Annotated in this window: 57 protein-coding genes (1 of these 57 running past the window's edge); 39 read left to right on the top strand and 18 right to left on the bottom strand. The window is 43.3% G+C overall.

Annotated elements, in window-relative coordinates; genetic code table 11:
• Positions 1 to 1,008 carry the 5' portion of a ferrochelatase gene (hemH, locus tag Q4519_RS09650; RefSeq protein WP_303511817.1) on the bottom strand. 6 nt of this gene lie to the left of the window's left edge, so 1,008 of the gene's 1,014 nt are visible here — the first part of the coding sequence; the start codon lies at positions 1,006 to 1,008; its stop codon lies off the left edge, out of view.
• A gap of 95 nt (positions 1,009 to 1,103) precedes the next feature.
• Positions 1,104 to 1,601 (bottom strand): glutathione peroxidase, encoded by a 498-nt coding sequence (locus Q4519_RS09645; RefSeq protein ID WP_232802085.1) that lies wholly within the window; start codon positions 1,599 to 1,601, stop codon positions 1,104 to 1,106.
• 247 nt (positions 1,602 to 1,848) lie between these two features.
• Between Q4519_RS09645 and Q4519_RS09640 the strand changes: the two genes are divergently transcribed.
• The 6 genes from Q4519_RS09640 to Q4519_RS09615 all read left to right on the top strand — a co-directional run bounded on the left by Q4519_RS09640 (position 1,849) and on the right by Q4519_RS09615 (position 7,373).
• Positions 1,849 to 2,424 (top strand): LON peptidase substrate-binding domain-containing protein, encoded by a 576-nt coding sequence (locus Q4519_RS09640; protein ID WP_232802086.1) that lies wholly within the window; start codon positions 1,849 to 1,851, stop codon positions 2,422 to 2,424.
• A gap of 90 nt (positions 2,425 to 2,514) precedes the next feature.
• Positions 2,515 to 3,129, top strand: a complete 615-nt coding sequence (locus Q4519_RS09635) for a sigma-70 family RNA polymerase sigma factor (RefSeq protein ID WP_232802087.1) — start codon at positions 2,515 to 2,517, stop codon at positions 3,127 to 3,129.
• On the top strand, positions 3,122 to 3,775 hold the full coding sequence (locus Q4519_RS09630; RefSeq protein ID WP_303511815.1) for a ChrR family anti-sigma-E factor: 654 nt from the start codon (positions 3,122 to 3,124) through the stop codon (positions 3,773 to 3,775). The genes Q4519_RS09635 and Q4519_RS09630 overlap by 8 nt, the downstream gene beginning before the upstream one ends.
• Positions 3,776 to 3,965: 190 nt before the next feature.
• Positions 3,966 to 4,676: a response regulator gene (locus Q4519_RS09625; protein WP_232802089.1), complete on the top strand. Its 711-nt coding sequence runs from the start codon at positions 3,966 to 3,968 to the stop codon at positions 4,674 to 4,676.
• Positions 4,666 to 6,144: an ATP-binding protein gene (locus tag Q4519_RS09620; protein ID WP_232802090.1), complete on the top strand. Its 1,479-nt coding sequence runs from the start codon at positions 4,666 to 4,668 to the stop codon at positions 6,142 to 6,144. The genes Q4519_RS09625 and Q4519_RS09620 overlap by 11 nt, the downstream gene beginning before the upstream one ends.
• On the top strand, positions 6,144 to 7,373 hold the full coding sequence (locus Q4519_RS09615; RefSeq protein ID WP_303511814.1) for an ABC transporter substrate-binding protein: 1,230 nt from the start codon (positions 6,144 to 6,146) through the stop codon (positions 7,371 to 7,373). The genes Q4519_RS09620 and Q4519_RS09615 overlap by 1 nt, the downstream gene beginning before the upstream one ends.
• A 13-nt stretch (positions 7,374 to 7,386) precedes the next feature.
• Here the strand turns inward: Q4519_RS09615 and Q4519_RS09610 are convergent, their stop codons facing one another.
• Entirely contained in the window at positions 7,387 to 7,569 is a 183-nt protein-coding gene (locus Q4519_RS09610; protein ID WP_303511813.1) for a hypothetical protein, read from the bottom strand.
• A gap of 168 nt (positions 7,570 to 7,737) precedes the next feature.
• On the opposite strand from Q4519_RS09610, the gene tusA reads away from it, so the two are divergent.
• The 4 genes from tusA (at position 7,738) to Q4519_RS09590 (ending at position 11,737) form a co-directional block, all read left to right on the top strand.
• Complete coding sequence (gene tusA, locus Q4519_RS09605; RefSeq protein ID WP_232802093.1) at positions 7,738 to 7,980, top strand: sulfurtransferase TusA; 243 nt, start codon at positions 7,738 to 7,740, stop codon at positions 7,978 to 7,980.
• Positions 7,981 to 8,130: 150 nt separating this feature from the next.
• Positions 8,131 to 9,036, top strand: coding sequence for a glycine--tRNA ligase subunit alpha (glyQ, locus tag Q4519_RS09600; protein WP_232802094.1), 906 nt, complete (start codon positions 8,131 to 8,133; stop codon positions 9,034 to 9,036).
• Positions 9,037 to 9,044: 8 nt separating this feature from the next.
• Positions 9,045 to 11,111 carry a glycine--tRNA ligase subunit beta gene (gene glyS / locus Q4519_RS09595; protein ID WP_303511811.1) on the top strand — a complete coding sequence of 689 codons (2,067 nt, stop codon included), beginning with the start codon at positions 9,045 to 9,047 and terminating at the stop codon, positions 11,109 to 11,111.
• A gap of 152 nt (positions 11,112 to 11,263) precedes the next feature.
• Positions 11,264 to 11,737: a peroxiredoxin gene (locus tag Q4519_RS09590; protein ID WP_303511809.1), complete on the top strand. Its 474-nt coding sequence runs from the start codon at positions 11,264 to 11,266 to the stop codon at positions 11,735 to 11,737.
• A 137-nt stretch (positions 11,738 to 11,874) separates the two neighbouring features.
• Here Q4519_RS09590 and Q4519_RS09585 read toward each other — a convergent pair whose 3' ends face one another.
• Both Q4519_RS09585 and Q4519_RS09580 read right to left on the bottom strand, forming a co-directional pair.
• Positions 11,875 to 12,618 (bottom strand): hypothetical protein, encoded by a 744-nt coding sequence (locus tag Q4519_RS09585; protein ID WP_303511807.1) that lies wholly within the window; start codon positions 12,616 to 12,618, stop codon positions 11,875 to 11,877.
• Between the two features lie 132 nt (positions 12,619 to 12,750).
• Positions 12,751 to 13,926 carry an exosortase/archaeosortase family protein gene (locus Q4519_RS09580; RefSeq protein WP_303511806.1) on the bottom strand — a complete coding sequence of 392 codons (1,176 nt, stop codon included), beginning with the start codon at positions 13,924 to 13,926 and terminating at the stop codon, positions 12,751 to 12,753.
• Positions 13,927 to 14,146: 220 nt separating this feature from the next.
• On the opposite strand from Q4519_RS09580, the gene Q4519_RS09575 reads away from it, so the two are divergent.
• Entirely contained in the window at positions 14,147 to 16,009 is a 1,863-nt protein-coding gene (locus tag Q4519_RS09575) for a TIGR00341 family protein (protein ID WP_303511805.1), read from the top strand.
• Between the two features lie 93 nt (positions 16,010 to 16,102).
• On the opposite strand, the gene udp is transcribed toward Q4519_RS09575, so the two are convergent.
• Positions 16,103 to 16,870, bottom strand: coding sequence for a uridine phosphorylase (udp, locus tag Q4519_RS09570; RefSeq protein WP_233054707.1), 768 nt, complete (start codon positions 16,868 to 16,870; stop codon positions 16,103 to 16,105).
• A gap of 339 nt (positions 16,871 to 17,209) precedes the next feature.
• Here udp and Q4519_RS09565 point away from each other — a divergent pair, with 339 nt between their 5' ends.
• Positions 17,210 to 18,460, top strand: a complete 1,251-nt coding sequence (locus tag Q4519_RS09565) for a valine--pyruvate transaminase (RefSeq protein WP_303511804.1) — start codon at positions 17,210 to 17,212, stop codon at positions 18,458 to 18,460.
• 229 nt (positions 18,461 to 18,689) lie between these two features.
• Here Q4519_RS09565 and gyrB read toward each other — a convergent pair whose 3' ends face one another.
• Genes gyrB through dnaA form a run of 4 tightly spaced genes read right to left on the bottom strand, consistent with a single transcriptional unit; the run spans position 18,690 to position 24,695 of the window.
• Positions 18,690 to 21,110 (bottom strand): DNA topoisomerase (ATP-hydrolyzing) subunit B, encoded by a 2,421-nt coding sequence (gyrB, locus tag Q4519_RS09560; protein WP_232802101.1) that lies wholly within the window; start codon positions 21,108 to 21,110, stop codon positions 18,690 to 18,692.
• Between the two features lie 13 nt (positions 21,111 to 21,123).
• Entirely contained in the window at positions 21,124 to 22,200 is a 1,077-nt protein-coding gene (gene recF, locus Q4519_RS09555; RefSeq protein ID WP_303511803.1) for a DNA replication/repair protein RecF, read from the bottom strand.
• Position 22,201: 1 nt separating this feature from the next.
• Entirely contained in the window at positions 22,202 to 23,302 is a 1,101-nt protein-coding gene (gene dnaN, locus Q4519_RS09550) for a DNA polymerase III subunit beta (protein WP_232802103.1), read from the bottom strand.
• Positions 23,303 to 23,315: 13 nt separating this feature from the next.
• Entirely contained in the window at positions 23,316 to 24,695 is a 1,380-nt protein-coding gene (gene dnaA / locus Q4519_RS09545) for a chromosomal replication initiator protein DnaA (protein ID WP_232802104.1), read from the bottom strand.
• A gap of 225 nt (positions 24,696 to 24,920) precedes the next feature.
• On the opposite strand from dnaA, the gene Q4519_RS09540 reads away from it, so the two are divergent.
• From Q4519_RS09540 to mnmE, 6 genes are all read left to right on the top strand, one after another.
• Positions 24,921 to 25,346 carry a 3-phosphoshikimate 1-carboxyvinyltransferase gene (locus Q4519_RS09540; RefSeq protein ID WP_232802105.1) on the top strand — a complete coding sequence of 142 codons (426 nt, stop codon included), beginning with the start codon at positions 24,921 to 24,923 and terminating at the stop codon, positions 25,344 to 25,346.
• 290 nt (positions 25,347 to 25,636) lie between these two features.
• Positions 25,637 to 25,771: a 50S ribosomal protein L34 gene (gene rpmH, locus Q4519_RS09535; protein ID WP_119910821.1), complete on the top strand. Its 135-nt coding sequence runs from the start codon at positions 25,637 to 25,639 to the stop codon at positions 25,769 to 25,771.
• A gap of 10 nt (positions 25,772 to 25,781) precedes the next feature.
• Positions 25,782 to 26,138 (top strand): ribonuclease P protein component, encoded by a 357-nt coding sequence (rnpA, locus tag Q4519_RS09530; protein WP_232802106.1) that lies wholly within the window; start codon positions 25,782 to 25,784, stop codon positions 26,136 to 26,138.
• Complete coding sequence (yidD, locus tag Q4519_RS09525; RefSeq protein ID WP_232802107.1) at positions 26,105 to 26,353, top strand: membrane protein insertion efficiency factor YidD; 249 nt, start codon at positions 26,105 to 26,107, stop codon at positions 26,351 to 26,353. The genes rnpA and yidD overlap by 34 nt, the downstream gene beginning before the upstream one ends.
• A gap of 7 nt (positions 26,354 to 26,360) precedes the next feature.
• The gene (yidC, locus tag Q4519_RS09520) at positions 26,361 to 28,037 is read left to right on the top strand and encodes a membrane protein insertase YidC (protein ID WP_232802108.1); all 1,677 of its coding nucleotides are present in this window, start codon (positions 26,361 to 26,363) and stop codon (positions 28,035 to 28,037) included.
• A 123-nt stretch (positions 28,038 to 28,160) separates the two neighbouring features.
• Complete coding sequence (gene mnmE / locus Q4519_RS09515) at positions 28,161 to 29,528, top strand: tRNA uridine-5-carboxymethylaminomethyl(34) synthesis GTPase MnmE (protein ID WP_303511802.1); 1,368 nt, start codon at positions 28,161 to 28,163, stop codon at positions 29,526 to 29,528.
• 88 nt (positions 29,529 to 29,616) lie between these two features.
• Here the strand turns inward: mnmE and Q4519_RS09510 are convergent, their stop codons facing one another.
• The gene (locus tag Q4519_RS09510; RefSeq protein ID WP_232802122.1) at positions 29,617 to 29,982 is read right to left on the bottom strand and encodes an STAS/SEC14 domain-containing protein; all 366 of its coding nucleotides are present in this window, start codon (positions 29,980 to 29,982) and stop codon (positions 29,617 to 29,619) included.
• Between the two features lie 85 nt (positions 29,983 to 30,067).
• Positions 30,068 to 31,993: an ATP-dependent DNA helicase RecQ gene (locus Q4519_RS09505; protein WP_303511801.1), complete on the bottom strand. Its 1,926-nt coding sequence runs from the start codon at positions 31,991 to 31,993 to the stop codon at positions 30,068 to 30,070.
• Positions 31,994 to 32,149: 156 nt separating this feature from the next.
• Here Q4519_RS09505 and Q4519_RS09500 point away from each other — a divergent pair, with 156 nt between their 5' ends.
• The 4 genes from Q4519_RS09500 to Q4519_RS09485 all read left to right on the top strand — a co-directional run bounded on the left by Q4519_RS09500 (position 32,150) and on the right by Q4519_RS09485 (position 37,779).
• Entirely contained in the window at positions 32,150 to 32,701 is a 552-nt protein-coding gene (locus tag Q4519_RS09500) for a PadR family transcriptional regulator (protein WP_232802124.1), read from the top strand.
• 250 nt (positions 32,702 to 32,951) lie between these two features.
• Complete coding sequence (locus Q4519_RS09495; RefSeq protein ID WP_232802125.1) at positions 32,952 to 33,749, top strand: M48 family metallopeptidase; 798 nt, start codon at positions 32,952 to 32,954, stop codon at positions 33,747 to 33,749.
• 115 nt (positions 33,750 to 33,864) lie between these two features.
• On the top strand, positions 33,865 to 37,104 hold the full coding sequence (locus tag Q4519_RS09490) for an SNF2-related protein (protein ID WP_232802126.1): 3,240 nt from the start codon (positions 33,865 to 33,867) through the stop codon (positions 37,102 to 37,104).
• 69 nt (positions 37,105 to 37,173) lie between these two features.
• The gene (locus Q4519_RS09485; protein WP_303511800.1) at positions 37,174 to 37,779 is read left to right on the top strand and encodes an HAD family hydrolase; all 606 of its coding nucleotides are present in this window, start codon (positions 37,174 to 37,176) and stop codon (positions 37,777 to 37,779) included.
• Positions 37,780 to 37,945: 166 nt separating this feature from the next.
• On the opposite strand, the gene Q4519_RS09480 is transcribed toward Q4519_RS09485, so the two are convergent.
• Complete coding sequence (locus tag Q4519_RS09480; protein WP_232802128.1) at positions 37,946 to 38,740, bottom strand: lipopolysaccharide assembly protein LapB; 795 nt, start codon at positions 38,738 to 38,740, stop codon at positions 37,946 to 37,948.
• A 429-nt stretch (positions 38,741 to 39,169) separates the two neighbouring features.
• A complete protein-coding gene (locus Q4519_RS09475; RefSeq protein WP_232802129.1) occupies positions 39,170 to 39,481 on the bottom strand; it encodes a DUF496 family protein in 312 nt (103 codons plus the stop codon).
• A gap of 1,096 nt (positions 39,482 to 40,577) precedes the next feature.
• Here Q4519_RS09475 and Q4519_RS09470 point away from each other — a divergent pair.
• The 3 genes from Q4519_RS09470 (at position 40,578) to Q4519_RS09460 (ending at position 42,530) form a co-directional block, all read left to right on the top strand.
• Complete coding sequence (locus tag Q4519_RS09470; protein WP_303511798.1) at positions 40,578 to 41,078, top strand: MarR family winged helix-turn-helix transcriptional regulator; 501 nt, start codon at positions 40,578 to 40,580, stop codon at positions 41,076 to 41,078.
• A gap of 83 nt (positions 41,079 to 41,161) precedes the next feature.
• Positions 41,162 to 41,644 (top strand): methylated-DNA--[protein]-cysteine S-methyltransferase, encoded by a 483-nt coding sequence (locus Q4519_RS09465; RefSeq protein ID WP_303511796.1) that lies wholly within the window; start codon positions 41,162 to 41,164, stop codon positions 41,642 to 41,644.
• Between the two features lie 211 nt (positions 41,645 to 41,855).
• Entirely contained in the window at positions 41,856 to 42,530 is a 675-nt protein-coding gene (locus Q4519_RS09460; protein ID WP_232802132.1) for a MaoC family dehydratase, read from the top strand.
• 49 nt (positions 42,531 to 42,579) lie between these two features.
• Here Q4519_RS09460 and Q4519_RS09455 read toward each other — a convergent pair whose 3' ends face one another.
• The 4 genes from Q4519_RS09455 to Q4519_RS09440 are packed head-to-tail and all read right to left on the bottom strand — an operon-like array spanning position 42,580 to position 44,875.
• A complete protein-coding gene (locus Q4519_RS09455) occupies positions 42,580 to 43,029 on the bottom strand; it encodes a DoxX family protein (protein ID WP_232802133.1) in 450 nt (149 codons plus the stop codon).
• Positions 43,022 to 43,798 carry a DNA-binding domain-containing protein gene (locus Q4519_RS09450; RefSeq protein ID WP_303511793.1) on the bottom strand — a complete coding sequence of 259 codons (777 nt, stop codon included), beginning with the start codon at positions 43,796 to 43,798 and terminating at the stop codon, positions 43,022 to 43,024. The genes Q4519_RS09455 and Q4519_RS09450 overlap by 8 nt, the downstream gene beginning before the upstream one ends.
• Positions 43,791 to 44,615 carry a DUF692 domain-containing protein gene (locus Q4519_RS09445; protein WP_303511792.1) on the bottom strand — a complete coding sequence of 275 codons (825 nt, stop codon included), beginning with the start codon at positions 44,613 to 44,615 and terminating at the stop codon, positions 43,791 to 43,793. The genes Q4519_RS09450 and Q4519_RS09445 overlap by 8 nt, the downstream gene beginning before the upstream one ends.
• Positions 44,615 to 44,875 (bottom strand): DUF2282 domain-containing protein, encoded by a 261-nt coding sequence (locus tag Q4519_RS09440; RefSeq protein ID WP_232802136.1) that lies wholly within the window; start codon positions 44,873 to 44,875, stop codon positions 44,615 to 44,617. Before Q4519_RS09440 ends, Q4519_RS09445 begins: the two co-directional genes overlap by 1 nt.
• A 283-nt stretch (positions 44,876 to 45,158) precedes the next feature.
• On the opposite strand from Q4519_RS09440, the gene mioC reads away from it, so the two are divergent.
• The 14 genes from mioC to Q4519_RS09370 all read left to right on the top strand — a co-directional run bounded on the left by mioC (position 45,159) and on the right by Q4519_RS09370 (position 57,476).
• On the top strand, positions 45,159 to 45,611 hold the full coding sequence (gene mioC, locus Q4519_RS09435; protein ID WP_303511790.1) for an FMN-binding protein MioC: 453 nt from the start codon (positions 45,159 to 45,161) through the stop codon (positions 45,609 to 45,611).
• Positions 45,612 to 46,120: 509 nt separating this feature from the next.
• Positions 46,121 to 48,010: a tRNA uridine-5-carboxymethylaminomethyl(34) synthesis enzyme MnmG gene (gene mnmG / locus Q4519_RS09430; protein WP_303511788.1), complete on the top strand. Its 1,890-nt coding sequence runs from the start codon at positions 46,121 to 46,123 to the stop codon at positions 48,008 to 48,010.
• A gap of 10 nt (positions 48,011 to 48,020) precedes the next feature.
• On the top strand, positions 48,021 to 48,641 hold the full coding sequence (rsmG, locus tag Q4519_RS09425) for a 16S rRNA (guanine(527)-N(7))-methyltransferase RsmG (protein WP_232804142.1): 621 nt from the start codon (positions 48,021 to 48,023) through the stop codon (positions 48,639 to 48,641).
• 35 nt (positions 48,642 to 48,676) lie between these two features.
• On the top strand, positions 48,677 to 49,468 hold the full coding sequence (locus Q4519_RS09420; RefSeq protein WP_232804143.1) for a ParA family protein: 792 nt from the start codon (positions 48,677 to 48,679) through the stop codon (positions 49,466 to 49,468).
• A gap of 9 nt (positions 49,469 to 49,477) precedes the next feature.
• Entirely contained in the window at positions 49,478 to 50,395 is a 918-nt protein-coding gene (locus Q4519_RS09415; protein WP_232804144.1) for a ParB/RepB/Spo0J family partition protein, read from the top strand.
• 216 nt (positions 50,396 to 50,611) lie between these two features.
• A complete protein-coding gene (locus Q4519_RS09410) occupies positions 50,612 to 51,022 on the top strand; it encodes an ATP synthase subunit I (protein WP_232804145.1) in 411 nt (136 codons plus the stop codon).
• On the top strand, positions 51,006 to 51,782 hold the full coding sequence (gene atpB, locus Q4519_RS09405) for a F0F1 ATP synthase subunit A (RefSeq protein WP_232804146.1): 777 nt from the start codon (positions 51,006 to 51,008) through the stop codon (positions 51,780 to 51,782). The genes Q4519_RS09410 and atpB overlap by 17 nt, the downstream gene beginning before the upstream one ends.
• A 51-nt stretch (positions 51,783 to 51,833) precedes the next feature.
• Positions 51,834 to 52,088 carry a F0F1 ATP synthase subunit C gene (gene atpE / locus Q4519_RS09400; RefSeq protein ID WP_232804147.1) on the top strand — a complete coding sequence of 85 codons (255 nt, stop codon included), beginning with the start codon at positions 51,834 to 51,836 and terminating at the stop codon, positions 52,086 to 52,088.
• A 33-nt stretch (positions 52,089 to 52,121) separates the two neighbouring features.
• Positions 52,122 to 52,592, top strand: coding sequence for a F0F1 ATP synthase subunit B (gene atpF, locus Q4519_RS09395; protein WP_232804148.1), 471 nt, complete (start codon positions 52,122 to 52,124; stop codon positions 52,590 to 52,592).
• Positions 52,593 to 52,605: 13 nt separating this feature from the next.
• Positions 52,606 to 53,139: a F0F1 ATP synthase subunit delta gene (atpH, locus tag Q4519_RS09390; RefSeq protein WP_232804149.1), complete on the top strand. Its 534-nt coding sequence runs from the start codon at positions 52,606 to 52,608 to the stop codon at positions 53,137 to 53,139.
• Between the two features lie 12 nt (positions 53,140 to 53,151).
• The gene (atpA, locus tag Q4519_RS09385) at positions 53,152 to 54,693 is read left to right on the top strand and encodes a F0F1 ATP synthase subunit alpha (protein ID WP_232804150.1); all 1,542 of its coding nucleotides are present in this window, start codon (positions 53,152 to 53,154) and stop codon (positions 54,691 to 54,693) included.
• Between the two features lie 48 nt (positions 54,694 to 54,741).
• The gene (gene atpG / locus Q4519_RS09380; protein WP_232804151.1) at positions 54,742 to 55,608 is read left to right on the top strand and encodes a F0F1 ATP synthase subunit gamma; all 867 of its coding nucleotides are present in this window, start codon (positions 54,742 to 54,744) and stop codon (positions 55,606 to 55,608) included.
• A gap of 33 nt (positions 55,609 to 55,641) precedes the next feature.
• Complete coding sequence (atpD, locus tag Q4519_RS09375) at positions 55,642 to 57,030, top strand: F0F1 ATP synthase subunit beta (protein WP_232804152.1); 1,389 nt, start codon at positions 55,642 to 55,644, stop codon at positions 57,028 to 57,030.
• Between the two features lie 17 nt (positions 57,031 to 57,047).
• Positions 57,048 to 57,476 (top strand): F0F1 ATP synthase subunit epsilon, encoded by a 429-nt coding sequence (locus Q4519_RS09370; protein ID WP_232804153.1) that lies wholly within the window; start codon positions 57,048 to 57,050, stop codon positions 57,474 to 57,476.
• The last annotated feature ends 195 nt before the right edge of the window (positions 57,477 to 57,671 follow it).

The following is a 57,671-nucleotide window of genomic DNA, read 5'->3' as shown; positions in this document are numbered from 1 at the left end:
GTAGGGTTTCACTAAATCAACCATCATATCTATATGATCAGGGTTATCGTTTAGTGCTGCGATGTAACGATAATGCTCACCACCCGCTTCCATGAATACATCTTTATTTTCGTGCACCATTTCTTCTAGTGTTTCTAAACAGTCAGCACTAAATGCCGGACAAACCACCGCCACATTCTTCACTCCTTGTTCAGCCAGCTCGGTTAAGGTTGCATCGGTATAAGGCTTGAGCCACTCCGCTTTACCAAAGCGCGATTGGAAACACGTTTGATACTGCTCTTTGCTCAAACCAAGCTTTTCAACGACTAAACGGCTGGTTTTCATACACAAACAATAGTAAGGATCACCATTATCAAAAAACTGCTTTGGCATGCCGTGATATGACAAAATTAGCTTGTCCGGCATACCATGTTGTTCAAAGTCAGCGGCCATTGAGTTAGCTAACGCTTGAATGTAGAGCTCATGGTCATGATAGCTATTGATAAAGTGCAGCTGCGGCACAAAACGCCACTTATTCAACTCTCGACTCACCGCATCAAAAGTAGAACCGGTAGTCGGGCCTGAATATTGCGGGTACAACGGCAACACTACAACGTTTCGGATACCTTCCTGCTGAAACTCTTGCAGTACCTTCGCCATATCAGGCTCGCCGTAACGCATCGCCAACTTCACATTGGCATTGAAGCCTTGCTCAGTCAATTGTGCAGCCAGCTTGTCACGCTGATTTTGGCTATGAACCAACAACGGCGAACCACCTTCCATCCAAATGCTTTGATATAACTTAGCCGATTTCGCTGGGCGCACCCGTAAGATAATGCCGTGAAGAATAATCATCCACACCAAACGCGGTATTTCCACTACCCGCGGATCAGACAAAAACTGCTTTAGATAAGGGCGTAAAGCCGCTGCCGTTGGCGCTTGAGGCGTACCTAAATTGGTTAATAGTACACCTGTGCTGGCCGATAGCTTTTCATGGGCATTTTCAGTTAACGCTGTAAATCGAGACAAAGCTTTTCTCCAAAAAACGGCAATTCATATTTAGCCGCTACTTTAAAACATCATTTTAACCATAATCTTAAATTAATGGTGTAATTACTCCTACGTTACTTCAACATAGATTTTAATGCCTGCTGAAAACTATCACTACTTGGCTTAGTGGTACTGGTAAAGTGTTTCACTTCTCTGCCATCGGCACTGACTAGATACTTATAAAAGTTCCACTTCGGCGAAGCCGATTGCTTAGCTAGGTGCTGAAAAATAGGATCGGCATTTTTACCTCGAACCGACACCGGAGCAAACATATTAAAGGTCACACCATAATTGATGTAACAAACCTTAGCGGTGTCCTCTTCTTCTTTATTCTCTTGGAAAAAGTCATCGGAAGGAAAGCCAAGCACCACTAAGCCTTGCTCTTTATATTTTTGATGCAACTGCTCTAACTCTGTGAACTGCGGGGTAAAGCCACACTTACTGGCGGTATTCACGATCAGAACGGTTTTGCCTTGAGTAAGCTCACACAAGTTAATCTGCTCGTCTGAATTTAACTTTTCTTTTGACACATTTAAAAAATCGAGGCACTGCGCCCCAGCTGTTGTGCTCATGACAAGACTTCCTATAAGCAATATTTGGTTTAATAACTTCACGATGCTCTCCCCATTAAATTTGAGCTTTCTCTTATATTAAACTCAAGAGAAAGCTTATCTCACTGAATGATAGAACGAATTTACCACTTATTAGGATCAGTGTTAGCACAAAGACGGAAGTAGGATAAAACTTTCAACTCGAGAAGCTGATCACATTGCTGAGCCACTACGTAATAACCGACGAATACGCAATAGGAACCACAAGATGAAATTAGCCTTATTTCCACTGCCAGTCTTTCTTTTACCTGGCGGGAAAACCCAGTTACGGATTTTTGAACCACGTTACCAGCGTATGGTGTCTGAATCGTTAAAAAACCAAACCGGATTTGGCTTATGTAGTTTTGCGGATGTCGCTCAGCAACAACTGATGCAAGCAGGAACCCGCGTTGAAATATTTGATTTCGATCGCTTCGAAGACGGCACCCTCAGTATTTCCATTGAAGGGAAAGACCGCTTTTGCATTGACAACTTCACAACCGATAAGGATGGATTACGCCAAGGAAAAGTAACGCTACTAGAAAACTGGCCGCCCAGAAAAGTGAGTAAAGAGCACCAATTTGTTGCCGACAGTCTTGCCAAGTTATTGCGTGACCACACCCTATATCAGCAACAAGATTTACAGCAACCACTGCAAGACTTAACTTGGGTCTGTCAGCGCTGGCTAGAACTACTGCCAATGCCAGCACAAAAAAAGCAGAACCTATTTATGCAACTGAAATTTGAAGGCTTGTTACAGCTCATTGACGATGTTTTATTGCAACAAAATGATCTAAGCCATTAACAATGGCGTATTGGTTTTCTAGTGGGTGCTGCTTGTACTTATCAGTTTGCACCGTTGCAGCTTTACATCATCAGCTAAGAGCATAAAATCATGTATCAAACTAGTCAGTTAGCGGATGCCAACATTAAAAAGCCAGACCCAAACCTCGATATTCAGCCTGAGCTGAATCAGCACTTGCTTGCCGTTGCAAGGGATCAGGACAAGGCCGCATTTGCCAAATTGTTTGCCTTTTTTGCACCCAAGATTAAAGCATTTGGCTTAAAACAATTTCGACAAGAAGCGTTGGCAATGGATTTAGTGCAAGAAACCATGAGCTTAGTCTGGCGCAAAGCCCAGCTCTACAGCCCTGACAAAGGCAAGGCGTCCACTTGGATATTTACCATTATGCGTAACTATAGCTTTGATATGCTTAGAAAAATAAAGCATAACAAAGAAGATAATTTAAGTGATGACCTGTGGCCATTATACGAAGAGGCCGACGCTGAGCCGGACCATGAGGACGACCACTTAATGCGTGCTCAGCTAATTCAAGGGCTGGATACCTTACCGGCAAAACAAAAAGAAGTGGTCGAGGCGATTTATTTAAAAGAGATGACCCATCAGGAGCTTGCTGAACACTTAAAAGTGCCCTTAGGCACAATTAAGTCCCGACTACGCTTGGGGTTAGAAAAGTTGAAAGAACAAATGGAGCAGCATAATGATTAAACATCATCCAGAATCTACCATGATTCAAGCGTTTACCGCTGGTGAGTTACCCGCTTCTCTTTCAATCGCGGTGAGTATTCACTTAGACTTATGTCCGCACTGTAAAGCCATTGCAGCAAAAATGACCCAAGCTTTAGCAGATGAAGAATTTAACGAAGAGCTTGATTTATCTGCTAGCGAAGATTTTTCTGCCATGATGGCGAACATCACGGCAGAGCCTGTTACCCACCAGCCAGCGCCGGTTAAAACGGCCACTACAATAAAAGTGGAGCAAAAAGTTTATACTTTACCGCACGCTTTGAATAAGTTTGCGGATAGTAAATGGAGCGGCCTAGGTAATATTCAACGAGCCCGGCTTCCCCTTGAAGAAGGTGAAGTTCATGCTAGCTTGCTGCAAATAGGCGAAGACAGCGCGATACCACACCATACCCATAAGGGATATGAGTTAACTCTACTTTTGGATGGCTGTTTTGAAGATGAGTCGGGTCGCTATGAAAAAGGTGACTTTATTATCTTAAATGGTGAGCATCAACATAGTCCTTATACGGCTGAAGGTTGTTTGTGTTATACCGTGTCCAATGCACCGCTGCATTTTACCTCTGGTGTGAGCAAACTGCTTAATCCTATTGGGCGTTTTTTGTACTAAACCATCCAAACAACTATTGGCTAGGTTGATGTTGCTTAATAATGAGCATTACTAACTCAAATTAACATCATATAAAACCAACCTAGCCGAGCCATCCCACACTAACACACTCTGGTTATTGCTTTTTATCCTTAGCAAGGCTTCAATTAACTCATTCAAGCCTATTTAGCCAATAACGACTAGCGATAATATGAACAGCGCCAAACAAATCTTAATTGTTGATGACGACACTGAAATACGTGAATTACTGCAACAATACCTCGCAAAAGCAGGGTTTGCCGTAACCACTGCCGCTGAAGGCATCGAAATGTTTCAGCGTTTAAATGAGATGGTGCCCGATCTTATTATTCTCGACATTATGATGCCCGGAGATGATGGCTTTACCCTATGCCAAAAAATTCGCCGTGATTCTAACGTGCCGATCATCATGCTCACCGCTAGCTCAGACGAAACAGATCGAGTGATTGGGTTAGAAATTGGTGCCGATGATTATATCGCGAAACCTTTCAGCCCCCGTGAGTTACTGGCCCGTATTAAAGCCCTGCTGCGACGTGCGCAGTTTAGTGCCAGCAGTGGTTCACGTTATATTCATTTTGCTAATTGGCGGCTTGATACATTAAAGCGTAGCTTAACAAGCCAAGACAAAGAAGAGTTGGAGCTATCGGGTGCCGACTACAACCTGCTGATGCTGTTTTTACAACACCCCAATCAAATACTCGATCGCGATACTATTTCTGATGCCACCCGCGGCCGCGAAGCACTGCCGATGGAGCGTGGCATTGATGTACAACTCAGTCGGCTACGCCAACGCTTAGGGGACAACGGCAAAAGTCCAAAACTAATAAAAACCATCCGTGGCGCCGGCTATGTGCTGATAGCAGAAGTGAAACATGAAGGCTAGTTCCCACCAAATTGCCCAGCTTTGGCGCAATTTATGGCTTAGCCTTTGGCCTAAGTCACTGCTTAACCGAATGGTGATCATCATCATTTTTTCCGTGGCGTTAGCCCAAGGTATTAGTAGTTTTATTTGGGTTAATTTATTCACTACGCAAGAGAACACCGCCCTGCAAAGCAACGCCGAACAGTTGGCCAATAGCGCAGCGAGCACGGCCAGTTTCTTTAAAAAATTACCCCTCGAATTTCGTCACATCGTGCTAGACCAACTGCGAAATATGGGCGGGTCGCGATTTTTTGTGTCGTTAAATAGCGAAGAAATTATCATCAACCCAATCGCCGACTCGCCACAAAAAACCTTAGTCATAAATAAGATGGACGAAATTTTACGGCATAAGTTAGGGCCAAGTTATCCGATAAAAATAGAGTTTTCGCGGCCAAATGAACTCAAGGTGCTGAATAACGACACCTTACTAACCGATTTACCACCGTCTTGGGCCAGTTACTCACTACTCACCAGTAAACTCAACTTACCTATTTTGGTGCTGCAAATTGAACTATCCAGTAACGAATGGCTATATTTAGCGGCGCTGATGCCACCCCCTTATATCGTCGAGCAAAAAGACCTGATCCCCAGCCCACAACTCACTACCATCATCTTAACCACTATCTTTTTGTTGTTGTTTACTTTTTCACTGTTTCAGTGGCAAACACGGCCTCTGGCTCGATTGGCCCGCGCCGCTTCTGATATGAGTATCGACTTACACCAAGCGCCATTAAAAGAAGAAGGCGCGTTAGAGTTGCTAACCGCCACTCGCGCCTTTAATAACATGCAACAAAAGCTGCAGCGCTATATTGCTGATCGAGAATCGTTATTTAGCGCTATCTCTCATGACTTAAAAACCCCGATTACTCGATTGCGCCTGCGCGCTGAATTGCTCGATGATGAAGCAAAAATCGAGAAATTTAATACCGATTTAGATGAATTAGAACTAATGGTGAAGGGGGCGCTGCAAACGGTAAAAGATACTGATATTCATGAAAACATAACCGAAATTGATATCTTAAAACTGGTCCACCAAGTATGTGAAATTTACCCTGAGCAAACTAAAATAATCGGCCATTATGTGGCTCCCTATCGTGGTAAACCACTAGGCTTAAAACGCTGCCTGACCAATCTAGTCGACAATGCTATCAAATATGGTAATAAAGCGGTGATCACCCTAATGGACATAGGCGATAATTTACATATCACCATTCAAGATCAAGGCCCAGGTATTCCTGAGCAAGAGCTTGAGCGCATTTTTAGCCCTTATGTGCGCTTACACAGCGAAGAGCCTGGCTATGGTTTAGGCTTAGGCATAGTGCGCAATATTGTGCATGCTCATTGCGGTGATATTGAACTCACCAACGCCAGTGATGGCGGTTTACTAATAAAGTTACGCCTGCCTCGCAGTCATTACTCGGAGTTATAATGAAACGCCTGTGCCTATTGTTAGGATTACTTTGCCCATTAAGCTATGCCGGCAATGTCGAGGTATTACATTGGTGGACTTCAGACAGTGAAACCAAAGCCCTAAATTTAATTAAGCAATCATTAGTCGATCAAGGCCATCAGTGGCGAGATTTTGCCGTTACCGGTGGCGGTGGCGACAGTGCCATGACCGTGTTGCGCACACGGGCAGTATCCGGCAACCCTCCCGCCAGCGCACAAATTAAAGGGCCAGAAATACAAGAATGGGCCTCGTTGCGCTTTTTATTGCCCCTAGATGACTTAGCCAAAGAGCAACACTGGTCGACCCTTTACTCGCCAACAGTATTAGACTATTTGCGCTACCAAGATAGTTTTGTCGCAGTGCCATTTAACATTCACCGGGTCAATATGCTGTGGCTTAATAAGGCTATTTTTGACGAGCTCAAGTTAACGCCACCAACCACTTGGGCCGAGTTTATTAACACCGCAAAAATCATCGAAGCAGCCGGTTATATTGGCTTTGCTCATGGCTTACAGCCTTGGCAAGATACGTTATTGTTTGAATCGGTTGCTATCTCGGTGCTAGGCCCAGACTTGTACCGTGCCATTTTTGTTCAGCATGATCCTAGTAGTTTTCAATCAGCTAAATTAGTCGCGGTATTTGAACAGTTTCGAGCCTTAAGAAACCTAGTAGATGCTCAAGCTATCGACCGAAACTGGGACCAAAACACCCAATTATTGATAGCAAAGCAAGCGGCAATGCAAGTGATGGGTAACTGGGTAAAAGGAGAGCTGAGCTTACAACAACAAAGACCCAATGAAGATTATTACTGCGTTCCCGCGCCTGGTACTCAAGACACCTTTGCTTATAACATCGATACCTTTGTATTTTTCAAAAAACATCAACAACCCGATAACCAGCAAGCGCAAACCGCCCTTGCCAAAAGTATTTCAGGCAAAGAATTACAGGTTAAATTTAACCAAATAAAAGGCTCAATTCCGGCACGCCAAGACATCAACCCAGCACTGTTTGATGCTTGCTCACAACAAGATATAAAAGACTTTAGCCAGCTAACTTTATTACCATCGTTAGCTCAAGGTATGGCCAATACAGGATTAACCCAAAATGCCATAGTGGATGTGGTTAGCCACTTTTTCAACAACCCTAAGATCACCCCTGAAAAAGCAGCCCAGCAGCTGATGGTGGCAATAGTCGCCACTCAGTCATAACAAATCTAGCAGGTTAATTATCTTGGTCGTCTTCCTGAAAGTCGTCACCCAATTCAATCCAAAAGCCGATACCAATTAAAATTAAACTGGTTAGCCAAGTGGCAGTGTTCCCTATAGGGCTGTTTAGCACTATCATCGCGAAGGCAAAAAAGCCCAAACCAGAATACAGGTTTAATCGCATAATTTGCTGTAACATATCGGCCTCCTTAGTGATATGCTGCTCCCTATTAAGTCTAATGGCTTTTTTGCACAAAAGTTGCGCAAATTAAAAATAAGCAGGCAAGACTAAAAATAACCCATAAGCAACGTAATCATTTCAAAACTGGTGAATAAACCACCGTTTTATAGTATAAAAAGCAGTAAAATGAGCGATATATTTCAACAAGCAGATCATCAATTAGACGCCATCGGCCTACGTTGCCCTGAGCCTGTAATGATGATCAGAAAAACCGTGCGTAAACTCACCACAGGCGAAACCTTGCTGGTGATCGCGGACGACCCCTCTACTACGCGCGATATTCCCAGTTTTTGTCGCTTTATGGATCATGCTTTAGTGGCCAGTGAAACGGAAAATCAACCGTATCGCTACTTGATCAAAAAGGGATAGTTCTCTTTTTAATCAAGGATCATGCTGCAATCTGTGATTCACTCAAAGAAATACCGCTCTCAAGGGGATAGAACAATAATCGCTCTATAAACCCGACGCCATAAAAGTTATACTTGCGCGTATTTTTTTAAGAAAAGCAGCTAAGCCAATATGCAAAAATTCGATATCAAGACCTTTCAAGGCCTGATCCTTGCGTTGCAAGATTATTGGGCACGCCAAGGCTGTGTAATTGCACAGCCACTCGACATGGAAGTGGGTGCAGGTACTTTCCACCCGTTAACGTTTTTACGTTCAATTGGCCCTGAGCCAATGAGCAGTGCGTATGTGCAGCCATGTCGCCGTCCTACCGATGGCCGTTACGGTGAGAACCCAAACCGTCTGCAACACTACTACCAATTTCAAGTAGTACTGAAGCCATCGCCAGATAATATTCAAGAGCTATACCTAGACTCATTAGAAGCGATCGGCATCGACCCTTCTATTCATGATATTCGCTTTGTTGAAGATAACTGGGAATCGCCAACCCTAGGCGCTTGGGGCTTAGGCTGGGAAATTTGGCTAAACGGCATGGAAGTGACTCAATTTACTTACTTCCAGCAAGTAGGTGGCCTTGAGTGTTCACCTGTGACCGGTGAAATAACTTACGGCTTAGAGCGTCTTGCCATGTACGTACAAGGCGTCGACAGCGTATATGACTTAGTATGGGCTGATGGCCCAATGGGTCGCGTAACCTACGGTGACATTTTCCATCAAAACGAAGTTGAGCAATCTACTTTCAACTTTGAGCACGCTGATGTTGATGCGCTATTTGCTGCCTTCGACCAGTGTGAAAAAGAAAGTCACGAATTAATCGAAAAAGGCCTGCCTTTACCCGCCTATGAAAAAGTGATGAAAGCCTCTCACTACTTCAACTTGCTAGATGCTCGCCACGCGATCTCGGTCACCGAACGTCAGCGCTACATTTTACGCGTGCGCACCCTATCAAAAGCGGTAGCAGAAGCATATTACGCAGCGCGTGAAGCCCTTGGCTTCCCACTTTGTAAAGACAAGGCGTAGAGGACAACATGGAAAATCTATTAATTGAAATTGGTACCGAAGAGTTACCACCAAAATCACTACGCAAACTGGCCGAAGCCTTTGCTGCTAACTTTGAAACCGAGTTAAGCAACGCTGAATTAACGCACCAAGGGGTACGCTGGTTAGCCTCACCTCGTCGTTTAGCCTTAGTGGTTAGCCAACTACAAGCAGCGCAAGCAGACAAAATTGTTGAAAAACGTGGCCCAGCAGTAAGTGGCGCATTTGATGCTGACGGTAACCCAACTAAAGCAGCACAAGGTTGGGCGCGCTCAAACGGCATTAGCGTTGAGCAAGCCGAACGCTTAGTCACTGACAAAGGCGAATGGTTACTGCACAAAGCAGAAGTGAAAGGTCAGCCAGTATCGGAGCTGATCCCAGCATTTGCAGCCAGTGCCTTAGCTAAACTGCCAATCCCAAAACCAATGCGTTGGGGTGCAAAAACCACGCAATTTATTCGCCCAGTACACACAGTAACCATGTTGTACGGCAGTGAATTAATTCAAGGTGAACTATTAGGTGTGGCATCCGATCGTACTATTCGTGGTCATCGTTTCTTAGGTGAAGGCGAAATGACCATCAATCATGCCGATGAATACGAAAACCTATTGGACATGAAAGGTAAGGTAATCGTTGATTACCAACGTCGTAAAGATGCCATACGCGAACAAGTTGATGCCGTTGCCGCCCATGAAAATGGTGTTGCCGATATCGATGAAGATTTACTGGAAGAAGTAAACTCGCTGGTGGAATGGCCGGTGACCATGGTTGGTTCATTTGAAGAGAAGTTCTTAGACGTGCCGTCTGAAGCGCTGATCTCAACCATGAAAGACAACCAGAAATACTTCCCAGTATTAGATAAAGACGGCAAGCTGATGCCCCGCTTTATCTTTGTTTCTAACATCGTTAGCCGCGATCCGAAACAAGTGGTAGAAGGTAATGAGAAAGTGGTTCGTCCACGCTTAGCAGATGCTGAATTCTTCTTTCATACCGATAAGAAAAAGACCCTTGCAAGCCGTTTAGATTCACTTTCAACCGTGTTGTTCCAACAGCAGCTAGGTACGTTAAAAGAGAAGTCAGAGCGCATTGCTGATTTGGCGCAGTTTATCGCTGAAAAAATTGGTGCTAATAGCCAACATGCACAACGTGCTGGTTTACTGTCAAAAACCGACCTAATGACCGAGATGGTTATGGAGTTCCCTGACGTACAGGGCGTGATGGGCATGTACTACGCAAAACACGATGGCGAAGCCAACGAAGTAGCACAAGCGCTTAATGAGCAATATATGCCGCGCTTCTCTGGCGACCAACTACCTAACTCATTAATTGCTTGTGCAGTAGCACTGGCTGATAAGCTTGATTCGCTGGTCGGTATCTTCGGTATCGGTCAAACGCCAAAAGGTGACAAAGACCCGTTTGCCCTGCGTCGCGCAGCGATTGGTGTATTACGTATTATCGTAGAAAAAGACCTACCACTGGATCTTAATGACCTAGTAGATGCCAGCGCTAAGCTATACGGTGACAAGCTAAGCAATCAAAATGTCGCTGTTGAAGTGGTTGATTTTGTTTTAGGTCGTTTCCGCGCTTGGTATCAAGAAGCCGGTGTTGAAGTTGACGTGATCCAAGCCGTGCTTGCGAACCGCCCAACTAAGCCTGCCGATTTTGACAAGCGTGTTAAAGCTGTGAGTCACTTCCGCAGCCTAGACGCAGCTGCTGCACTGGCCGCGGCGAACAAGCGAGTGGGTAACATTTTAGCGAAAAATAACGCGCCCGCTGACGGCAAAGTAAACACTGAGTTGTTACAAGAAGCCGCTGAACAAGCACTGGCTAGCCAAGTAGCCGAGCTTAGCGTTGCGCTAGCACCTTTGTTTGCCAAAGGTGACTACCAAGCTGCCCTAACTGAACTAGCAGGCTTACGCGAAAGCGTAGATGCCTTCTTCGACTCGGTAATGGTCATGGCTGACGATGAAGCTCTGAAACAAAACCGTTTAGCACTGTTAACCCAGCTACGCGGCTTGTTCTTGCAGATTGCTGATATTTCACTATTACAAGGCTGATAACAACCTAAGGTTGATTACCTGACGCGATCATAGTGACTAAAACCCGATCATCGTATCGGGTTTTTTTATGTCATCATTTAGCGCTATAGTGATAACGTATTTTCAAAACGCGGATAGCGCGCATTCTCTCTATAAAATAAGGACACACCATGATTAACGTTGGCGATAAACTACCTGAAGCAACTTTTTCTGTATTAACTTACGAGGGCATGGAAAACACAACCACTGCTGACCTATTTGCTAATAAAACAGTCGTACTTTTTGCTGTACCTGGTGCATTTACCCCTACTTGTTCAGAATCTCACTTACCGGGCTACGTAGTATTGGCGGATCAAATTAAAGCCAAAGGCGTTGATAGCATTATTTGTTTATCGGTAAACGATGCGTTTGTGATGCAAGCGTGGGGCGAGATGCAAAATGCCAATGAACTGATCATGCTCGCTGATGGCGATGCTAGCTTTACCAAAGCCATTGGCTTAGGTAAAGAAACCGGCAGCTTTGGTGGTTACCGCTCTTCACGTTACGCGATGATCGTAAAAGATGGTGTCGTAACTCACCTAAACGTGGAGCCCGAAAAAACGTTCGGCGAATCAAGTGCTGAAACCATGTTAGAATTGCTATAAGAATAAGTAGCTTGTGTTTGCATAAAACGAGGTTAAGAAGTAAAAAGCAATTATTGCCGGTTGGATAAAATGTCAAAGGCATTCAAAAGAATGCCTTTTCGACTTTTACAAACCCAGAAAAGTAGATATTCCATCCATTACCAAGTTAGGCCAGATGCAGATCCGCTCACAGGCGCTGGAACCGCTATTTTCTTTGACACAAATTCATAAGTAGATAGCCAGCTACCACCAGCACTACCTTGAGGGGCGGCATCATACCAATCCCATCCCATAAATATAAGTTTGCCAGAACCAATGTTCACCGAGAAAACCGTCGCATAAGTAGCATCAGCTTCATAAACAACGGTACTATTAGGAATTGCTGCAATCGTGGCTTTTGCCACACGAGTTGTCGCACTCAAATTATCTAAAGATGCAGGAGCCCCCTTGAAATCTCCCGCTGAAGCCACTGCACTAAGGGTGCTAGAGCCTGATGCCGAGCCATTCGTTGTTAATGAATAACCGAAAAGGCCATTAATTAAATTAACGTCTTTTGGAGTCGATCCCCCATGCACCACCATTATTCCTCCTCCATGAACAAAATTAAAAATACTGGTCTGAGTTGGAGCATCAAGTGCAGTAATTAAATTCCCATTCTGTTGCTCAGGGAAAACAAGCATATCTTTACCTACCAGCGCAGCGGCAAAAACCCCTGAGGTACCAGTAAGGGTAGTAACGGTATCACCATTATTAACCAATGATGCTTGTAGATTGGCCGCCTCTTCAGCTGTATCAACATAGCCTGAATCAAAATATAACACGACTTCAGCAGCTTGAAGGTTAGTTATGCAAAAGCATGAGAGAAGGAAGGAGTACTTTAACATATTAATACCTTTATACATTTTGAAGCTGCAAGAATGCAATTTTCACGCCCCCTATGTCAAGTTTTCAGTCTAATATTAAGCGAGCAAAGATCTATTGAATGTGAGGCTATTATTCGGCTATTTATGACCGAAAAACTGTAATTGAACAACTCAATCAGGCAACACAGGAATCGGGAGTTTTTCTTCCTCACTCCCATTGTTGAGACTTCCAGTTTTTTCACGGCAAAAAGCCAAGAATAGTAGTACTGGTAGGATTAGCACACATAAGAAATTACTTACATCCCGAAAGGGCCGAATAACAAAAAGAGTCCAATCACCAGCGAAAGAAGGTACATAAACATGCCCACTTGGTAACAACACCCTCAGCAATTCAGAACTTGCCAGTAGTTGCGACATTATATAGTAACTAGATACGCATGTGTTTATAGTAACCCCTACACAAAGTACAGCAGTTCCCCAAAATAACGCTTTCAACCTGCGACTTGCAAACATAAAAATCAAGAGCCAGTAAATAGGTAAACCTAGGGTGAATGCCATAGTGACACCAAGGGGTTGATAAGCAAAATCCGTTAGCTTGAGTTCTGGTTGATAACTATTATGCAAGTAAGGATACTCAGCTTTAAATAAGCGACTAGAAACTCCCCACTCATTTTGTTGATTTTTTACAACTTGAGCTTGTATATCTTTGTAATTAAACTCAATCCATACTTCATTCACACTCATCGCAGCTGGAATGACAACACTGCCAGCCAAAAATTGCCAAAATAAAACTATTGGAACAAACCAAATTAGGCATTTCTTTATTGGTGGCATTAAAGAATGCAGCGGTTTTCCTTTGGTGAGTTCAGAAGTTGCTGTCTGCCTGTTTGCCCAAAGAAGAAAAAAGAGGGTTGTTACTAGCCCCAGCAGGAATGGTAAAACTTGATAGTGTAGGATGTTAAAAAGCGGCCTATCTAAAATAACCAGCCCATACAGAAGAACGACTAAGCGTAAGATGTTAGCACCCTCTATAACTACAATAGCTAAAATTATTCCAAATACGCGCTTTTGCCAAGTAACAGGAAAAGCTAAAATTGCAGCTACCGCCGTCCCCAAAAACATTAAGGCACTACATTCCTTTGTAACATCGATGGCATGACGATAATCTTTCCAATAATAGACACTCCCATTTTGACGAACATTCGAGTCAATTATCCCCAACATCTCAGCTGTCACGGTGGCTAAGAGCAAACAAAAATCATCAATAGCGGGCTGTGATATGGGCAATTTCAATATAATAAAGACCATAAAAAGGCAAAAGCTAAGTTGTAGTAGGTAAGTTTTCATCGTGTGACCTAAGAGGCACCAAACTCAATAATCTTGAAACAATTGCGATATTTAATCATTATTGAATAGAAACTCTGAAAGGGTGCGAACACTCCTGTAATTGTTAACTTAGCAGGCATATTAACATGTAAACAGATAGATACCTTAAACTGATTGCAACCACATCAGCAAGACACTGCAATGGATATATCAGTTAACAATTTAACAGTTAAGGCCCTTTATGTCAGACAATTTCTTATTATTTGATGTCGACGACAGAGACGACATTACCGATAAAGTACTGCCATTATTTAGCGACGGCGTATTACCTAAAGCATGGACAGCGCACGATCCCGCTCAATTTAATCCTGAAAGCCGTGTTTACGTGTATATTAGCGATGAGCAAGTTCCCAACATCATAAATGCCGCGCTAATGGGAGGCTGGCACTTAGCCATTTTACCTCACCCAAATGCCAGTTATGCACGGCGAGGCTTTTGTCTAGAAAGCAATTTAGAAAAAGCGATTAAGGCAGCCGAGCAAGCTAAAGAACAAAAAGTTGATGTGCTGCGCTGTAATAACGAAATAGTATTAAGCTCAGTGGTACTTGGTCATGGCTTTAGTTTACGACCGGGAGGACAAAGCCATGTGTGGCAGGAGCGGTTAAATAAAGCATGGGACAACATTCGTCATGTTAATAACTTCCTACCAAAACGCTTAAGTTTTTCAACTGCTAATGACAGCACCTTTACTACCGCGGCAGTTGGTGTCGTTGTCGTCGAACATGCCCATGGCTCTATGCTATCTCGTAACATATTACCCGATAGCCATATCAATGATGGCATGCTTCATACCATGATTTTAGCGCCGCGCAGTGTGATGGAAATATTGAGTTTCTTTATTAAGTCGTCATTTAACCGTGTGATGAAGCAACCCGATTTTCTCGGTTTGGTTAAAACTAAGACCCTTACCATTAGCAATAATCAGCAGCTCGATTATGAAATTGACGGCCGTAGCATGACAGCAGAACAGCTGGTTATCGACACCGAACCACGCTGTTTAAGTCTGCTAGTGGGTGAATCATTGCCCATATCTGACAATGCCCAGAGCAGCAAAGAGCAACGTAAAGTGTCACGCCTACCCGCTGGCGAGGCCATTACCGCGATGGCAGCCAAACCTTTGTCTCTGATCGCTCACGCAGCGCCAGAAGAGTTTAAAGACCTTTACCAACTATTACGCGAAAATGCGACAGCTTCACCAGCGTTTTTAACTTTAATGGTACTATCAACCCTCCTCGCCAGTATTGGTTTATATGCCAGCTCGGCACCGGTGATTATTGGCGCTATGATCCTAGCACCACTAATGGCGCCGATTATTTCTCTGGCAATGGCAATGACACGACAAGATCCCAGCTTACTCGTGTGTAGCTTAAGAACATTAGCGACAGGCCTATTTATGGCGTTACTGTTTTCATCCTTTGCCAGTTTTATTATGCCGATGGAGGTGGTTACCGCAGAAATAGCGGCGCGTCTCAGCCCTAACTTACTCGATTTGGGTGTGGCCGTGATATCAGGCATAGCTGGTGCTTATGCCCATGCACGAATTGATGCTGCGAAAAGCCTCGCAGGCGTCGCCATTGCCGTCGCCTTGGTACCACCATTAGCAGTGACGGGAATAGGTTTAGGTTGGTTAGATTGGCATGTCGCCTGGGGGGCGCTACTACTGTTTTTAACTAACTTAGCCGGCATTGTATTTGCCGCCTCTTTAACATTTCTTACTTTGGGCTTTGCTCCCTTTACCCGAGCAAAGAAAGGGCTAAGTATCGCCCTATTAGCAGTAGCCATCGTCAGCATTCCTTTGGTGTTTAGTTTTATGCGCTTATCGGAGGAAGCGAAAATAGTACAAGCTTTGGAAGGAAAGGAAATTGGCTCAGTGATACTGCGCCATATTCAAGCGCGAGCGAATGAGCCTATCGAGCTTTCTTTACAAATTGTTACACCTGCGGCATTAACTGGCGCAGGCTTAGATACCATCAAAGATGTCGTAGAGGGTAAATTGAATCGTGATGTCATTATGGAAGCGCAGGTAGTGATCCGCCGCGAGTAAGTACAAGTCAGGGTAGAATAATCACGCCATAAAAAAAGAGCGACTAAATTAGTCGCTCTTGCTCTCTCACAGACCTAAACGTCTAAGCTAAAACTACTCCGTAAGTAACCGACGTGCTGCGTCGACTACCACACTAATTGCACGATGCTCAGTCCCTTTCATCAATGACTCATCAGGTATTTCTTGCTGGGTTCGATTAATAATAACCCCCGCAACACAACCCGACTTCAACCCTTGGCTGGCACACATGGTAAATAATGTAGCTGACTCCATTTCGAAGTTTAGTACACCCATTTGTTGCCACTCAGCCATTGAGCCTTGGAAACGCTTAACTACGCGACCAGAGAAAGTGTCGTAGCGCTCTTGACCTGGGTAGAAAGTGTCACTGGATGCCGTGACACCGACATGAACATCAGCACCCGAGGCTTTTGCTGCCGCAACCATCGCCGTTGCGACATTGAAGTCAGGAACCGCTGGAAACTCCATTGGGGCAAAGTGCGAGCTCGCGCCATCTAAGCGCACCGCACCACTGGTTACAATCACGTCACCCACATTAATATGCGGCTGAATCGCACCGGTTGTGCCAATACGCAAGAAAGTACGTACACCGATCTGAGCCAGCTCTTCAACGGCAATAGACGTTGATGGACCACCAATACCTGTCGAGCAAACCACCACACTATGACCATCAAGCTTGGCTAGGAAAACTGTATATTCACGATGGGAGGCTAAAAATTTTGGCTCATCCATTAAATTCGCAATACGCTCTACTCGCGCAGGATCACCCGGAATAATCGCTAATGTTGCCCCTTCAATATCGGCGGCATTGATACCTAAATGGAATACATTCTGTGTGCTCATGGTCTCTCTCCAAGACATATGTTCAAAATATAAATTTACTTAAATGAGCCTAGTGCAATTGTCTGCCCGATCACAAATTCCTTGCTAATGATTTATATATTTCACATGTGAACCAAATATGTTGCTAAGAGCTATTATGAAAGCGAGATTCGATAGCTCAGCTGAAGCCCCTCTAATGTTCCACGTGAAACATGTTTCGAAGAGCGAGTTCTATTGCCTGCTTCAATGGCTCCGTTTGTTTCACGTGGAACACAATCGACATGACTTCTAATGCTATTTCCGCTATCTTCTGCACTCATGATTTTTCGGTAATAACTCCCTTTCCGGTAGGTTCAATATATGTCTTTCTCATCTTTTGGTAACAAGTTCACCCGCCACTCTGGCATCACACAACTGATGGATGATCTCAATGAAGGGATACGAGGTGGTGACGACATTCTGATGCTAGGAGGCGGTAACCCTGCATCGATTCCAGAGGTTGAAACCCTGTTTAAGCAGAAGCTAACGGAACTCAATGAATCAGGCGCCTTAATTGACGCCCTAGGCAATTATGATGGACCACAAGGTAAAGATACATTTCTAAGCGCCCTCGCCGAGCTATTCAAAGATTTATATGGCTGGGATATCAGCAGTAAAAATATCGCCCTTACCAACGGCAGCCAGAATGCCTTTTTCTATTTGTTTAATTTGTTTGCGGGTAAGTACAGCGATGGCAGCCACAAAAAAGTACTGTTCCCATTGGCTCCCGAATATATCGGTTATGCCGATGCAACATTAGATGACGAAGTATTTGTAGCAGCAAAACCCAGTATTGAGGAGTTAGACGATGGCCTATTTAAATACCACGTCGACTTTGAGCATTTAGAGGTCGGTGATGATATTGGCCTAATGTGTGTTTCTAGACCAACTAACCCAACAGGTAATGTTGTTACAGACGAAGAGTTAAAAAAGTTGGATGCAATAGCCAAAGCTAAGGACATTCCACTTATCATTGACAACGCTTATGGCACGCCTTTCCCAAACATTATTTTTGAAGATGTCACTCCGATTTGGAATGACAATATCATTCTCTGTTTAAGCCTATCAAAACTTGGCTTACCCGGCGCGCGTTGCGGCATAGTGGTGGCAAAAGAAGAGACCATTACTGCCCTCTCTAACCTATCAGGTATTATCGCCCTATCGCCAGGAAGTATTGGTCCAGAACTAGCTCTGCCCTTTATCCAAGATAAGAGCATTATCTCGATAAGCGAAAACATAGTTAAACCTTTTTACCAACAACGCGCGATGCACGCAGTAAAACTCTTGCAAGAACAAATAACCGTTCCCGGTTTTCGAATTCATAAACCAGAAGGGGCGATTTTTCTCTGGTTATGGTTTAAGGACCTGCCAATAACTTGTGAGGAGCTATATCAAAGATTAAAGCAAAAAGGCGTATTAATCGTTCCTGGCCATTATTTTTTCCCTGGTTTAGAACAAGAATGGCAGCATACACATGAGTGTATTCGCATGAATTATTCACAAAAAACAGAAGATGTAGAAAAAGGTATTGCGATTATCGCGGCGGAAATTAATGCTATTTATGCGGAATAGAATGGCTAACTTAGTTAGCGTATCACCCGCTTTGTTCGCAGAATAAGTTCAGTTCCGACTCCAAACTTTGGCCTTGAGGGAGCGAAATTTATCATCAAAAAATATAGTTTTTTGTCTACTGTTTCACGTGAAACAGTAGATACAAAAAAAGCCAGACAATAACTGACTGGCTTCTTTGCTGCTTTACGACTCTTGCCCCACTAAGAGACAAGAACAATATAGACTTAGTTTAAACGTCTAAGTTAGCAACTTTCATCGCATTCGCTTCAATAAATGCACGACGAGGTTCAACTTGATCACCCATCAAGGTGGTAAACAATTGGTCGGCACCCACTGCATCTTCAATACGAACTTGAAGCATGCGACGGTTTTCTGGATCCATGGTGGTTTCCCAAAGTTGCTCAGGGTTCATCTCACCTAGACCTTTATAGCGTTGCACATACAGGCCACGTTTTGATTCTTTCATTAGCCATGCTAACGCTTCTTCAAATGTCGAGACTGGTTGCACCCGCTCACCACGTTTAACGTATGCACCTTCTTCTAATAGGTTAGATAAGGTTTGGCCTAAACTAGTGATCTGCTTATATTCACTTGACGAGAAGAAGTCATAACCGAATGCATAGTCAGTATCAAGACCATGTAAACGTATGGTGATGACAGGAATAAAAACGTCATTCTCTGCATCTTTAACTACTTTATGACTGTAAATAGCACCACTGGTTTCTTCATCGTTTAGCTCATCGATAATCAAGCTAACCCAAGATTCTACTCTTTCTTCTTCCGCTAAATCAGCTACGGTTAGCGGCTCTGAATACACTAGCTTATCCATGGTAACGATAGGATATAGACGCGAGAAACGTTGAATCATGCTATCTACGTTACGATATTGAGTAACAATTTTTTCTAAGTTTTCGTTACTGATCGGCGGAGCTTGCTCATTAACATGTAAACTTGCGTTATCCAATGCCATGCCTGTGAGGTAAGTTTGCAGCGCGCCTTCGTCTTTAACGTAGGTTTCTTGCTTACCTTTTTTCACTTTATAAAGAGGTGGCTGTGCAATATAAATATAACCACGCTCGATAATTTCAGGCATTTGACGATAGAAGAAGGTCAACAGCAGCGTACGAATATGCGAACCATCGACGTCGGCATCGGTCATGATAACAATGCGATGATAACGTGTTTTATCAGGGTTATATTCATCACGGCCGATACCACAGCCCATCGCAGTGATAAGAGTTGCAACTTCTTGTGAAGATAGCATCTTGTCAAAACGTGCTTTCTCTACGTTAAGGATTTTACCTTTTAACGGTAGAATAGCTTGAGTTTTACGATCACGTCCCTGCTTAGCACTACCACCAGCAGAGTCACCCTCCACTATATATAGTTCAGAAAGAGCAGGATCTTTTTCAGAACAGTCGGCCAGCTTACCGGGTAGTCCTGCAATATCTAACGCGCCTTTACGACGAGTCATTTCACGTGCTTTACGGGCGGCTTCACGAGCACGGGCAGCGTCAACAATCTTGTTAACCACCGTTTTCGCATCACCTGGGTTCTCTAATAGAAACTCAGATAGTTTCTCTCCCATGGTTTGCTCTACCGCAGGTTTCACTTCTGATGAAACTAATTTATCTTTAGTTTGTGAAGAGAACTTTGGATCCGGAACTTTAACCGACACAACAGCGGTTAAACCTTCACGAGCGTCATCACCGCTAGCACTGGTTTTCCCTTTTTTGTTGTAGCCTTCTTTTTCCATGTAATTGTTCAGTGTACGCGTCAGTGCGCCACGGAAACCCGCTAAGTGAGAACCACCATCGCGCTGTGGAATGTTGTTGGTAAAACAAAAAATATTTTCTTGGAAACCATCATTCCACTGCATTGATACTTCAACTGAAATACCGTCTTCACGCTCATGACAAAAATGGAATACTTTTTCGTGAACGGGGTTTTTGTTTTTATTCAGGTATTCAACAAATGCTTTAACACCACCTTCATAACAGAAGTGATCTTGTTTGTCTGCTTCACGCTCATCGCGCAAAATAATTGAAACGCCCGAGTTTAAGAACGATAGCTCGCGTAAACGCTTTGCCAGAATATCGTAATGGTACTCAATGTCTGCAAACACACTTGGGCTTGGCCAGAAACGAATTTCGGTACCTGTACTATCAGTTTCACCTTTTGCTTCTAATGGCGCTTCAGGTACACCTAAGTGATAAATTTGCTCATGGACACGACCATGGCGTTTAATTTTAATGCGTAACTTATCTGACAGTGCGTTTACAACTGACACACCTACCCCGTGTAAACCACCGGATACTTTATATGAGTTGTCATCAAACTTACCACCAGCATGAAGTACCGTCATGATAACTTCAGCGGCTGATACCCCCTCTTCCTCGTGGATATCAACTGGGATACCACGGCCATCGTCTTTTACTGACACCGAACCATCAAGGTGGATGGTAACCACAATGTCTTTACAATGACCGGCCAAGGCTTCATCGATTGAGTTATCAACCACCTCGAATACCATGTGGTGCAAACCTGAACCATCATCGGTATCACCGATATACATGCCCGGACGCTTTCTTACCGCATCCAGCCCTTTTAACACCTTAATACTCGACGAGTCGTAAGAGTTCTCTGACATACCAAGATCTCACTTATTGCTCTGAAACGTTTCCGTGTTCCACGTGGAACACTTTAATTTGTTGCCCAAATAATTCTTCTATCTGCTCTTTTTCAATTGCAGTGATGAACACTTGAGCGCCGGATTCGGCAATATGTTTTGCCAGGGGTATACGTTTTTCTCGGTCCAACTCAGACGCAAAGTCATCAATCAAGAAAATACATTTTGTTGAACCAACCCCATTTTGGAATTTGCCTTGGGCAAGCCTAAGGGCACAAACCAATAATTTTAACTGACCTCGAGACAACACGTCTGCAACCGGCACTCCGTCAACCTTAACGCGTAAGTCCGCTTTTTGCGGCCCTATGCTGGTATATCCAAGAGCTCGGTCTCGTTCAAAGTTTTGCTGCATGTACTCCAGCAAATCTCGGCTTTTATCCCAGCCTTGAAAAAACTCAATACTGAACTCAAATTCAGGCAGAAAATCCTTTGCCGTATTCAATATTTCTATTTCAAGTCGCTTAAGATAATCGCGTCTAAGCTGAGTAATGTGTAAAGCACGCTCACCCAGTTCGTTGTCCCAAAATCCAATATCCCGATAAGAGCGTGCGGTTTTTAACGCCGCATTGCGCTGTTTTAATAAACGCTTCACTCTTAACCACTGCGGGAAAAAAGAAGGTTCCACATGGAACACTCCCCAATCTATAAAACTACGCCGCCCCTTAGGTCCACCCGTTAGTAAGCTATAGCCTTCTGGGTGGATTAATTGTAGCGGTAGCAGTTCTGCCAATTGCGCGAGTTTATCGGCGCGTTGACCATTAATTTTTAACTCTGTATCACCAGTACGAGACTTTCTCAAACCCAGAGGTAAGGTTTGATCATCGTGTTGAAAGCGCGCAAATAAAGTAAATGCATCTTGCTCATGCTGTACGATCCGTTTGGTGAGATGGGAGCGAAATGACCGCCCTAATCCCAAAAAATGGATCGCTTCCAAGATGCTGGTTTTGCCACTGCCATTATTACCCAGTAATAAGTTCACGCCTAAGTCAGGTTTTAAACTGGCCTCTTTAATATTTCGAAAATGGCTTAAATTAACCTGAGTAATGGCCATGTTATAAGCGCATTGGCATCACAACATACATAGCGTCAGAAGACTCATCGGCTTCAATCAAGGCACTACTATTTGCATCACGCATGATGATCTTAATCCGCTCACATTTTAGCGTATTTAGTACATCCAGCACATAGCTAACGTTAAAGCCGATCTCTAATTCGTGACTAGGAAAGCTAACATCCAATATTTCTTCTGCTTCTTCACGCTCAGGATTGTTTGCGGTAATTTTTAATAAGTTCTCAGACAGCGTTAAACGCACACCACGGAACTTTTCATTCGAGAGAATAGCGGCACGGGCAAATGCTTGCTTAAGCTCTTCACGACCCGATGAAAGAATTTTATCGCCATTATCAGGAACCACGCGACGATAATCAGGGAAGCGACCATCAACTAATTTACAAGTGAAGGTAAACCCAGCGGTAATAGCCCGAATATTATTACTACCAATTTGAATTTGCAGTGCCTGATCGTCATTGTCTAACAAACGAATCAGCTCTAATACCCCTTTGCGTGGCACAATGATCGATTGGTTCTGTAATGGCTGCTCAAGCTGAACACTGCACATGGCTAAGCGATGACCATCGGTTGCGACACTTTTTAGCTCGTGGCCATCGGTTTCAAAATACATGCCGTTTAGGTAGTAACGTACATCTTGGCTGGCCATGGAAAACTGCGTGCTTTCAATTAAGCGACGCATCTGACTTTGCGGCAAACTAAACTCAACAATACTCTGCCAAGATTCAATATTGGGAAAATCATTCGCAGGCAATGAAGATAAGGTGTAGCGACTTCTACCCGAACGTAAAATGACCTTATCGTTTTCTAACGCTAAACGAATATCTGATTGATCTGGTAAACCGCGACAAATATCGAGTAGCTTGCGCGCGGGTACCGTTGTACGTCCAGGCTCAATATCACCTTCTAAGGGCATTTGACCGATCAACTCTACTTCCAAGTCCGTGCCCGTTAATGAAAGTAAATTATCACTTACCTCAATCAGTACGTTACCTAAAATAGGTAGCGTGGGACGACTGCCTAATGCGCCAGTCACAAGTTGTAGTGGCCTTAGCAAGGCTTCTCTGTTTATAGAAAAATGCATGGTCGCCTTTCCTTTACGATGACAAGGTTCTAATCAGGTTAGAGTAATCTTCTTTTATATCGTGGCTTTCTTCACGTAACTGCAAAATTTTACGACAAGCATGAAGTACAGTCGTATGGTCGCGACCACCAAAGGCATCACCAATTTCAGGTAAGCTGTGGTTGGTTAGCTCTTTTGCCAGCGCCATTGCGATTTGACGTGGACGAGCCACGCTTCGGCTACGGCGCTTCGACAATAAGTCTGCCATTTTGATCTTGTAATATTCCGCCACGGTTTTTTGAATGTTGTCGATAGTCACTAACTTTTCTTGCAGTGCCAATAAATCACGCAACGCTTCGCGGACAAAATCAATAGTTGCTGTGCGACCTGTGAAATCAGCATTGGCCCGCACGCGGTTTAATGCGCCTTCCAGCTCACGCACATTTGAGCGCAGACGTTTGGCGATAAAGAATGCACTTTCATCTGGCAAATCAAAGTTATGCTCTGCCGCTTTGCGCTTTAAGATTGCGACACGGGTTTCGAGCTCTGGCGGCTCGATAGCCACCGTTAAGCCCCAACCAAAACGCGATTTTAAGCGGTCTTCAACGCCATCTATTTCTTTCGGATAACGGTCGCTGGTTAAGATTATTTGTTGATTACCTTCGAGTAAGGCATTGAAAGTATGAAAGAATTCTTCTTGAGAGCGCTCTTTGTTGGCAAAAAATTGAATGTCATCGATCAATAAGGCATCCACGCTACGGTAATAGCGTTTAAATTCTTCGATGGCATTACTTTGCAGTGCCTTGACCATGTCTTGCACAAAGCGCTCTGAGTGCATGTAAATCACTTTAGCGTCTTTTTTGTGCTCGCGGATACCATTACCCACCGCATGTAACAAATGCGTTTTGCCTAAACCACTGCCGCCATACAAAAACAGTGGATTGTACGAGCCACCCGGATTTTCAGCTACTTGGCGTGCGGCCGCTCGGCCGAGTTGGTTTGATTTACCCTCAACAAAGTTATCAAAGGTATAGTTTAAGTTGATGTTACTGCGATGAAATATCTCAGGCTTGGCTTTAGGCTCTCGTTCCCAAGGGGTTTTATCACTGCTGTTGCTAAACGAAACAGCTTGTTCTGGTTTTTCTGTCGCTTTGGTTTCAACAATAACTGGCTTACAACCCACCTCAAATTTTAAAATTGGCATTTCATTAGCACAAAACTCAGCTAACAAAGAAGTGAAGTGGTTAAGATATTTATCCCGCACCCAGTCCAGTACAAATCTGTTTGGTGCGTAAAAGGTTAAAACATTATCTTTCAGCTCGGTCTGTAGTGGGCGGATCCACATGCTGAATTCTGTAGCCGGCAATTCATCCTTTAATCTAGCTAGGCAGTTTTGCCAAACGGAAGAAGACACAGATCACTCCAAAACAAAAAAACGGTCGCACATTTTATCCTGCTAAGCCCGATTTCTCTAGGCTTTATATCACCATATTGACAAATTTGCTCCTTGACAAAAACAGATTGCGGTAGATTAAATTTCGGTCTAAGCGTGCAAAATGTGCTGATTAAATGAATTATATTTACGCCAAGCCCTAGCCTGACTATGATTGAAAAATATTAACCTTGAGGATTCAGTAAGATGGAACCTAAAACCAACACGATTAAAGGTTCGATCAAACAAGATCCTTTTGTCCGAAACCTATTCGAGCGACTGCCTGAGGATCTTCATGATAGTTTTAGTGAAGAGCAATTGATCCACTTGAAAGTAGCTTTGGGCGCACGCAGTTGGGGTGAGCATAAAATTGATTTTCGCGGCACCGTTAAATTTTTGCGCTGGCGTTATTATTATGTATTTTTGGCCGGCCGTAACCGTCGTGATCTTACCCGTCGCGAGAGAAACATTTCACGCTTGATCCAAGCCGGTTTGCTCAGTTTATTTTTGTGTTTTTGTGCCGGATTAGGTGTATTGATCCTTTATTTACTTAAATCAGCGGCAGGCATAGATCTCATACCGGGCTTTTCTTTCGGCGTCTGGGGTTGGTTTAAAACCAGCTTTCTCAATTGATCGAGTTTAAGTGCAAAATTTAAACGCTGTGATCTTCTCAGATCCTTGCTAATTCAATAAATCTCTATATAATCCTGCGCACTTTCAGTTTATAACCTTTTATTAGGCACCAATCTGAAACGTGCGCTTTATCTTAGGATAAAAATTGCACAACACGACGGCATTTAAATTGACTTGATTCATTTCAAGGTATAGAATTCGCCCTCTTTTTTGAGGCCAACTGCCATAATGTCATTCACAGCATTATGAACGAAAGCCAACTGTACAGTTAACTGATAACGGAAAGAACCATGAAACGTACTTTTCAACCAAGCAATCTTAAGCGTAAGCGTTCTCACGGCTTTCGTGCTCGCAAAGCGACCAAAGGCGGTCGTCAAGTTGTAGCTCGTCGTCGTGCTAAAGGCCGCACGCGCCTGAGCGCATAATTAGTCAGACGTGATTAAATTATCGTTCGATCGGGAGTTACGTTTGTTAACTCCCGAACAATTCAAAAACGTCTTCAAAGACCCCATTCCAGCCTCATCTCCTCATATTACAATACTTGCTAAACCTAATGGTCTTACCCATCCTAGACTTGGTCTTGCTATACCGAAAAAACACATCAAACGTGCTGTGGGTAGAAATCGTATTCGTCGTGTGGTTAGAGAAAGCTTTCGTACTCGTCAACATCAATTGCCCGCCGTCGACTTAGTCGTCATCGCAAAAGGTGGTTCAGGTGACCTCAGTAATGAGGAATTAGCAAAACTTCTAGGTAAACTATGGCAAAGAATAGTTCGCCGTTGCAATGGTTAGCCATTGGCTTAATAAAATCTTACCAAGTACTTATTAGTCCTTTACTCGGCCCACGCTGTCGTTTTCATCCCACTTGCTCACATTATGCTATTGAAGCAATTAAAATACATGGATCGGTAAAAGGTTGTTGGTTAGCGGGCCAACGTCTTATAAAATGTCATCCTTTAAACCCTGGTGGGTACGACCCTGTTCCTAAACCTAAGAAAAGAGATTAACTAAATTATGGAATCTCAGCGTAATTTTTTACTTATTGGTCTGCTGTTTGTCAGCTACTTAATTTTTGTCGCTTGGACAGAATTTAAGAATCCGCAACCAGAACAACCAACCGTTGTCGCAACACAACCAGCTAACAATGTTCCTAGCAGTGCTAACATCAGCGCTGATGTGCCGATGGCGTCTGCTGATGCCAATCAAGATGTACCGGTAGAGTCAAACAGTGCATCACAAAAGCGCATCACACTAAGCAATGACACACTAAAGTTAGTGATTGATACTGTTGGGGGGGACATAGTTGAAGCAGACTTACTGTTGTACCCAGAAGTACAAGGCGAGCCAGCCCCATTTAAACTACTTAAAAGCGAACAGGGCCATACCTATATCGCGCAAAGTGGTTTAATTGGTCAAGGTCCTGATAGCCACCCTAAAGGTCGTCCACATTACACCACCACTCAAGACAAATTTATCTTAAGTGAAGGGGCGGATAAGGTATCGGCGCAATTATATTTCACTACCGATACTGGCATTAAGTACGTAAAAGTATTTACCCTGCTAAAAGGCAAGTATGAAGTAGACATTGATTATCAGGTCATTAACAACTCAGATGCACCTGTTAACTTGCAACTATATGGCCAGTTGAAACAAACCGTAGTGCCATCTGGCGGCAGCCTAGTGATGCCGGTTTATCGTGGCGGTGCTTACTCTGCACCTTTAGCTGCTAGAAATGATACTCGCTACACCAAGTACCCATTTGATGACATGCAAGAAGCGAACTTAGCCGTTGAAACAAAAGGCGGTTACGTTGCTATGCTAGAGCATTACTTTGTATCGGCATTTATTCCTAGCGAAGAGCAAACCAATGAGCTTTACACCCGTGTGTATGGCACAGATGCAGCTATTGGGTATAAAGCGCCACTGCAAACAGTAGCAGCAGGCAGTGAAGCAACCCTGAGCACGAAACTTTGGGTCGGTCCAAAACTACAAGACGAAATGGCAGAAGTGGGCACACACCTTGACCTTACCGTGGATTACGGCTGGTTATGGTTTATCGCCCAACCGCTATTCCAATTATTGCTATTTTTCCAAAGCATTGTTGGTAACTGGGGTGTCGCTATCATTCTTGTCACCTTTGCTGTTAAAGGTGTGATGTATCCGCTAACGAAAGCGCAATACACCTCAATGGCGAAAATGCGTTTACTACAACCAAAAATTCAACAGTTACGTGACCGCTATGGTGAAGACAAGCAAAAAGTCTCACAAGGCATGATGGAGCTATACAAGAAAGAGAAAGTAAACCCACTCGGTGGCTGTTTACCTATCCTATTGCAAATGCCAATCTTTATTGCCCTGTACTGGTCATTAATGGAGTCGGTTGAATTACGTCATGCGCCATTCTTTGGCTGGATCACTGACTTATCAGTACAAGACCCGTACTACGTGTTACCTATCCTAATGGGTATCAGCATGTTCTTTATTCAGAAGATGTCACCAACAACAGTACAAGACCCGATGCAAGCGAAGATCATGCAGTATATGCCAGTAGTATTTACCGCATTCTTCTTGTTCTTCCCTTCAGGTTTGGTGCTTTACTGGTTAGTGAGTAACTTAGTAACCTTGTTACAACAGTGGCTAATTTTCCGCGAGTTGGACAAAAAGGGGTTAGGTAAAAACGCCTCAGCGTAAACTTAGCTAATCCTTAAGCCATATTAAGAAGGAGCCGTTTGGCTCCTTTTTCTTTATGAACTGCGTATAATACCGAGCAGCGTATATATAATTTGTACCTTCTAATACAACAGGCATAAGCAGATGAATTCAATTGATACTATCGTCGCGCAAGCAACCCCCCTCGGCCGTGGCGGCGTCGGCATTATTCGGGTATCCGGCCCCGCTTGTGAGCAAGTGGCAGAGATAGTATTAGGCAGGCAACCCCGAGTGCGTTATGCCGAATACCTGCCATTTAAAGATGAGCACAACAACGCTCTCGATGAGGGGATAGCCCTGCTGTTTAAGGGCCCGAATTCGTTTACCGGTGAAGATGTGCTAGAGCTACAAGGTCACGGTGGCCCAGTGGTCATGGATATGCTGATCAAGCGAATTCTTCTTATTCCAGGGGTACGAACAGCGCGTCCAGGTGAGTTTTCAGAGCGTGCTTTCATGAACGACAAACTTGATTTAGCCCAAGCAGAAGCCATTGCCGATTTAATCGAAGCCACCTCAGAGCAAGCCGCGAAAAGTGCCTTAAATTCACTGCAAGGTGAATTTTCTAACAAGATACATGAATTAGTTGAAGCCCTTATTCATCTGCGTATTTTTGTTGAAGCAGCCATCGACTTTCCCGATGAAGAAGGGGTCGACTTTCTTTCTGACGGTAAAATTCAAGCACAGCTCTATGCTATTATCGACCAGCTAGCCTTAGTACAAAGCCAAGCCAAACAAGGCGCAATCATGCGCGAAGGCATGAAAGTAGTGATCGCTGGTCGGCCTAACGCTGGCAAATCAAGCTTGTTAAATGCCTTGGCTGGAAAAGAAGCCGCCATCGTCACCGAAATAGCCGGCACCACACGCGATGTATTACGCGAGCACATTCATATTGATGGCATGCCATTGCACATTATCGACACAGCAGGCTTGCGCGAAAGTCCTGACGTAGTAGAACAAATCGGTATTGAGCGCGCTTGGCAAGAAATCAATAATGCTGATCGGGTATTGTTTATGCTTGATGGCACCACCACCGATGAGCTTGACCCCGCCAAAATTTGGCCTGATTTTGTTGAACGCTTACCCAAAAATATCGGTATGACGGTGATACGCAACAAAGCAGACCTAACCGGTGAAACCTTAGCCATCACCGAAGATCACGGCCATCCCGTTTACCGCATCAGTGCGAAAACCGGTTTAGGGCTCGAATCATTACGTGAGCACCTTAAACAGATTATGGGCTATCAAGGCAACAGCGAAGGTGGCTTTATGGCACGTCGCCGTCACTTGGAAGCGCTCAACATTGCAAGTCACCATGTAGATAACGGTAAAGAGCAATTAGAAGTCTATATGGCAGGTGAACTGCTCGCGGAAGAACTAAGACTTGCCCAAGAAGCCTTAAGTGAAATCACTGGAGAGTTTACCAGCGATGATTTATTGACTCGCATCTTCTCCAGCTTTTGTATTGGTAAATAAAACGCTACCCGAATAGTCTACAACTCAGTTTAAGCCCTTATCCCCTAAAGGCTTATCCTGAGTTTTAGTCAATCTAGCCGCCAATGTATTATTGTTCGAGCCAAGCCTCTGCTGCCGCCATATCTTCTAAACTAAAGCCCTTAATGTCTATATGAGGGATAACCGCCCCTTCAAACTCACTGACTTTCTTTACCCAGTCCTTGTCGGTGAGCACCGCAATACGGCGAAACTGCTTCATCAGTGTAAACAACTCTGATAAACGCGACATCTCTACCGCCATCGCCCCTATGGTAGGAATATTAAATGCCGCAATTCGATAGAGCATGCTACCCGCACTGATACCTTCACTTTTTGCGATTAGTTCATCTAACACTAATTTCATTGCTTCGCTGTCCAACTTGCCTGAAACCTCAAGATCAAGACGAGCATCATTCACACGCGTAACTTTAAACATGGTGATTCCTATGCCGTTCCGGTTCAATAATTTGCAATAACGAATCAAGCATGACACATGCTACTTCGCTCATCCAAGATTCTGTTTAATTATATTGCGCTATTAGGCCTTTCACTTGATTAAATGGCACCCGCTCTAGTTGAGCGAAGCCTGCCATTTTTCGGCCTTTAATTTTGGTTAGTACAGGTGTAGCCATACCACATAAAAACCGAGCTTGAGCCTCAATACTGGCAGCATATCCCATCGCGGTTTCATAACTTTGTTGAAAAGGTGATAACCAAGTACTTAACTGCTCTGAGGAAGGCATAGGTACCGCCGCAGCTGCAGGTAATTGTGCCACTTGACCACGACATACCGAGCAATGACCGCAGCGCTCAGGTGCTTGATGATCGGCAAAATAACCCGCTAACCGATGGCTTAAACATTGCTCAGACTCAAAAAAACCAATCAGCTGGCTAATACGATTAATTTCAGCCTGTTCTTTATTAATGAATAATTGGTGTAATTCGTTGGCTAAATTAGGTTGTGAGTGTGGCGGTTGCTGTATTCGATAAACGTCGGTCATCAATTTACTTTCTAACTGAATCATGCCTTTTTCATGTAGATAATCGAGCGCTGCAATAACACGCGTGCGTGCTTGACCATGTTGTTGCCACATTTGCTCAAGATCCGGAGTACACCAAATTTTTGCTTGAACAGACGAACTTAAAATTTGTTGCACAAATACTTGCCGCTCGCCCTGAAAGGCTTGCACTATGGCGTTTTTATCCCATAGATACTTAAACTTATACTCGGCAAAATAACTGTATGCGGGGCGCAGTATGCCTCGCATCTCTAAATAAACCAGTAAGGTTTTCAACGGCAGTTGACGAATGTTGGTTTGGTTAGACAAACGTGTCAACACCACTTCCCACTCAGCAGACCCTTGGCTAATTTCATCCAGGATAGCTTGGATCGCTCGTTGATCAGGCGTGTCACCGTAAACAAAGTTTTCCAACAAAGTTAAACTGGATTTATTGGCCAACACGACACATTGTGACGCTAAACCATCACGCCCAGCTCGGCCAATTTCTTGGCTGTAGTTTTCGATCGACTTAGGCAAATCAAAATGAATCACACGGCGAATATCGGCTTTATCTATCCCCATTCCAAAGGCGATGGTCGCCACAATACAAGTGTAGCTACCGGCCATAAAGTCGGCTTGAATTTGCTGTCGTCTATCTGATTCCATCCCTGCATGATAAGCCTGTGCATTTATGCCCTGTCGTTGTAGTTGCGCAGCCACTTCTTCCGCGGTGTGCTGCAAAGTGACATAGACAATGCTCGGTAATAAAGGATCAGCCGCTAACAGTTGCTGTAACTGAACCATACGCGCAGCTGGTTCCGTTGCCATCACAGCGAGATCTAAGTTACCACGGTAAAAACCGGTCACCACTATGTGCTGGCTATTGATTGCAAATTTTGCCTGCATATCTTGAATCACCGCCTCGGTTGCGGTGGCTGTCAACAAAAGTACCTGTGGAATACTTAGCTGCTTTTGATACTGCGCCAACTTTAAATAGTCGGGTCTAAAATTGTGTCCCCACTCAGAAATACAATGAGCCTCATCGACCACCATTAACGCAATGGGCACTTGTTCAATAAAGCGCATAAATCTTTCATTTTTTAATCGCTCTACTGAAATCATCAGTATTTTGATCTGACCGTTACGCACCCCCTGCATCACCTGCTGTACTTGCTCAAAACTTTGGCTGGAATCGATCGAGGCCGCAGCAATGCCACGCTGTTGTAAAAAGTCGAGCTGATCTTTAATCAGTGCCAGTAAAGGAGAAATAACTAAAGTGAGGTTGGGTAACAAGGTTGCGGGTAACTGATAACAAAGAGATTTACCAGAGCCCGTTGGAAATATTGCAGCCGCTGAGTGACCTTGCATAATCGCGTTAATAACCTGGTCTTGCCCAGGCCTAAGTTGCTCGAAACCAAAATGTTGCTTCAGGGCGCTATGTAGCATAATCATTCCAAATAGTGTTATTAACCTCAGTGTACTTGATTCCCGCTGACCTCCCAAATACATGCATATTCACTATCAGAAATTAAAGTCCATCCTCGAACTAATACTGTTAATTAGTTAATATGAATAGGTCAAATAACGGATAAAGAACGAGCCATGAGCTTAAAATATGTATTGTTAATTACCTTACAAAAAGGCGATATGACCGGGTACGAACTTGCTAAAGAGTACGATGAAAAGTCGGCAAATTTTTGGCAAGCTAGCCACCAGCAAATCTACCGTGAACTAAAAAAAATGGCTGATGAAGATCTAATCAGCTGTATTGAACAAGCCCAGCAAGGAAAACCCGATAAAAAAATTTACAGCGTCACCCCTACGGGTCAACAGGCCTTAGAGCATTGGCTAAGCAAGCCCACGTCGGAGCGCTTATTAAACTCACCTTTCTTGGCAAAATTTATGGCGGGAGAATGCGCCAATGCCAGTGCAATTTTAAGTGATTTAAAAAGATTGGTGGAAGAGCACCAGGCAACTTTAAATATGTATTTAGCGTTTCAAACCGACTTTCCAGATATGAAATACCTGAGCAAAGGCGAAAAACTTGCGTATTTAAGCCTTAAACGCGGTATCGCGATGGAACAAGCTTGGCTTGGTTGGGCCAATGATGTTATTCCAGAGATCCAAGCTTTAGCCCAGCAAGAACAAGCTTAATCACCGCAACCCCAATAAACCTAAGGTGTTCAATTTCAGCAAAGGTATAGGCCAGGTATTGACGACGGCTAGTAGCTAATGGCTTTGCATTAATCCGTGTATTACACGCGCTCTGGAGCATGTACCTTCAAGTTAATTGGGTATACTCCCTTACCATCACCTAATATTAACGATTGCAGAACCAACTAGAGCTATAGGCTCTGGCGGAGTATGATGTTGGGCTCGTTTGATGGGTTACAGGATAGAAGCCATGACCAATATATTTAGCTTTTCTTTTTTCAAAACCAGCCTGCTTTGTGCAAGTCTGGCACTTGCTGGCTGCTCCACCTCGCCCACAGGCCGTGGCCAAGTGATTATGTTTTCTGACACAGAGATGACACAGCTCGGAACGCAATCATTTGAGGAAATGAAAAAACAAGAAAAGATCAGTCTAGATAAAAAGACTAACCAATACGTAGCCTGTGTCACCAATGCCATTACTAAACAATTGCCACCTCAAAATAGCTTTCAGCATTGGGAAGTAGTGGTGTTTGACAGCAAACAAGTGAACGCTTTTGCCCTGCCAGGTGGAAAGATTGGCGTCTATACTGGCTTACTAAAAGTTGCCGAAAATCAAGATCAACTAGCAACGGTGATCGGACATGAAATTGCTCATGTATTAGCTAACCACAGTAATGAACGCCTATCTCAAAGCCAAATCACTAACCTTGGCTTACAACTATCCAGCGCCGCTTTAAGTGGTAGCGAATATCATAGTATGGCAATGGCTGGGCTAGGCTTAGGCGCGCAAGTCGGCATTTTGTTACCTTATGGCCGTACACAAGAATCAGAGTCGGATATTTTAGGCTTAGAGTTAATGGCAAAAGCCGGTTTTAACCCGAATGAAAGTATTAAGTTATGGCAAAATATGGCTAAAGCTGCAGACGGCGCGCAACCACCAGAGTTACTTTCAACTCACCCATCTCATAGCACTCGAATTAAAGACCTACAAAATAAAATAAACAAATTGCCTAAATATCAAACAAATAAGCCAAACTGTAAGGCTTAGAGTTGAGGGTGGCAGCAGTTAATCATGACTTTTGCCACCCTCATCAAGATACATTTCCCACCCGAGAGCCAAAAAGCGATATAATCGGGCCCATTTCCTGCGATAAATGAAAGTGATGCTCAGTACCATGTTGGATTATTCGGAAAAAGATATACGTAACAGCTTCGGCGGCCCTACCTTTGATCGAGGGCTTAAAGTATTCACAGAAGGCATGGTACAAAAATGCAAATACAGCCCTGAGCTAGACAAGCTTATTGGTAGCCTAACAGGTAGCGATAAAGAAACTAGCTACAGCACCAATGTAGAAGTAAAAGCCAGTAACCAGCCCGGAAAATTGATCATCCGTAGCCAATGCTCTTGCCCTGTTGGTTGGAACTGTAAGCATGCGGTTGCACTATTACTCGCTTATCAAAAACAACTCGAGCCTGCCGATCCTTACCAATTATGGTTTAGCCAACTGCCTCAGCACTTACAACAAAGCCAAGCCAGCAGCCCAAATGCAACGGCAAAAGAAAAGGCAATTTATTGTTTATCAAACAATAAAGATGGAATGATTCAAGTAGAAGTTGGCGCAGCAAAAACCCTTAAAGATGGCAGTTTTGGCGCATTCAGTAGTAAACGATTAGAAGAGTTAGTGAATGATTACTCTTGGTCTGACTCTTGGTTAACAGACTTCGATAAAAACTTAGTGCGGCTGTTACTGCTCAAAGAAACGGATAAGTACAATCTAAAAAGCACGGTAATTATCACCGAAAATGACGAGTTAGCCTTAAAGCGCATGCTCAAGTCCGGGCGTTGTTTTTGGGAAAGCACAGCCTCGCCATTACTATTAGGCAACAGTGCCAAGCTGACTTTAAGCTGGAATAAACAAGATCAGCATCAACTCAGCATCGAGCTAGAGGGTATTGATGAGCAATGGCAGCTTCTACCTACGCCTAGCCCTTGGTATTTAATTCCTAGTTCGCTGGTGGCAGGCCCTATTGAAACAGAACTAGAAGGCAGTTTCTTACAGGCATTACAAGCATTACCACCATTAGGTGAGCAACAAGCAACCCACTTCACTCAAGAGCTGTTAATCAACTTTACTGAAGACGCGATCCCAGCACCGATTCAATTACCGAAAGTTGAAGTTGATGCTCCCCTCGTACCAATGTTAACGGTAAAGAAAGGCAGCTTAGAAAATGGCCAAGCCGCGCTTATTGCTGAATTCTGGTTCGCCTATGGCGAAGTTCGTCTTTGCCCAAATGTGATCCACCTTGAGCGCCAAACACGCTTTACCATTCATGGCAACAGTTATCACATTAAACGGGAACTAGAGCAAGAACAGCAAGCTTGGCAACAATATCAACGTTTACAATTAAAACCCGCTAATGAACACCTGCTGCAAGGTCGTTTAGACAAGCAAGTACTACAAGGTTTTCTATACAGTAACAGCAAAATTAGCCAAGAAGAACTTTGGCTAGGTTTTAATCTGTTACATGGTGAGCGCCTTAAACAGCAAGGCTGGCAGGTTGAGTTTGATAAAAGTATCGACTTAACCGCACAGCAAGTTCAAGGCATGAACATTGAAATAGAAGAAAATAGTCAATGGTTTGATGTCGGCTTAACCATCGAAGTAGAAGGCCGTAGTTTACCTTTACTACCAATGTTACTGGAGTGGATCCAACGCCATACTGATTGGAAGTCGCAAAAAGGCGATCTAATTTTACCGCAAAAAAATGGCGCCATGCTGACCATTAAGCGTAGCTCTATTGAGCCAATTCTGGCTATTTTGGAAGAGCTCACCAATCAAGATAACTTAACCTTACGCTTACCTAACACCCACGCAGGGCTATTAGCACAACTACCAGATATTAATAATTGGGTAGGCGGTGAACATGTGAAAAAACTGGCGCAAAAGCTCGCTAATTTTTCCGGTATTCAAGCTATCCCACCTTCACCTAATTTAAAAGCTGAGCTTCGTAGCTACCAACAGGACGGCCTAAACTGGCTTAACTTCTTATTTGATTACGGCTTTGGCGGTATCCTAGCGGATGACATGGGTCTAGGTAAAACAGTGCAAGCACTAGCCTATCTGCAGCACCGCAAAGACATAGGTAAACTCACTAAACCAGCTTTAGTTATTTGTCCTACCAGCTTAGTGGGTAACTGGGAAGCAGAAGCGAAAAAATTTACGCCGGATCTAACCACACTAAAACTGCACGGGCCAGAGCGTAAACAACTATTTAGCGAAATAAACAATCACGACATCATCATCTCCACTTATCCACTAATGGTACGAGACAGTGAAGAGTTAGACCAATTTGAGTTCAGTGAATTGATCTTAGATGAAGCGCAAGTGATCAAAAACCCAACCGCAAAAATGACACAAACGGTGAAAAAACTTAATTCAGATCACCGTTTATGTTTAACCGGTACACCGATGGAGAATCACCTTGGTGAACTATGGTCTATATATGATTTCCTGATGCCCGGGTTTTTAGGTGGCCTAAGCGCCTTTAATAAGCACTACCGTACGCCAATAGAAAAAGAAGGCGATTTCCAAACCAAACAATGGCTGAAACAAAAAGTATCGCCATTTCTCTTGCGTCGCACTAAAGATCAAGTAGCGAAAGAGCTACCACCGAAGACAGAAATCACCCATCTCATTGAAATGCCGCCAGAGCAACGTACTTTATACGAAAGTATTCGCGTTACCATGGAGTCTCGCGTGCAAGGCTTATTGGCGAGCAAGGGCATGGCACGCAGTCGTATTGAATTTTTAGATGCCCTGCTAAAAATGCGTCAGGCTTGTTGTGACCCGAAATTGGTTAAATTAGAAGAAGCACAAAAAATTAACCAATCAGCAAAATTAGACTTCTTAATGGATATAGTGCCAGAAATGCTTGAAGAAGGTCGCCGCATTTTGATTTTCTCGCAATTTGCACAAATGCTGGCGCTCATTGAAAATAAGTTTAAAGATGCCAACATTCCTTACGCTAAACTAACTGGACAAACGCAAAAACGTTCAGACGTAATAAACTCATTCCAAAATGGCGATGTACCGGTATTTCTAATCTCACTAAAAGCTGGCGGCGTTGGTTTAAACTTAACCGCAGCGGATACCGTTATTCATTACGATCCGTGGTGGAATCCAGCCGCAGAAAATCAAGCAACAGACCGAGCTTATCGTATCGGTCAAGACAAGCCGGTGTTTGTTTATAAACTAATTTGTGAAAAAACAGTTGAAGAGCGAGTGCTACAATTGCAACAACAGAAACAACAACTTGCAGATGCAGTATACGGAGATAAAGAGGCTGAACATCAAGTGCTGACCGATAGTGATCAGTTACTTAAGCTATTTGAATCGATGTAACCATCTAGCACATAGATAAGCGTATTGTTGCCAATACGCTTATCGGCTCAAACCTAATAAGGTGGAAAAATGGATTTCACGAAAATTAAAGGGGTTATTTTTGATTTAGATGGCACCCTAGTGGATTCGAAGCTCGACTTTGACTTACTCAGAGCTGAGCTTAACTTTCCTGAGCAGTCGCCACTCCTCGAACATCTCGCCACCTTAACCTGCCACCAGCAAATATCCCATGCCGAGCAATGTATTTATGATCATGAAATGGCCGGCGCCCATGCTGCTGAAGCGATCGAAGGCGTAGCAGAGCTACTGCTCACCTTGCGGCAATTAGGTATCCCCACCGCCGTGCTCACGCGTAATATGCACGATGCCAGCCTTTATGTACTGGAAAAATTCAAGCTGGACATTCCGCTTGTGTTAACACGGGAGGATTGTCGAGCTAAACCTGATCCAGAAGGCATATTGAAAATTGCCCAGCAATGGCAGCTTTCACCACAAGAAATTGTTTATATTGGTGATTTTTGGTTTGATATAGAAGTAGCTAAAAATGCCAACACTTGGTCGTGCTTGTATGATCCTGAGCTAGGTAAAGAATACCGCCATCATGCCGACTGGGTATATCAGCACGTTACAGAATTAACCCAAGCATTTCGTCAGTCGCATTTAGTGAATAGCTAAAAATACTGTTTAAGCTTAACGCAGTTAAATAAAGTATGTTTTACGGCAAAATTTCGTTTTCAGGGACGAAAACGCAAAGCTTATAAGGACATATTCACAGCGTTTTTGCAGGAAAATATACGATGTCCGCTTATCCAAGATTCGGGTTAGTTAGCGCCGTGCAGAACTAAGGCAGCAACTTACGCCACCAAACACTGGCTTTCAAGATGCTTTTCTGAAGTTGTTCGCCAGCAGCCGTCGGTTTAAATTGTAATGATTTTTTATTGTAAGCGAGGGCCTTTTTATATTCGCCTAACTCAAAATAAACTTCGCTCATATGATGATAAAGCGCGGCATCACTAGAGCTAGCAGATATTAACTGCTCGTAAAAACCGGCTGCTTGTTGCCAAAGCTTTTGCTGTTGGGCTATAAGCCCCATTTGCCAGATCACTTGCTCCCAACGTCGGGAACTATGGGCACATTCTTCAGCGCGTTTACCCCAAATAGCCACTTGTGCCAAATCTCCCATCGCAGCCCAATAATTAAGTGCGCTACGGCATGCCCAATAATCTTCAGGATTAACTTTAATCAGCTCTTTCAGCTTACTTGAGGCGAGTTCCATTTGCTCACCGCGCACCAGAAAATCAATTTCTATGGCACGAACGGCTGGAATACTATCATTAACCAATTTAGCAGCTTCAATCCAGTGAGATATCGCAGCAGCGACTTCTTCACTCATACTTTTTTCAGCTTTGCTTGCTGCCAGTAATACCGCCGCGGCACCCGCTTGACCATAGCAGCCATTAGGCATCACAATAAATTGATTCATTGCGCGATATAAGGTTTCAGGATCGCTGCGATAACCATCCAGTAAATCCAAACTAGCTTGAAAGTCTCTATTCAGAACTTGGGTCCAAGTCTGCGTCGTCGGCCAATCGGCATTTTGCGCAATGCGCTCTAATATTACAAAAGTGGAATCCATCCTAACGACGCTCCTAGTATGAATGTAGTCCTCGCTTCCTTAGCAAATAGCCAAGGATAACTTTCACTATACGCGCAAGTTTCACTGCGGCTAGAGTAAGTATAAGGAATAAATAATAAAGTCATGTTGGCTAGTTAAAATTTTTATTGCCAAATAAAGATGAGAGAGCATCTAAAAAGTTACCAGCGGGATTTTAGCTCAAACCAGCGCATATTCCAATTTGCAAGTACAACTATGTACCTTAACATTTAAGCGCTTTATTTAAGTACTTTGTGGCAGCGATGAAACTCAACCAAGACTAGTGCGACAGATCCCCCCTTAAGACTAGATGAATCTAAGAGAAAAGTAAGCTTAGTAGTACATACTGTTTATGTTTTAAAACGAAAAAAAGCCCTGTACGGGCTTCAAATAGGGTGTCAGCAATAACAATTATTTTTTCGCGTTTTGCGTTAAACCACGAGAGAATTCTTGGATTTTCTTATTGATATCGCGACGCTCTTTGGACAATTCCGCCCCTTTGATAATATGGTCATCAACACGGTCTTCATAATCCGCTTTCATATTTTCAACAATGGCAACAATTTCAGCTTGAGTCATATCACTGCGGATATAATCGAGAAGATTATCCAACAAATCAACACGCTTACGGTTATCGCGAACCTTGCTCTCATTATCAATAATTTCACGCTTTAACTTGTTTTTGCGACGTGCATTTTTTACCAATTCTAATACGTTACTCATTTTTTACCTCATCAAACTGAAAACGGCTAACCAACACCTAAGTACATTACGGGAAGATTTGCGCCAGCTATTAAACCACAGTTAGCCTAAACTCATATAGTGACCAAATCAATATTTAGCGGTTTCAATCTGGTTCATCTTCTTGACTCAAAGCTGCAGCTTAGGCATGTGGCTACAGAGCAGAAGCCTGAATATCCCACTTTCGTAAGCCTTATCCATATTCGACCATTTATTCGCTCAACCTCACATCCTATATAATATTAATCAAATGTCTTGGTTTTCCTATATAGCTATTAATTATACATCCACTAGACTCAATTCATCTAAGTGATGAGTTTAAACTTAACTGATTGCTGTGAGTTCAAGTACTACTTCCTTTTTAGCCGGCCTCCCAGTCGGCTTTTTTTGTGCCATTTTTAGCTTTAACATAAGCAAAATCAGCCCGATTTGTAGACTATCTAGTTGCAAAGCTGTAAAGCATGCAACTTCGCAAATCCAAAATTCGGCTTAACTAAATTTGCTTATTAACGGAAAATCCATTGTCGCCCGTTAGGCCAAATACGAGCAGCAAGCCAAAGGCTGCAACTATTTTTTTACCCAGCAACAAAAATCCTTAGTAACAGAGCAAGGCAGCATAAGCGAGGTAAAAAATAGGGAGAGCAGACAAACTGATGGCCCATTAGCTGGTGAGGCTCCCACTGAGTGCGTAACACGCCAACCAAAATCAACTTGCCTGCTCAAAATGATTAACTCAGATAATTAGTTTTTATCGAATTTAAAAATTAAGTTTCAGATTAAATGATAAAACAGACCAATCACACATAATAAAAAACGATAAAATCAATAATATGAATTAAAGAATCATATAAATCTATAAAAACATTCTAAAAACACTAATCAATTATTAAAAATCAACCATAAAATCTATCAAAACAAGTTATTAAGCATTTCCCTCTAAAGATATAAGGATATGATATATATGACAAAAACAATCAAAGCAACAAGCTATGCTTCGTGAGTAGATGACCTATTCTACTCATTATATTTGTTCGAAACTAGTTTTCTAGAAAGCTAGTTATATATAAAGGTGACTAATGTGAGTAAAGTATTATTCTCCTCGACCGAGGAAATAATCGATAAGATGAAACAAAACTGGTTTATTTCAGATGCCAGTGAAATAGCAGTGAAAATACATCGGCTACATCATTTTTATTTGGAAGAATTAAACTCAGTAATACAACCAAGCCAACTAACCGTCGCTGAATTTAACGTATTAATGTCCCTAAGACGCGAATCGGCACCGCAACAGCTAACGCCAAAAAATATTGCTAAATATCTTTTATTTAGTTCTGGGGGGTTAACTAAGATCATCAACAAACTCATTAGCAAAGGCTTAATTGTCGACGCCCCTAACCCACAAGATCAACGCTCCAAAACCCTTCTATTAACCCATGAGGGATGCTCACTGGTAGAGTCTTTATACTATGATTTGAACCAAGTGAGAGAACAAAACGTTAGCGTATTGTCTGTAGATGAAATGCTGGAGTTAAACAGACTACTAAGCAAAATAATCAAACAAAAATCAACCATATATTGATTTCAATCATGTCTGGCAAAATACTTAACTTAAAATGCTATTTAACTAGATGCTATTATGTCGTTTTGATTGAGGAATAGGCTGTGTTTTATACTCGTTTCAATACACCTCAGGGTGAGATGTTGGCCTTTAGTGAAGCAGACCAGCTCACAGGACTCTACTTTAGCAATCAAAAGAAACAACCCTACCTCCCCTCATACCAATTTATAACGTTAGATGCAGCTCCCCCACTATTTAAAGAAACAGACAGACAAGTTAATGCGTATTTTAATCTCGCCTTAAGACAATTCGATCTTCCTCTGCATGCCAAAGGAAGTGAATTTCAACAGCAAGTATGGCAGCAGCTGAAAAACATCCCCTACGGTGAAACGGTAACTTATAAATGGATGGCCGATCAGCTAAAAAAACCCAAGGCTGTTCGTGCTATCGCCCAGGCAATAGGCAAAAACCCTTTGATATTGTGTAACCCTTGCCATCGAGTTATTGCGGCATCTGGAAAATTGGCAGGATATTCTGCTGGTATTGAAAAAAAAGCCTTTTTATTGCACCTTGAATCATCAAACTAAAACAAAATAATACTTTCTTCGGTTTTGTATTATAATAATGGACTATTTGCTGCTATCTAGCAGCACTGCGCCAGTAATTAATAGCAAAAAAATAGCAACCTATCGCTTAAGTTGTGGTCTTAGATTTAATGTTTCGTTTTTAGTAAATTAAGAACATACTAAATTTAGCTATTTATGTCTCAATACACACCAATCTAAACAGGATAAAACAATGAAAGTGGTTGATTTTCTTAAACAAAAAAAAGAAATTCTGGCACAAAACCCGTTTGAACTAAAAGACTGGTTATCGCCCACTATTCGTGACTATTGGATCGAGTTTCTCAATAAAGCTCATAATAACCAATTAGCTAACTGGGCAAGAGAACATCAACTGATTTCTAACTCTAACAGCGTTGCGACAAAAGAAGTTGAATTGCACCCTAAGGCCGAAGCCGTGCTTGAAGATTTATCGCAACAACTGGGTGAGGAAATACACGTTGGGCCTTGGTTTGATATTACTCAGCAAACCATCGATGAATTTGCCAAGGTGACGCAAGATTACCAATGGATCCACACAGATCCCAGCCGTGCTGAAGAGCAGTCGCCTTTTAAATCCACAATCGCCCATGGCTTTTTAACACTCTCTCTACTACCTGTATTAACAGAAAGTGTCGACAGTGATAATCCTCGTTATCCTACGGCGAAAATGACAGTGAATTACGGCCTGAATCAGGTGCGTTTTCCTTACCCCGTAAAAGTGGGTAGCCGTATTCGCGCCCGAACACGCTTATGCAAGGTTAATCCCATTAAGCGTGGCTTAGAGCTAGTAAAAGAGATTTCAGTAGAGATAGAAGGATGTAGACGCCCTGCTTGTGTTACTGAGTCAGTGGTTAGACTCTACTTCTAAAACAATACAACAAGCCTGTTCATTGCCATTGAGCAGGCTTGCTCATCCTTTAGCCCTTATCACACCATTTTCTACGTAACCACGTATCAACAGCAATGGGTCCTGCTCCCCAAACCACATTGATTAAAATCATTAATCCCCATAGTTGATGGTCATAAAAGCCGCCATCCCACAGTACGGGATAAGACACCACAGCAATAATATTAAACACGAATAACACTGCCGCCATCGGCCTAGTTAACAAGCCTAAAACAAGAAATACTGGCAAGATCAGCTCAGCCGCCGTACCTAAATATGCCGCCCAGAGCCAAGGGATAATCGGCACCTGATATTCCGACTCAAACAAATATAACGTACTGTCCCAACTATTAAACTTCAGCAACCCCGAGCGAAAAAAGACCCAAGCTACCCACAAGCGAGTTGACAATAAAAGCAAAGGCACAAAATAAGCCAACATTGCAGACACTGCTTTATCATAAGTATCGATCAATTTATTCATATTCATTCTCCAGACAACTAAATCGGTTAAGTACCCCTTGAGCAATGTAGGTTTGAACATAATGGCTAGGATCAATTCCCAATTGCTCCGCTATATTTGCTAGGGTAAGCCCTTGGGTACACCCTAAAAGAAACTGATAATCAGCTTCGTCTAATGGCTGCAAGCTAACTGTAAAATCAGGCTGCTTTTGCAATAAAACGTAACTAGGCATGTTTAAGTTGATGGCTTCAAATTGGTCTTGCTGCGCCATTTGATAAAGGGGATAAATAGCTTCTGATGCCCCACATAAGGAGAATTGAGGTGCTAAGTGAAACCTTATAAATGAATATTGTGTGGCAGGGAGCGCCGATAAATCGGCAAATGGAAACGGCTCGAATACCATTTCAGCCGACGCGGTTTGCTCTATCACCCACTCTAATTGCGCAATGCTGGCAACGTAAGGCAATGACGCTGATTGCGGTAATTCCGCTAACCAAGAGGCAAATCCTTCACCATAATCGATAATGTTTCCTGATTGCGGCGGGTTAGACAACACCCATTGCCTCGCCACACTGGTAAAGAAGTCCTCACCAACAAGCTTATGTGTCACAGGAAAGCTAGCTTGTAATGCATCACAACAAGAGATGACAAAGTTATTGCGGTAAAGTTGAATCACTTGCTCTGCCGAAAATAGGCCACCCGAAACATGCTGTTCAATATCTGAGGCCTGATAACGCAACGCCGCCCCAAATTTAGTTTGGAGCTGACTGAGTATCATTGACTTATCCATAAGCAAGGGCCTTTTGTTGCTCTTCAAGCAGCACAGATAACGGCGGAATGTCAGTATCCCACTCAATTAATGTTGCCACTGCTGGATTTGCTTCAAGGTAGTTTTGGTACAAACCCCAAACCGGATCGCTGACGCGACTACCGTGAGTATCAATTAAGATCTCACCTTCAGATAAAACTTTACGGGTGAACCCAGCAAGATGAATTTCTTGCACCGCAGCGGTATTAATCTCTGCTAAATATTCACTGCAACGAAAGCCTAAATTCATCGAGCTAACATAAATATTATTTAAATCAAGCAATAAGCCACACCCTGTTTGATCGACAAGCCTATTCAACAATTCCCACTCGGGCATCACTGACTGATTAAATCGCAAATAAGACGATGGGTTTTCAATCAAGATCTGACGACCTAAAACGTGCTGAACTTGCTCAACACGAGTCGAGAAATGATTGAGTAGTTCCTGTGTATAAGGTAGGGGTAACAGATCATTAAAGAACTGTCCGTTAATGGATCCCCAACTCAGGTGTTCAGAAATCAGCACCGGTTGGCAGTGATCAACAAGATCTTTTAATTGTGCTAAATGTGAAGCACTTAAGGGATCCGCACTGCCTAAAGATAGGCCAATACCATGACAAGATATGGGGTATTGCTGCATCAATTGATCCAGGAAATAACGACTTTGACCATGTGGATTAAAATAGTTTTCACTGTGAACTTCTAGAAACGCAAGATCAGGCTTGCTTTCAAGGATCGATTTAAAGTGCGGATGGCGTAGGCCAATGCCTACCCCGCCCGTTAATTTGGCCAAAGACATTATTCTTTAGGCTCTAAGCTTCCACCCGCTAATTTTTCACACAGCCCTTTAGGAACAGCAATAAAAGCATCACCTTGGTTATCAACTTTTGACGTACCAGCACAAGAGCTAGACTTAGTTGCACAATCATTTTGTCCTGCTTTGGCAACGCCGTAGCATTTCTCTTTTTCTGCCGCCATTGCGGGTGAGCTAATCATGGTTGCGCCCAGTGCTAACACACCTGAAATTGCTGAAGCTAATGCGATATTAGATTTTTTCATTTTGATACCCTGTTAATAGAATTAAGTAAAAAATAGTAATGAGTAACAGTGCGCCATACTCTATTAACAGAACCGGATCAGGCTGATATATCTTTCAAAAAACATTGATAAAATCTCAACACTTTGTTTTATATGTAAAATATATTTATTTATGCCTTATTGTCACTTCCATAGAAAATAGGGCTCAAGCAGAAGGGTGGTATGGATATCAGTCAAACATATATTTAAATATTAAGACTAAATATAATGGTCAATATAACTAATCTCTGGCAAAGGAATCTAGATGACCACTATCCACCTTATTGTAGGTACAACGATGGGCGCTTCTGAATATATAGCTGATGCACTCATTCCTTATATAGAAGAAGCCGGTTTTGCACACCAAATCCATAACCCAGCCGACCTAACCTCGCTACCAATAGATCAAAAACAAATATGGTTAGTCGTCACCTCTACTCATGGCGCAGGCGATTATCCAGAATCAATACAAAACTTTGCGCATCAATTAATAGAACAAAAACCGCAATTAAGAGGCCTCCGTTACGGCGTCATTGCGCTAGGTGACTCAAGCTACGATACTTTTTGTGAAGCAGGCTTAAAAATGGATTCACAGTTACAAGAGCTTGGCGCAGTACAAACGGGAGCCCCCCTAAAGATCGATATTCAGGAATTCCCAATACCGGAAGATGCCGCTGAAGCATGGATCCCTAGTTGGTTAGAAAAAATCAATCCGTAGCTAGCGAATATGAGCAAAACCAAGCTAATTTTTCCGGCTTTGCTCATATTTTAATTCAGCTTGAAGCAACAAACAGCCAAGTAAGCAGCCTAATACCCTCCTCACAGCAGACAAAAATCATCAACAAGACGATCTTTTCCACATTATTTTATGTGTATAAGTATAGATCTAAGCTCTTATTAACCATTAGTTATCCTATATATAGTTTACAATCAATTACCATCTGTGGATAAACCATCAAGTTAAGCTCAGCATATACGGAGGCAGATCCCACCCTGTCCACATGAGATGATCAAGGTTAAGATCTTGATCTCATGATCATAAAGGGGGTTATCCACGGATCACGCGAGATCTAATATTAAGATCTAATAAGAAAGATCTTTAAAGATCTATATATATTTATTTAGATCCAAAGGGATTTTTTTAATGATCATTTGATCCTTCTCCCCAGCGCGATTAAGGGTTAGAATGCGCGGCTGTTTTTTAGATCTATGCTGTTTTGAGGATATATGAATTACCACGAGTATTTTGATGTGATCGTTGTTGGTGGTGGCCATGCTGGTACAGAAGCCGCTGCTGCTGCTGCTCGAATGGGACAAAACACGTTATTGTTAACTCATAACGTTGATACCCTTGGCCAAATGTCATGTAATCCAGCAATTGGCGGCATTGGCAAAGGGCATTTGGTAAAAGAGATCGATGCACTAGGTGGGATCATGGCGCAAGCCACGGATCTTGCAGGCATTCAATTTCGAACCCTTAATTCAAGCAAAGGCCCAGCCGTTCGTGCCACACGAGCACAAGCAGACCGAGCGCTGTACAAAGCCGCTGTCCGTAGCAAACTAGAAAACCAAGAAAATTTAAAAATCTTCCAGCAAGCTTGTGATGATTTGATTGTTGAAAACGATCGTGTTGTTGGTGTAGTAACCCAAATGGGTCTGAAGATCCGAGCTAAGTCTGTGGTATTAACCGTAGGTACTTTTCTAAATGGCCTAATCCACATTGGTATGGTTAATCACAGTGGTGGCCGAGCTGGCGATCCACCATCGATCTCATTGGCTCATCGTTTACGTGAATTACCACTGCGCATAGATCGCTTAAAAACAGGTACACCACCCCGTATTGATGCTAGAACTGTTGATTTCTCTGAGTTACAAGTGCAAGCGGGTGATAATCCAACACCGGTATTTTCATTTTTAGGATCTCGTCGTGATCACCCGACTCAGATCCCGTGTTTTATTACTCATACCAATGATCGTACTCATGAAGTGATCCGCAACAATTTAGATCGCAGCCCCATGTATTCAGGTGTGATTGAGGGGATCGGGCCAAGGTACTGCCCTTCAATTGAAGACAAAGTGATGCGCTTTGCGGATAAATCATCCCATCAGATCTTTATTGAGCCGGAAGGACTAACCACTCATGAGTTGTATCCTAATGGCATATCAACAAGTCTACCGTTTGATGTTCAAGTTCAAATTGTTCGCTCAATGAAAGGTTTTGAAAACGCACATATCACACGCCCTGGATATGCTATTGAGTATGACTACTTCGATCCACGTGACTTAAAACAAACTTTTGAAAATAAGTTTATTCAAGGTTTATTCTTTGCGGGTCAAATCAACGGCACTACCGGTTATGAAGAAGCTGGTGCACAAGGTTTGATAGCTGGTATGAACGCAGCATTAAGCGCACAAGGCAAAGAGGGCTGGAGTCCAGAGCGGGATCAAGCTTACATTGGCGTACTGATTGACGATCTTTCAACCTTAGGTACCAAAGAACCTTATCGTATGTTTACTAGTCGCGCCGAGTATCGTTTGCTACTACGTGAAGATAACGCTGATATTCGTTTAACCGCCAAAGGTCGTGAACTTGGTTTAGTGGATGATGTTCGTTGGCAAGCATTTAATGAAAAATTGGAACTCATTGAGACAGAGCGACAACGCTTAAAAGCAACTTGGGCGCATATGGGCTCACCTTATCTTGACCAATTGAATACTAAGTTAAAAAATCCATTAACCCGTGAGCACTCACTAGAAGAGTTATTGCGTCGTCCCGAGTTGACTTACGATTCTTTAATGGAAATTGAAGCATTAGGGCCTAAACTTGAGCACGCACAAGCCGCCGAGCAAGTTGAAATACAAATTAAATACCAAGGCTATATCGAGCGCCAGCAAGAAGAAATTAATCGTCAAAAACGTAACGAGCATACCGCTCTGCCAACTGACTTTGATTATTCAACTATTTCAGGCTTGTCTAATGAAGTGAAAGCTAAGTTAGCAGATGCACGTCCAGAAACAGTCGGTAAGGCCTCTCGTATTTCTGGTATTACCCCTGCTGCAGTTTCTATTTTATTAATTCATTTAAAAAAATTAGGCTTATTACGTAAAGCTGGTTAAGGGTTTACTCGTGCTAGAACAAAAACTGGACAATTTGATAAAAAAGACTGATTTATCGGTGTCCGATCAACAAAAATCACAGCTGATTGCCTTGGTCAACTTGCTGCATAAGTGGAACAAGGCGTACAATCTGACTTCAGTGCGTAACCCTGAAGACATGTTAGTAAAACATATTCTTGATAGCATCGTGGTTAGCCCTTATTTACAAGGACAACGCTTTATCGATGTTGGTACCGGACCTGGTTTACCAGGCCTACCTTTAGCCATTATGAATCCCGATAAAGAATTTGTTTTACTTGATAGCTTAGGTAAACGAATTCGCTTTATTCGCCAAGTGCTGTTAGAACTAGGCATTAAAAATGTCACGCCAGTACAAAGCCGTGTCGAGGAGTTTCATGATGAGGCAGGATTTGATGGGGTTTTAAGTCGTGCGTTTGCATCCTTACACGACATGTTGAAATGGTGTCCTCATCTACCTGCGAAACAGGGCGTTTTTATCGCCTTAAAGGGGCTATTACCTGATGAGGAAATAGCAAACTTACCAGATGGTTTTGAATTAGTGGCTACGCACAAGTTAACCGTTCCAGAGTTAGAAGGCCAACGCCATCTGGTTTTGATTAAAAAAGTGTAACGCCTGCTCCGGCAAGCTGTTCTATAGGGAACATCGTGGGAAAAATAATAGCGATTGCCAACCAAAAAGGCGGTGTTGGAAAAACCACCACTTGTGTCAACCTCGCCGCTTCACTAGCCGCTACTAAGCGCAAAATACTGGTTATAGATCTCGATCCTCAAGGTAACGCCACTATGGGTAGTGGTGTTGATAAGTACAATGTGGGGGCGACAGCTTACGATGTATTAATTGATGAAAAACCGATTTCTGAGGCGGTAGTGAAGGAAACTTCTGGCGGTTATCACCTCATTGCTGCCAATGGTGATGTTACCGCTGCCGAAATAAGGCTGATGGATTGCTTTGCCAGAGAGACTCGTTTGCGCTCTATGCTTGAAGCCGAAGCGAATAATTACGATTATGTGTTTATCGATTGTCCACCTTCATTGAATATGTTGACGGTCAATGCTTTATCTGCGGCTAACTCAGTATTAGTACCGATGCAGTGTGAATATTATGCGTTAGAAGGCTTAACGGCATTAGTTGATACCATTAGCAAGCTGGCTGCCGTCATTAATAGCGATTTAAAAATCGAAGGTATCTTGCGCACTATGTACGATCCTCGTAACCGCTTATCGTCAGACGTATCGGATCAACTGAAACTTCATTTTGGTGAAAAAGTGTACCGCACTGTGATCCCACGTAATGTCCGTCTAGCTGAAGCCCCTAGTTTTGGTGCGCCGGCAATGTATTACGATAAAGGTTCAAATGGTGCTAAAGCATATTTAGCATTAGCGGGTGAGATATTACGCCGCGAAGAACAACAACAAACTCAACTCGTTCATGCTTAGAGGCTGGTTATGACACTTCCTAAAAAACGCGGCTTAGGTAAAGGTTTAGATGCTTTACTAGGAACCAGTACAGCTGCTCGTCATGCTCAAGTTCAAGCTGATATTAGTCGAGATAATGCACAGCAGCGAGCCAATGAAACACAAGGCCGTTTATGCGATTTACCGGTGGCTGCGCTTCATTCGGGTAAATATCAGCCACGTAAAGACATGTCACCCGATGCCCTTGAAGAGCTTGCTAACTCGATTCGAGTGCAAGGGGTTATTCAGCCAATCATTGTTCGTGAAATGGGTGATGAGCAATATGAAATCATTGCCGGTGAACGTCGCTGGCGTGCAGCTAAACAAGTGGGTCTTACATCTGTGCCTTGTGTGGTGAAAGATGCTAGCGATGAAGCTGCTGTCGCAATTGCGTTGATCGAAAATATTCAGCGTGAAGATTTAAATGCCATGGAAGAAGCGGTGGCATTACAGCGTTTGATGCAAGAGTTTGAATTGACCCATCAAGAAGTGGCGACGGCGGTTGGTAAGTCACGTACCACTGTAACAAATTTACTTAGACTTAACAGTTTGAATGATGATGTTAAAATCTTGTTAGAGCATGGTGACTTAGATATGGGGCATGCGCGAGCGCTTTTAGGTTTGACTGGTGAACTACAATCGGAAATAGCACAGCAAGTTGTTGCTAAGGGGTTGACGGTTCGTGAAACGGAAAAATTAATTAAGCAACAACAAGCTCCAGTTTCGGAAAAACCGAAAAAAGAAGCGGATCCAGCCCTTATTTCTATCGAATCTAAGGTTTCGGCCTTTTTAGGTTCGCAAGTATCTATAAAACAAGGAAAAAAAGGCTCTGGCAAGTTAGTTATTGATTATCAATCTGTGACTGAGTTGGACGATATTTTAGGTAAATTTATGCCAGAAAACGGCTGAAAGTCGTGTAAAACGGGGCTTTTGCAAAGCAATTAGCTTTTTGTGAAGTCCCGCGTATCTCAAATTCCCGCAAAACCCCTGTAATCAATGCTTTCCCGAGTTGCATTCAATCACTTTCCAAGTATAATTTGTGGCGTTTTTTGTACAGTTGAATGATTGTATTATCCAAGTGTTAATAATTCATTCACAAACATTAAACTAAGCTGGGAGAACTGAGTGTCTGGGAAGTTAGTGGATCAAAGCCGTCAGGCTGCACTGAAACATGTTGGCTTTCAGGCATTATTGGTGTTAGCGGTAACACTTATCTGTGGATTGGCATCAGGACTGCATGCAGGTTTATCTGCATTAGTCGGCGGTGCTATTTACATTGTTCCGAACCTAGTTTTTGTTTGGCTCGCTTTTGCTTATGCAGGTGCAAGACAATCAAAAAGTGTGGTCATGAGCTTGTACCTCGGAGAGGTGGTGAAGTTAATACTAACTATTGTGATGCTGGCCATCGCATTAGCATGGATGGAGTTAGATATTTTTTCGCTTTATTTGGCTTTTGCTGTGGCGTTGGTTGCGCAATGGAGTATTCCTTTCTTTTTTAACCATAACAGCGGGATGAAAAATGGCTGCTCAAGGTGAAGCATTAACAGCTTCCGGTTATATCCAACACCATCTGACCAATTTGGCAGTGGGTGAAGGGTTCTGGACTTGGCACATTGACTCACTCCTGTTTTCAGTAGGCTTAGGTGCTCTGTTCTTGTGGGTTTTCTACAAGGTTGGGCAAAAAGCAACGGTTGGTGTCCCTGGTAAACTTCAATGTTTTATTGAAATGCTAGTGGAGTTTGTAGACGGTGTGGTGAAAGAATCATTCCATGGTCGCAATCCGGTTATCGCACCACTAGGTTTAACCATATTCGTCTGGGTTTTCCTGATGAATACAATGGACTTAATACCGGTTGACTTTATACCTCATGCCGCCGCACAGATGGGTGTTCCTTACCTAAAAATTGTACCGACAACTGACTTGAACATTACACTAGGTTTATCCCTAAGTGTGTTCTTCTTGATTGTTTACTACAGCATTAAGGTTAAGGGAATAAAAGGGTTTACGAAAGAATTAACCCTACAACCTTTCAATCACTGGGCGCTTATTCCAATTAACTTTGTATTGGAATCAGTCACCTTGATTGCGAAGCCTATATCGTTAGCGCTTCGTTTGTTCGGTAACCTGTACGCAGGTGAGTTGATCTTTATTCTGATTGCATTACTACCATGGTGGAGCCAATTCGTACTTTCTGTACCTTGGGCTATTTTCCATATTTTAGTAATTGTACTACAGGCCTTTATTTTCATGATGCTGACGATTGTATATCTCAGTATGGCTCATGAAGATCACTAAATTTTTTAATTAATTTTTTTACAAAAAAGTTTTATTCAAACGGAGAGAAAAATGGAAACTGTAATCGGCTTTACTGCTATCGCTGTTGCAATCATGATCGGTCTGGCTGCACTAGGTACTGCAATCGGCTTCGCAATCTTAGGTGGTAAGTTCCTAGAAGCTTCTGCTCGTCAACCTGAGCTAGCGCCTGCACTACAAACTAAAATGTTCATCGTTGCTGGTCTACTTGATGCGATCTCTATGATTGCTGTGGGTGTTGCACTGTTCTTCGTATTTGCAAACCCATTCCTAAGTCAACTTGGCTAATATTAGTTTCCTTAATTAAGGAGGTGTGTCGTTATGAGTATTAACGCTACCCTACTAGGCCAAGCGATCTCATTCGCATTATTTGTATGGTTCTGCATGAAGTTCGTGTGGCCACCACTGATGAATGCGATTGAAGAGCGTCAGAAGAAAATTGCTGATGGTCTAGCCGACGCAAGTCGTGCAGAAAAAGATCTTGTACTAGCGCAAGCTAAAGCTGGCGAACAGCTTAAAGAAGCGAAAGCACAAGCAGCAGATATAATTGATGCAGCGAGCAAGCGTAGAAACCAAATTATCGATGAAGCTAAAAATGAAGCGGAAGCTGAGCGCGCCAAGATTATCGCGCAAGGCCAAGCTGAAATTGAAGCTGAACGTCACCGTGTAAAAGAAGAGCTTCGCAAACAACTTGCGGTTCTAGCTATTGCGGGTGCTGAGAAAATCATCGAGCGTTCTGTTGATGCTAAGGCAAGTGCTGACATCATTGACAAACTTGTAGCTGAACTTTAAGGGAGCGGGGCTTATGTCTGAATTGACTACAATCGCTCGCCCCTATGCTAAAGCAGCTTTCGATTTTGCCGTTGAAAAAGGTAACACCGAAACTTGGGCTGAGATGCTGTTTTTTGCTGCACAAGTAGCAGAAAACGAAAGCGTAGCTCAGCTGCTAAAAGGTGATAGAGCCGGCGCAGAGTTGACTGAGATGTTTTTAACAATCTGTGAAGGTCAACTCGATGAGAACGGTCAGAACCTAATTAAGGTGATGGCTGAAAATGGACGCTTGAGCGTTTTACCTTTGGTAAGTGAGCTTTACCTTGGCCTAGTGGCTGAGTTTAAGCAAGAAGTTGAAGCTGTTGTAGTTTCGGCGACTGAACTAACCAAGGGCCAAGAGGCTGATATTATTGCTTCTTTGGAAAAACGTCTCGCACGCAAAGTGAAGCTGAATTGTAGTGTCGATAAGTCGCTTATTGCGGGTTTAGTAATCACCGCAGGTGATTTAGTTATTGATGGTTCTGTTCGCGGTAAAATTGACCGCCTAGCAGACTCACTGCAATCCTAACGGGGAATGAGCATGCAACTGAATTCCACAGAAATCAGTGATCTGATCAAACAACGAATTGAAAACTTCAACGTTGTGAGTGAAGCTCGAAATGAAGGTACTATCGTATCTGTAAGTGACGGTATCCTTCGTATAAATGGTCTTGCTGACTGTATGCAAGGTGAAATGATCGAATTACCTAACGGTAACTATGCAATTGCATTAAACCTTGAGCGTGACTCAGTTGGTGCGGTTGTAATGGGTCCTTACCAGGATCTAGCCGAAGGTCAAAAAGTTAAATCTACTGGTCGTATCCTTGAGGTTCCAGTAGGTAAAGGTCTATTAGGTCGTGTGGTTAACACCCTAGGTCAACCTATCGATGGTAAAGGTCCAATTGAAAATGACGGCTTTTCACCAATCGAAGTGATTGCACCGGGTGTAATCGAGCGTAAATCGGTAGACCAACCTGTTCAAACAGGTATGAAAGCAATCGATGCGATGATTCCAGTGGGTCGTGGTCAGCGTGAGCTGATTATCGGTGACCGTCAAACAGGTAAAACCGCTATCGCAATCGATGCGATCATTAACCAGAAAAATTCAGGTATTTACTCTATCTATGTTGCAATCGGCCAGAAAGCGTCGACTATTGCCAACGTGGTTCGTAAGCTTGAAGAGCACGGCGCGCTAGCTAACACTATCGTTGTTGTTGCCTCTGCTTCTGAAGCAGCTGCACTACAATACCTAGCGCCTTACTCTGGTTGTACCATGGGTGAGTACTTCCGTGACCGTGGTGAAGACGCGTTGATCGTATATGATGATCTATCTAAGCAAGCTGTTGCTTACCGTCAGATCTCACTATTGCTTAAGCGTCCACCAGGCCGTGAAGCATACCCAGGTGATGTATTCTACCTTCACTCTCGTCTACTTGAGCGTGCTGCTCGTGTTAACGAAAACTATGTAGAAAAATTCACTAACGGTGAAGTGAAAGGTAAAACCGGTTCTTTGACTGCGTTACCTATCATTGAAACTCAAGCGGGTGACGTATCTGCGTTCGTACCAACAAACGTAATCTCTATTACTGACGGCCAAATCTTCTTAACGACTGAACTGTTTAACAACGGTATTCGTCCAGCGGTAGATCCAGGTATCTCAGTATCTCGTGTAGGTGGTAGCGCTCAGACTAAGCTGGTTAAAAAGCTATCTGGTGGTATCCGTACCGCACTTGCACAGTACCGTGAACTAGCAGCCTTTGCTCAGTTTGCTTCTGACCTTGATGAAGCGACGCGTAAGCAGCTTGACCACGGTCAAAAAGTAACCGAGTTGATGAAGCAACACCAATACGCACCGATGTCAATTGTTGAACAAGGTCTGTCATTGTTTGCTGCTGAGAAAGGTTTCTTACGCGACGTTGAGCTAAGCAAAGTATTAGATTTCGAATCTGCATTACAAGCTTATGCGAAGAACGAGCACGGCGATTTCATTGCAGCTCTTAATGAATCAGGTGATTACAGCGGTGAGATTGAAGCTAAGCTAACAAGTATCTTAGAAAGCTTTAAATCAACTCAAACCTGGTAAAGCTGAACTGCATTAGCAGTCAGTATTTAATCATATAGGAGTTACAAAATGGCCGGCGCTAAAGAAATACGTAACAAGATCGCGAGTATTAAAAACACTCAAAAGATCACTGGCGCCATGGAGATGGTTGCAGCATCTAAGATGCGACGTGCGCAAGAGCGTATGTCAAGCAGCCGTCCCTATGCCGAAACAATGCGCAAAGTGATCGGTCACATCGCACTTGGTAAGCTGGAATATCAGCACCCTTACTTAGAAGAAAGGGAAGCTAAGCGCGTTGGCTACATTATCGTTTCTACTGATCGTGGCTTATGTGGTGGTTTAAACATTAACTTGTTTAAGCAGGCCCTTAAAGGCATGAAAGATTGGCAGGACAAAAATGCAGAAGTGGATATTGCTGTTATCGGTAATAAAGCAACTGCATTTTTTAATAGCCATGGCGGTAAGGTAGTAGCACAAGCAGGCGGTTTGGGCGATAGCCCATCAGTGAATGACCTGATTGGTTCGGTTCAAGTAATGTTGAATGCGTACAATGAAGGTAAGCTTGACCGTTTGTTTGTGGTGTATAACAAGTTTGTTAACACCATGGTGCAAAAGCCAACTATCGATCAGTTACTGCCTTTGCCAAAAGCTGAAGATGACGAAGAGTTAAGTAAGCACAGTTGGGATTACATCTACGAGCCAGCACCTAAGTCTATTTTAGACACGTTGCTGAATCGTTTTGTTGAATCTCAGGTTTATCAAGGTGTGGTTGAAAACCTAGCCTGTGAACAAGCGGCACGTATGGTGGCAATGAAAGCTGCAACCGACAACGCTGGTAACCTGATAGATGATCTACAACTAGTTGCGAACAAAGCTCGTCAAGCAGCCATTACTCAGGAACTATCTGAGATTTGTGGCGGCGCTGCAGCAGTTTAAGCAAGGTTTAATGAAGGTTTTAGAGGAATTGACATGAGTACTGGTAAAATCGTCCAGATTATCGGTGCAGTTGTGGACATCGAGTTTCCACAAGACAGCGTACCAAAAGTGTACGACGCACTGAAAGTCACAAGCGAAAGTCAAAACCAAGGCCTTGTGATGGAAGTTCAACAGCAAATTGGTGGCGGCGTTGTTCGTGCCATTGCGATGGGTTCTTCAGAGGGTCTACAACGTGGTCTAGAAGTGGTAAATACAGAAGCGCCTATCGCGGTTCCTGTAGGTACAGCCACCCTAGGTCGCATCATGAACGTATTAGGTGAGCCAATCGATGAAGCTGGTCCTATTGCGACAGATGAAAAATATGAAATTCACCGCGCTGCGCCTTCTTATGAAGACCAGTCAAGCAGCACTGAGCTACTCGAAGTAGGCATCAAGGTTATCGACCTAATTTGTCCATTCGCTAAAGGTGGTAAAGTTGGTCTGTTTGGTGGTGCTGGTGTTGGTAAGACCGTTAACATGATGGAACTTATCAACAACATCGCAAAAGAGCACTCGGGTCTTTCTGTATTTGCTGGTGTAGGTGAGCGTACTCGTGAGGGTAATGACTTCTACTACGAGATGGAAGAATCTGGCGTACTTGATAAAGTAGCCATGGTTTACGGCCAGATGAACGAGCCTCCAGGAAACCGTTTACGTGTAGCACTAACGGGCCTAACAATGGCTGAGAAGTTCCGTGACGAAGGTCGTGACGTACTACTTTTCGTAGATAACATCTACCGTTACACGCTAGCGGGTACGGAAGTATCAGCACTACTAGGTCGTATGCCATCTGCGGTAGGTTACCAGCCAACTCTTGCTGAAGAGATGGGTGTACTACAAGAGCGTATCACTTCGACTAAGACGGGCTCTATCACGTCTATTCAAGCGGTATATGTACCTGCGGATGACTTAACGGATCCATCTCCAGCAACAACGTTTGCTCACTTGGATGCAACAGTTGTATTGTCTCGTAACATCGCATCGCTAGGTCTATACCCAGCAATCGATCCACTAGACTCTACTTCTCGTCAGCTAGACCCGCTAGTAGTTGGTCAAGAGCACTATGACACAGCACGTGGTGTGCAAGGTATTCTTCAGCGCTATAAAGAGCTGAAAGACATCATTGCTATCCTAGGTATGGACGAGCTATCTGAAGAAGATAAGCTAATCGTAGCCCGTGCACGTAAAATCGAGAAGTTCCTAACGCAAGAGTACCATGTAGCAGAAGTATTCACTGGCAACCCTGGTTGTTACGTACCTCTGAAAGAAACGCTACGTGGCTTTAAAGGTCTATTAGCTGGGGACTACGATGATGTTCCTGAGCAAGCATTCCTTTACGCAAGTGACATCGATTCTGTGCTGGAAAAAGCTAAGAACCTGTAATTAGGCAGGAGAGTGTTATGAGTAATCAAATGACCACGCATTTAGACGTCGTAAGCGCTGAAAAGCAAATATTCAGCGGTCGAGTAGAGTCTATCCAGGTTTCAGGTGCGGAAGGTGAGCTAGGGATTTTACCTGGCCATACGCCTTTATTAACGCCTATTAAGCCTGGTATGGTGCGTCTGGTTAAACAACACGGTCACGAAGAAGTGTTTTACGTGTCCGGTGGTATCCTTGAGGTACAACCTGGCGGCGTAACCGTTCTGGCTGATACTGCTATCCGAGGCGAAGACTTGGATCAAGCAAAAGCAGAAGAAGCGAAACGTGCTGCAGAAGACAAGATCAAAACATCACATGGTGATGTTGATTTTGCTCGCGCATCAGCTGAGCTACAAAAAGCGATTGCTAAGCTTCGTGTTATCGAACTAACAAAACACGTTAGACGTTAATACTCTGCAAATGAATAAAAGGCGACCTCAGGGTCGCCTTTTTTATGTCTAAAAAGCGCAATCTTGAGCGTTAAGTAGTCATATAGTTCTATATTTATACGATTATGACGAAAGTGTGAAAAACTTCAAAAAAAGCCTTGCACCAGAATCGAATCTCCCTATAATGCGCAACCACTGAGACGGCACAGCGCAAGG

Source organism: Motilimonas sp. 1_MG-2023 (assembly GCF_030547455.1).
Classification (GTDB): Bacteria; Pseudomonadota; Gammaproteobacteria; order Enterobacterales; family CBDFNC01; genus Motilimonas.
Note: the sequence above shows the minus strand (reverse complement) of the source record. Positions and strands in the feature narration are given on the sequence as shown.

Excerpts from the sequence above, each read along its gene's own strand:
- atpG (WP_232804151.1), top strand. The coding sequence starts at position 54,742 with ATGGCCGGCGCTAAAGAAATACGTAACAAGATCGCGAGTATTAAAAAC.
- Q4519_RS09645 (WP_232802085.1), bottom strand. The coding sequence starts at position 1,601 with ATGAGCACAACAGCTGGGGCGCAGTGCCTCGATTTTTTAAATGTGTCA.
- mnmG (WP_303511788.1), top strand. The coding sequence starts at position 46,121 with ATGAATTACCACGAGTATTTTGATGTGATCGTTGTTGGTGGTGGCCAT.
- Q4519_RS09500 (WP_232802124.1), top strand. The coding sequence starts at position 32,150 with ATGAGCTTAAAATATGTATTGTTAATTACCTTACAAAAAGGCGATATG.
- Q4519_RS09590 (WP_303511809.1), top strand. The coding sequence starts at position 11,264 with ATGATTAACGTTGGCGATAAACTACCTGAAGCAACTTTTTCTGTATTA.
- Q4519_RS09490 (WP_232802126.1), top strand. The coding sequence starts at position 33,865 with ATGCTCAGTACCATGTTGGATTATTCGGAAAAAGATATACGTAACAGC.
- Q4519_RS09445 (WP_303511792.1), bottom strand. The coding sequence starts at position 44,615 with ATGTCTTTGGCCAAATTAACGGGCGGGGTAGGCATTGGCCTACGCCAT.
- Q4519_RS09625 (WP_232802089.1), top strand. The coding sequence starts at position 3,966 with ATGAACAGCGCCAAACAAATCTTAATTGTTGATGACGACACTGAAATA.
- Q4519_RS09565 (WP_303511804.1), top strand. The coding sequence starts at position 17,210 with ATGTCTTTCTCATCTTTTGGTAACAAGTTCACCCGCCACTCTGGCATC.
- Q4519_RS09610 (WP_303511813.1), bottom strand. The coding sequence starts at position 7,569 with ATGTTACAGCAAATTATGCGATTAAACCTGTATTCTGGTTTGGGCTTT.
- atpF (WP_232804148.1), top strand. The coding sequence starts at position 52,122 with ATGAGTATTAACGCTACCCTACTAGGCCAAGCGATCTCATTCGCATTA.
- Q4519_RS09415 (WP_232804144.1), top strand. The coding sequence starts at position 49,478 with ATGACACTTCCTAAAAAACGCGGCTTAGGTAAAGGTTTAGATGCTTTA.
- atpH (WP_232804149.1), top strand. The coding sequence starts at position 52,606 with ATGTCTGAATTGACTACAATCGCTCGCCCCTATGCTAAAGCAGCTTTC.
- Q4519_RS09440 (WP_232802136.1), bottom strand. The coding sequence starts at position 44,875 with ATGAAAAAATCTAATATCGCATTAGCTTCAGCAATTTCAGGTGTGTTA.
- yidC (WP_232802108.1), top strand. The coding sequence starts at position 26,361 with ATGGAATCTCAGCGTAATTTTTTACTTATTGGTCTGCTGTTTGTCAGC.
- Q4519_RS09635 (WP_232802087.1), top strand. The coding sequence starts at position 2,515 with ATGTATCAAACTAGTCAGTTAGCGGATGCCAACATTAAAAAGCCAGAC.
- atpD (WP_232804152.1), top strand. The coding sequence starts at position 55,642 with ATGAGTACTGGTAAAATCGTCCAGATTATCGGTGCAGTTGTGGACATC.
- glyQ (WP_232802094.1), top strand. The coding sequence starts at position 8,131 with ATGCAAAAATTCGATATCAAGACCTTTCAAGGCCTGATCCTTGCGTTG.
- mnmE (WP_303511802.1), top strand. The coding sequence starts at position 28,161 with ATGAATTCAATTGATACTATCGTCGCGCAAGCAACCCCCCTCGGCCGT.
- Q4519_RS09640 (WP_232802086.1), top strand. The coding sequence starts at position 1,849 with ATGAAATTAGCCTTATTTCCACTGCCAGTCTTTCTTTTACCTGGCGGG.
- Q4519_RS09540 (WP_232802105.1), top strand. The coding sequence starts at position 24,921 with ATGGAACCTAAAACCAACACGATTAAAGGTTCGATCAAACAAGATCCT.
- Q4519_RS09620 (WP_232802090.1), top strand. The coding sequence starts at position 4,666 with ATGAAGGCTAGTTCCCACCAAATTGCCCAGCTTTGGCGCAATTTATGG.
- glyS (WP_303511811.1), top strand. The coding sequence starts at position 9,045 with ATGGAAAATCTATTAATTGAAATTGGTACCGAAGAGTTACCACCAAAA.
- gyrB (WP_232802101.1), bottom strand. The coding sequence starts at position 21,110 with ATGTCAGAGAACTCTTACGACTCGTCGAGTATTAAGGTGTTAAAAGGG.
- Q4519_RS09585 (WP_303511807.1), bottom strand. The coding sequence starts at position 12,618 with ATGTATAAAGGTATTAATATGTTAAAGTACTCCTTCCTTCTCTCATGC.
- Q4519_RS09455 (WP_232802133.1), bottom strand. The coding sequence starts at position 43,029 with ATGAATAAATTGATCGATACTTATGATAAAGCAGTGTCTGCAATGTTG.
- dnaN (WP_232802103.1), bottom strand. The coding sequence starts at position 23,302 with ATGCATTTTTCTATAAACAGAGAAGCCTTGCTAAGGCCACTACAACTT.
- atpB (WP_232804146.1), top strand. The coding sequence starts at position 51,006 with ATGGCTGCTCAAGGTGAAGCATTAACAGCTTCCGGTTATATCCAACAC.
- Q4519_RS09485 (WP_303511800.1), top strand. The coding sequence starts at position 37,174 with ATGGATTTCACGAAAATTAAAGGGGTTATTTTTGATTTAGATGGCACC.
- Q4519_RS09480 (WP_232802128.1), bottom strand. The coding sequence starts at position 38,740 with ATGGATTCCACTTTTGTAATATTAGAGCGCATTGCGCAAAATGCCGAT.
- tusA (WP_232802093.1), top strand. The coding sequence starts at position 7,738 with ATGAGCGATATATTTCAACAAGCAGATCATCAATTAGACGCCATCGGC.
- Q4519_RS09630 (WP_303511815.1), top strand. The coding sequence starts at position 3,122 with ATGATTAAACATCATCCAGAATCTACCATGATTCAAGCGTTTACCGCT.
- Q4519_RS09370 (WP_232804153.1), top strand. The coding sequence starts at position 57,048 with ATGAGTAATCAAATGACCACGCATTTAGACGTCGTAAGCGCTGAAAAG.
- Q4519_RS09495 (WP_232802125.1), top strand. The coding sequence starts at position 32,952 with ATGACCAATATATTTAGCTTTTCTTTTTTCAAAACCAGCCTGCTTTGT.
- mioC (WP_303511790.1), top strand. The coding sequence starts at position 45,159 with ATGACCACTATCCACCTTATTGTAGGTACAACGATGGGCGCTTCTGAA.
- atpA (WP_232804150.1), top strand. The coding sequence starts at position 53,152 with ATGCAACTGAATTCCACAGAAATCAGTGATCTGATCAAACAACGAATT.
- Q4519_RS09510 (WP_232802122.1), bottom strand. The coding sequence starts at position 29,982 with ATGTTTAAAGTTACGCGTGTGAATGATGCTCGTCTTGATCTTGAGGTT.
- Q4519_RS09575 (WP_303511805.1), top strand. The coding sequence starts at position 14,147 with ATGTCAGACAATTTCTTATTATTTGATGTCGACGACAGAGACGACATT.
- Q4519_RS09505 (WP_303511801.1), bottom strand. The coding sequence starts at position 31,993 with ATGCTACATAGCGCCCTGAAGCAACATTTTGGTTTCGAGCAACTTAGG.
- rpmH (WP_119910821.1), top strand. The coding sequence starts at position 25,637 with ATGAAACGTACTTTTCAACCAAGCAATCTTAAGCGTAAGCGTTCTCAC.
- yidD (WP_232802107.1), top strand. The coding sequence starts at position 26,105 with ATGGCAAAGAATAGTTCGCCGTTGCAATGGTTAGCCATTGGCTTAATA.
- atpE (WP_232804147.1), top strand. The coding sequence starts at position 51,834 with ATGGAAACTGTAATCGGCTTTACTGCTATCGCTGTTGCAATCATGATC.
- Q4519_RS09580 (WP_303511806.1), bottom strand. The coding sequence starts at position 13,926 with ATGAAAACTTACCTACTACAACTTAGCTTTTGCCTTTTTATGGTCTTT.
- Q4519_RS09475 (WP_232802129.1), bottom strand. The coding sequence starts at position 39,481 with ATGAGTAACGTATTAGAATTGGTAAAAAATGCACGTCGCAAAAACAAG.
- Q4519_RS09460 (WP_232802132.1), top strand. The coding sequence starts at position 41,856 with ATGAAAGTGGTTGATTTTCTTAAACAAAAAAAAGAAATTCTGGCACAA.
- Q4519_RS09615 (WP_303511814.1), top strand. The coding sequence starts at position 6,144 with ATGAAACGCCTGTGCCTATTGTTAGGATTACTTTGCCCATTAAGCTAT.
- Q4519_RS09450 (WP_303511793.1), bottom strand. The coding sequence starts at position 43,798 with ATGGATAAGTCAATGATACTCAGTCAGCTCCAAACTAAATTTGGGGCG.
- udp (WP_233054707.1), bottom strand. The coding sequence starts at position 16,870 with ATGAGCACACAGAATGTATTCCATTTAGGTATCAATGCCGCCGATATT.
- recF (WP_303511803.1), bottom strand. The coding sequence starts at position 22,200 with ATGGCCATTACTCAGGTTAATTTAAGCCATTTTCGAAATATTAAAGAG.